General features: G+C 69.0%; 49 protein-coding genes and 1 riboswitch (2 of these 50 cut by a window edge). Of the genes, 12 read left to right on the forward strand and 37 right to left on the reverse strand.

Features of this window, described 5'->3' with window-relative positions:
- Together ACWCPQ_RS18740 and ACWCPQ_RS18745 are read right to left on the reverse strand one after the other, a co-directional pair.
- Positions 1–2,488: the 5' portion of a Tex family protein gene (locus ACWCPQ_RS18740; protein ID WP_449900363.1), read on the reverse strand. It extends 23 nt beyond the left edge of the window; 2,488 of the gene's 2,511 nt are visible here — the first part of the coding sequence; it begins with the start codon at positions 2,486–2,488; its stop codon lies off the left edge, out of view.
- 83 nt (positions 2,489–2,571) lie between these two features.
- The gene (locus ACWCPQ_RS18745; protein ID WP_449900365.1) at positions 2,572–4,191 is read right to left on the reverse strand and encodes an AMP-binding protein; all 1,620 of its coding nucleotides are present in this window, start codon (positions 4,189–4,191) and stop codon (positions 2,572–2,574) included.
- Between the two features lie 89 nt (positions 4,192–4,280).
- On the opposite strand from ACWCPQ_RS18745, the gene ACWCPQ_RS18750 reads away from it, so the two are divergent.
- A complete protein-coding gene (locus ACWCPQ_RS18750) occupies positions 4,281–5,135 on the forward strand; it encodes a response regulator transcription factor (RefSeq protein ID WP_449900368.1) in 855 nt (284 codons plus the stop codon).
- A gap of 43 nt (positions 5,136–5,178) precedes the next feature.
- Here the strand turns inward: ACWCPQ_RS18750 and trmD are convergent, their stop codons facing one another.
- The 4 genes from trmD to rpsP are packed head-to-tail and all read right to left on the reverse strand — an operon-like array spanning position 5,179 to position 7,098.
- Positions 5,179–5,865: a tRNA (guanosine(37)-N1)-methyltransferase TrmD gene (gene trmD, locus ACWCPQ_RS18755; protein WP_449900370.1), complete on the reverse strand. Its 687-nt coding sequence runs from the start codon at positions 5,863–5,865 to the stop codon at positions 5,179–5,181.
- Between the two features lie 13 nt (positions 5,866–5,878).
- Entirely contained in the window at positions 5,879–6,412 is a 534-nt protein-coding gene (rimM, locus tag ACWCPQ_RS18760; RefSeq protein ID WP_449900372.1) for a ribosome maturation factor RimM, read from the reverse strand.
- Positions 6,413–6,655 (reverse strand): RNA-binding protein, encoded by a 243-nt coding sequence (locus tag ACWCPQ_RS18765; protein WP_327150410.1) that lies wholly within the window; start codon positions 6,653–6,655, stop codon positions 6,413–6,415. It abuts the gene before it with no gap.
- Positions 6,655–7,098, reverse strand: a complete 444-nt coding sequence (gene rpsP, locus ACWCPQ_RS18770; protein WP_449900376.1) for a 30S ribosomal protein S16 — start codon at positions 7,096–7,098, stop codon at positions 6,655–6,657. The genes ACWCPQ_RS18765 and rpsP overlap by 1 nt, the downstream gene beginning before the upstream one ends.
- A 325-nt stretch (positions 7,099–7,423) precedes the next feature.
- On the opposite strand from rpsP, the gene ACWCPQ_RS18775 reads away from it, so the two are divergent.
- On the forward strand, positions 7,424–9,319 hold the full coding sequence (locus ACWCPQ_RS18775; protein ID WP_449900378.1) for a vWA domain-containing protein: 1,896 nt from the start codon (positions 7,424–7,426) through the stop codon (positions 9,317–9,319).
- A 235-nt stretch (positions 9,320–9,554) separates the two neighbouring features.
- Here ACWCPQ_RS18775 and ffh read toward each other — a convergent pair whose 3' ends face one another.
- From ffh to ftsY, 6 genes are all read right to left on the reverse strand, one after another.
- The gene (ffh, locus tag ACWCPQ_RS18780) at positions 9,555–11,129 is read right to left on the reverse strand and encodes a signal recognition particle protein (protein WP_449900379.1); all 1,575 of its coding nucleotides are present in this window, start codon (positions 11,127–11,129) and stop codon (positions 9,555–9,557) included.
- Positions 11,130–11,792: 663 nt separating this feature from the next.
- On the reverse strand, positions 11,793–12,131 hold the full coding sequence (locus tag ACWCPQ_RS18785) for a hypothetical protein (RefSeq protein WP_449900382.1): 339 nt from the start codon (positions 12,129–12,131) through the stop codon (positions 11,793–11,795).
- 126 nt (positions 12,132–12,257) lie between these two features.
- Positions 12,258–14,720, reverse strand: a complete 2,463-nt coding sequence (locus ACWCPQ_RS18790) for a [protein-PII] uridylyltransferase (protein ID WP_449900383.1) — start codon at positions 14,718–14,720, stop codon at positions 12,258–12,260.
- Positions 14,721–14,829: 109 nt separating this feature from the next.
- Positions 14,830–15,168, reverse strand: a complete 339-nt coding sequence (locus ACWCPQ_RS18795; RefSeq protein ID WP_030521796.1) for a P-II family nitrogen regulator — start codon at positions 15,166–15,168, stop codon at positions 14,830–14,832.
- Positions 15,169–15,173: 5 nt separating this feature from the next.
- The gene (locus ACWCPQ_RS18800; RefSeq protein WP_449900599.1) at positions 15,174–16,463 is read right to left on the reverse strand and encodes an ammonium transporter; all 1,290 of its coding nucleotides are present in this window, start codon (positions 16,461–16,463) and stop codon (positions 15,174–15,176) included.
- A gap of 211 nt (positions 16,464–16,674) precedes the next feature.
- Positions 16,675–18,228 carry a signal recognition particle-docking protein FtsY gene (ftsY, locus tag ACWCPQ_RS18805; RefSeq protein ID WP_449900384.1) on the reverse strand — a complete coding sequence of 518 codons (1,554 nt, stop codon included), beginning with the start codon at positions 18,226–18,228 and terminating at the stop codon, positions 16,675–16,677.
- A gap of 168 nt (positions 18,229–18,396) precedes the next feature.
- On the opposite strand from ftsY, the gene ACWCPQ_RS18810 reads away from it, so the two are divergent.
- Positions 18,397–18,786 (forward strand): DUF2237 family protein, encoded by a 390-nt coding sequence (locus ACWCPQ_RS18810; RefSeq protein WP_030521801.1) that lies wholly within the window; start codon positions 18,397–18,399, stop codon positions 18,784–18,786.
- 46 nt (positions 18,787–18,832) lie between these two features.
- Here the strand turns inward: ACWCPQ_RS18810 and smc are convergent, their stop codons facing one another.
- The 13 genes from smc to ACWCPQ_RS18875 form a co-directional block, all read right to left on the reverse strand.
- On the reverse strand, positions 18,833–22,459 hold the full coding sequence (gene smc, locus ACWCPQ_RS18815) for a chromosome segregation protein SMC (RefSeq protein WP_449900386.1): 3,627 nt from the start codon (positions 22,457–22,459) through the stop codon (positions 18,833–18,835).
- 181 nt (positions 22,460–22,640) lie between these two features.
- A complete protein-coding gene (locus ACWCPQ_RS18820) occupies positions 22,641–23,060 on the reverse strand; it encodes a DUF1707 SHOCT-like domain-containing protein (protein WP_449900389.1) in 420 nt (139 codons plus the stop codon).
- 110 nt (positions 23,061–23,170) lie between these two features.
- Positions 23,171–23,464: an acylphosphatase gene (locus ACWCPQ_RS18825; RefSeq protein WP_449900390.1), complete on the reverse strand. Its 294-nt coding sequence runs from the start codon at positions 23,462–23,464 to the stop codon at positions 23,171–23,173.
- Positions 23,465–23,467: 3 nt separating this feature from the next.
- Entirely contained in the window at positions 23,468–23,953 is a 486-nt protein-coding gene (locus ACWCPQ_RS18830) for an OsmC family protein (RefSeq protein WP_449900392.1), read from the reverse strand.
- 139 nt (positions 23,954–24,092) lie between these two features.
- Entirely contained in the window at positions 24,093–25,613 is a 1,521-nt protein-coding gene (locus tag ACWCPQ_RS18835) for a substrate-binding domain-containing protein (RefSeq protein ID WP_449900395.1), read from the reverse strand.
- Positions 25,614–25,747: 134 nt separating this feature from the next.
- Complete coding sequence (locus tag ACWCPQ_RS18840; RefSeq protein WP_449900398.1) at positions 25,748–26,830, reverse strand: winged helix DNA-binding domain-containing protein; 1,083 nt, start codon at positions 26,828–26,830, stop codon at positions 25,748–25,750.
- Between the two features lie 42 nt (positions 26,831–26,872).
- A complete protein-coding gene (locus tag ACWCPQ_RS18845) occupies positions 26,873–27,943 on the reverse strand; it encodes a PHP domain-containing protein (protein WP_449900400.1) in 1,071 nt (356 codons plus the stop codon).
- A gap of 3 nt (positions 27,944–27,946) precedes the next feature.
- Entirely contained in the window at positions 27,947–28,528 is a 582-nt protein-coding gene (locus ACWCPQ_RS18850) for a dihydrofolate reductase family protein (RefSeq protein WP_449900402.1), read from the reverse strand.
- An 86-nt stretch (positions 28,529–28,614) separates the two neighbouring features.
- On the reverse strand, positions 28,615–29,502 hold the full coding sequence (mutM, locus tag ACWCPQ_RS18855; RefSeq protein WP_449900405.1) for a bifunctional DNA-formamidopyrimidine glycosylase/DNA-(apurinic or apyrimidinic site) lyase: 888 nt from the start codon (positions 29,500–29,502) through the stop codon (positions 28,615–28,617).
- Between the two features lies 1 nt (position 29,503).
- Positions 29,504–30,226 (reverse strand): ribonuclease III, encoded by a 723-nt coding sequence (gene rnc, locus ACWCPQ_RS18860; protein ID WP_449900407.1) that lies wholly within the window; start codon positions 30,224–30,226, stop codon positions 29,504–29,506.
- Between the two features lie 14 nt (positions 30,227–30,240).
- A complete protein-coding gene (rpmF, locus tag ACWCPQ_RS18865) occupies positions 30,241–30,423 on the reverse strand; it encodes a 50S ribosomal protein L32 (RefSeq protein ID WP_449900408.1) in 183 nt (60 codons plus the stop codon).
- Positions 30,424–30,425: 2 nt separating this feature from the next.
- Positions 30,426–31,082: a YceD family protein gene (locus tag ACWCPQ_RS18870; RefSeq protein WP_449900410.1), complete on the reverse strand. Its 657-nt coding sequence runs from the start codon at positions 31,080–31,082 to the stop codon at positions 30,426–30,428.
- Between the two features lie 891 nt (positions 31,083–31,973).
- Positions 31,974–32,720 carry a DivIVA domain-containing protein gene (locus ACWCPQ_RS18875; protein WP_449900411.1) on the reverse strand — a complete coding sequence of 249 codons (747 nt, stop codon included), beginning with the start codon at positions 32,718–32,720 and terminating at the stop codon, positions 31,974–31,976.
- 225 nt (positions 32,721–32,945) lie between these two features.
- Between ACWCPQ_RS18875 and ACWCPQ_RS18880 the strand changes: the two genes are divergently transcribed.
- Complete coding sequence (locus ACWCPQ_RS18880; protein ID WP_449900413.1) at positions 32,946–33,521, forward strand: GtrA family protein; 576 nt, start codon at positions 32,946–32,948, stop codon at positions 33,519–33,521.
- On the opposite strand, the gene coaD is transcribed toward ACWCPQ_RS18880, so the two are convergent.
- Genes coaD through ACWCPQ_RS18895 form a run of 3 tightly spaced genes read right to left on the reverse strand, consistent with a single transcriptional unit; the run spans position 33,489 to position 37,966 of the window.
- On the reverse strand, positions 33,489–33,974 hold the full coding sequence (gene coaD, locus ACWCPQ_RS18885) for a pantetheine-phosphate adenylyltransferase (RefSeq protein ID WP_449900415.1): 486 nt from the start codon (positions 33,972–33,974) through the stop codon (positions 33,489–33,491). The genes ACWCPQ_RS18880 and coaD overlap by 33 nt on opposite strands.
- 3 nt (positions 33,975–33,977) lie before the next feature.
- Positions 33,978–34,571, reverse strand: coding sequence for a 16S rRNA (guanine(966)-N(2))-methyltransferase RsmD (gene rsmD, locus ACWCPQ_RS18890; RefSeq protein ID WP_449900417.1), 594 nt, complete (start codon positions 34,569–34,571; stop codon positions 33,978–33,980).
- Positions 34,568–37,966 (reverse strand): pyruvate carboxylase, encoded by a 3,399-nt coding sequence (locus ACWCPQ_RS18895; protein WP_449900419.1) that lies wholly within the window; start codon positions 37,964–37,966, stop codon positions 34,568–34,570. The genes rsmD and ACWCPQ_RS18895 overlap by 4 nt, the downstream gene beginning before the upstream one ends.
- Positions 37,967–38,298: 332 nt before the next feature.
- Positions 38,299–38,459: riboswitch (cobalamin riboswitch) on the forward strand.
- A 133-nt stretch (positions 38,460–38,592) separates the two neighbouring features.
- Here ACWCPQ_RS18895 and metE point away from each other — a divergent pair.
- Positions 38,593–40,893 carry a 5-methyltetrahydropteroyltriglutamate--homocysteine S-methyltransferase gene (gene metE, locus ACWCPQ_RS18900; RefSeq protein ID WP_449900422.1) on the forward strand — a complete coding sequence of 767 codons (2,301 nt, stop codon included), beginning with the start codon at positions 38,593–38,595 and terminating at the stop codon, positions 40,891–40,893.
- Positions 40,894–41,240: 347 nt separating this feature from the next.
- Here the strand turns inward: metE and recG are convergent, their stop codons facing one another.
- Both recG and ACWCPQ_RS18910 read right to left on the reverse strand, forming a co-directional pair.
- Positions 41,241–43,505 carry an ATP-dependent DNA helicase RecG gene (gene recG / locus ACWCPQ_RS18905; protein ID WP_449900424.1) on the reverse strand — a complete coding sequence of 755 codons (2,265 nt, stop codon included), beginning with the start codon at positions 43,503–43,505 and terminating at the stop codon, positions 41,241–41,243.
- Between the two features lie 49 nt (positions 43,506–43,554).
- Entirely contained in the window at positions 43,555–45,288 is a 1,734-nt protein-coding gene (locus ACWCPQ_RS18910; protein WP_449900600.1) for a DAK2 domain-containing protein, read from the reverse strand.
- 353 nt (positions 45,289–45,641) lie between these two features.
- Here ACWCPQ_RS18910 and rpmB point away from each other — a divergent pair, with 353 nt between their 5' ends.
- From rpmB to ACWCPQ_RS18925, 3 genes are read left to right on the forward strand one after another with little or no spacing between them, the layout of a single operon-like run.
- A complete protein-coding gene (gene rpmB / locus ACWCPQ_RS18915) occupies positions 45,642–45,833 on the forward strand; it encodes a 50S ribosomal protein L28 (protein WP_011210730.1) in 192 nt (63 codons plus the stop codon).
- Positions 45,791–46,459: an N-acetyltransferase family protein gene (locus ACWCPQ_RS18920; protein WP_449900426.1), complete on the forward strand. Its 669-nt coding sequence runs from the start codon at positions 45,791–45,793 to the stop codon at positions 46,457–46,459. The genes rpmB and ACWCPQ_RS18920 overlap by 43 nt, the downstream gene beginning before the upstream one ends.
- 39 nt (positions 46,460–46,498) lie before the next feature.
- The gene (locus tag ACWCPQ_RS18925; RefSeq protein ID WP_449900428.1) at positions 46,499–47,284 is read left to right on the forward strand and encodes an enoyl-CoA hydratase/isomerase family protein; all 786 of its coding nucleotides are present in this window, start codon (positions 46,499–46,501) and stop codon (positions 47,282–47,284) included.
- A gap of 115 nt (positions 47,285–47,399) precedes the next feature.
- Here ACWCPQ_RS18925 and ACWCPQ_RS18930 read toward each other — a convergent pair whose 3' ends face one another.
- Genes ACWCPQ_RS18930 through ACWCPQ_RS18945 form a run of 4 tightly spaced genes read right to left on the reverse strand, consistent with a single transcriptional unit; the run spans position 47,400 to position 50,266 of the window.
- Positions 47,400–48,263 (reverse strand): alpha/beta fold hydrolase, encoded by an 864-nt coding sequence (locus ACWCPQ_RS18930; protein WP_449900430.1) that lies wholly within the window; start codon positions 48,261–48,263, stop codon positions 47,400–47,402.
- Positions 48,264–48,313: 50 nt separating this feature from the next.
- Complete coding sequence (locus ACWCPQ_RS18935) at positions 48,314–48,553, reverse strand: hypothetical protein (protein ID WP_327150386.1); 240 nt, start codon at positions 48,551–48,553, stop codon at positions 48,314–48,316.
- A gap of 37 nt (positions 48,554–48,590) precedes the next feature.
- Positions 48,591–49,274, reverse strand: a complete 684-nt coding sequence (locus ACWCPQ_RS18940) for a uracil-DNA glycosylase (protein ID WP_449900433.1) — start codon at positions 49,272–49,274, stop codon at positions 48,591–48,593.
- 11 nt (positions 49,275–49,285) lie between these two features.
- The gene (locus ACWCPQ_RS18945; RefSeq protein WP_449900436.1) at positions 49,286–50,266 is read right to left on the reverse strand and encodes a thiamine-phosphate kinase; all 981 of its coding nucleotides are present in this window, start codon (positions 50,264–50,266) and stop codon (positions 49,286–49,288) included.
- Positions 50,267–50,534: 268 nt separating this feature from the next.
- Between ACWCPQ_RS18945 and ACWCPQ_RS18950 the strand changes: the two genes are divergently transcribed.
- Positions 50,535–51,125, forward strand: a complete 591-nt coding sequence (locus ACWCPQ_RS18950; RefSeq protein ID WP_449900438.1) for a DUF3515 domain-containing protein — start codon at positions 50,535–50,537, stop codon at positions 51,123–51,125.
- Between the two features lie 26 nt (positions 51,126–51,151).
- Here the strand turns inward: ACWCPQ_RS18950 and ACWCPQ_RS18955 are convergent, their stop codons facing one another.
- Positions 51,152–52,267: a D-alanine--D-alanine ligase family protein gene (locus ACWCPQ_RS18955; RefSeq protein ID WP_449900440.1), complete on the reverse strand. Its 1,116-nt coding sequence runs from the start codon at positions 52,265–52,267 to the stop codon at positions 51,152–51,154.
- A 55-nt stretch (positions 52,268–52,322) separates the two neighbouring features.
- Positions 52,323–53,318 carry an NAD(P)H-dependent glycerol-3-phosphate dehydrogenase gene (locus ACWCPQ_RS18960; RefSeq protein WP_449900442.1) on the reverse strand — a complete coding sequence of 332 codons (996 nt, stop codon included), beginning with the start codon at positions 53,316–53,318 and terminating at the stop codon, positions 52,323–52,325.
- A gap of 30 nt (positions 53,319–53,348) precedes the next feature.
- Here ACWCPQ_RS18960 and cofC point away from each other — a divergent pair, with 30 nt between their 5' ends.
- The 3 genes from cofC (at position 53,349) to ACWCPQ_RS18975 (ending at position 57,323) form a co-directional block, all read left to right on the forward strand.
- A complete protein-coding gene (cofC, locus tag ACWCPQ_RS18965) occupies positions 53,349–54,035 on the forward strand; it encodes a 2-phospho-L-lactate guanylyltransferase (protein ID WP_449900444.1) in 687 nt (228 codons plus the stop codon).
- Positions 54,036–54,171: 136 nt separating this feature from the next.
- Positions 54,172–56,361 carry an RNA degradosome polyphosphate kinase gene (locus tag ACWCPQ_RS18970; RefSeq protein WP_449900446.1) on the forward strand — a complete coding sequence of 730 codons (2,190 nt, stop codon included), beginning with the start codon at positions 54,172–54,174 and terminating at the stop codon, positions 56,359–56,361.
- The gene (locus tag ACWCPQ_RS18975; protein ID WP_449900448.1) at positions 56,358–57,323 is read left to right on the forward strand and encodes an NUDIX hydrolase; all 966 of its coding nucleotides are present in this window, start codon (positions 56,358–56,360) and stop codon (positions 57,321–57,323) included. The genes ACWCPQ_RS18970 and ACWCPQ_RS18975 overlap by 4 nt, the downstream gene beginning before the upstream one ends.
- A 288-nt stretch (positions 57,324–57,611) precedes the next feature.
- Here ACWCPQ_RS18975 and ACWCPQ_RS18980 read toward each other — a convergent pair whose 3' ends face one another.
- Positions 57,612–57,671, reverse strand: partial view of an HU family DNA-binding protein gene (locus tag ACWCPQ_RS18980; protein ID WP_449900450.1) — the 3' portion only. 585 nt of this gene lie beyond the right edge of the window; the window shows 60 of its 645 coding nt (coding positions 586–645); the start codon falls outside the window, past its right edge; it ends in the stop codon at positions 57,612–57,614.

The following is a 57,671-nucleotide window of genomic DNA, read 5'->3' on the forward strand; positions in this document are numbered from 1 at the left end:
GCCGCAACGCGTCGGCCATGGCACCGTTCACCGGAGCATTATCGCGCCGCCCGTCCCGGCTCTGCCCGCGATTGCGACCCTGGCCGCCGCCACCACGATTGCCACCGTTGCCCTGGGCCTGACCGCCGCCCTGCCCACCGCGGTTCTTGTCGTTGCGACCCTGTGCCCGGCCGCCCCGGTCGCCGCCGCGGGCACCACCGTCGCGACCACCCTGGCCACGGCCCCGATCGCCGGGGCCCTGAGCTCGTTCCGGTTTACCCGTGCCCGGTTCGTCGTCGAGCCGCAGCGACAGTCCGATCCGCTGGCGCGCGATATCGACCTCGAGCACCTTCACTTTGACCACATCGCCGGATTTGACCACTTCACGGGGGTCACGCACGAAATTGCGTGACATCGCGGAGACGTGCACCAGACCGTCCTGGTGGACACCGACATCGACGAAGGCACCGAACGCGGCGACATTGGTGACGACACCTTCCAGCACCATCCCGGGTTCCAGATCGGCGACCTTCTCGATGCCCGCCGCGAATTCCGCGGTCTTGAACTCCGGACGCGGGTCGCGGCCGGGCTTCTCCAGCTCGCTGATGATGTCGGTGACGGTGGGCACACCGAATTTCTCATCGGTGAAATCGGCCGGACGCAGGGTACGCAGGACCGTCCCGTTGCCGATCACCTCGGCTATCCCGCTACCGGTGGAATCCAGGATGCGGCGGACTACCGGATAGGCCTCCGGGTGCACCGCCGAGGTGTCGAGCGGATCGTCGCCGCCGTGGATCCGCAGGAAGCCCGCGCATTGTTCGAACGCCTTGGGACCCAATCGCGGCACATCCAGCAGCGCGGTCCGGCTCCGGAACGGGCCGTGCTGATCCCGATGCGCGACGATACTCTCCGCCACCGATCCGGTGACACCGGAGACCCGCGACAGCAACGGTACGGAGGCGGTGTTCACATCGACACCCACCGCGTTCACCGCGTCCTCCACCACCGCGCCCAGCGAACGGGCCAGCAGCGTTTCCGAGACATCGTGCTGGTACTGCCCGACCCCGATCGATTTCGGCTCGATCTTGACGAGTTCGGCGAGCGGATCCTGCAACCGGCGCGCGATCGAGACCGCGCCACGCAGTGAGACATCCATATCGGGCAGCTCCTGTGAGGCGTACGCCGATGCCGAGTACACCGAGGCTCCCGCCTCGGAGACCACGACCTTGGTCGGTTTGCGCTCCGGGATCCGCTCGATGAGTTGTGCGGCGAGCGCGTCGGTTTCCCGGGAGGCCGTCCCGTTCCCGATCGCGATGAGCTCGACCCCGAACCGCGCCACCAGGGCGCCGAGTACCGCCAGCGATTTCTCGGTCTGGTTCTGGGGTTTGTGCGGGTACACGACCTCGGTCGCGACCACCTTTCCGGTGCCGTCCACCACCGCGACCTTGACGCCGGTGCGGTAGCCCGGATCCAGCCCCATGGTGGCCCGGGTTCCGGCGGGAGCGGCCAGCAGCAGATCGCGCAGATTGGTGGCGAATACGTCGACCGCGTCGCGTTCGGCGGCCTGCCGCAGACGCATCCGGGTATCGATGCCCAGGCTCACCTGGAGTTTGGTCCGCCAGGCCCAGCGCACCGTATCGAGCAACCAGCCGTCGGCGGCGCGACCGGCCTCGGCGATCGAGAAACGCTGCGCGATCCGGGCTTCGTAGAGACTGCGTTCGCCGGGAGCGAGTTCGGAATCGGCGGGTTCCGGGTCGAGCTGCAGGCTGAGCACCTCTTCTTTCTCACCCCGCAGCAGAGCCAGAATGCGATGGGAGGGCAGGCTCACGAACTCTTCGCCGAATTCGAAATAGTCGGCGAACTTCGCTCCGGCCTCTTCTTTACCGGGGCGCACGGTTGCCGCGACGCGTCCCCGGGTCCACATGAGTTCACGGAGTTCACCCACCAGGTCGGCGTCTTCGGCGAAACGCTCGACCAGGATGGCGCGCGCACCGTCGAGCTGTTCGGCGGAGTATCCGGCCGGATCGGTATCCGGATCACCCAGCAGCGCATCCGCGACCGGTTCGTGCCCGGCTTCGCGCGCGATCTGAGCCTTGGTGCGGCGCTTGGGCTTATAGGGCAGATAGATGTCCTCGAGCCGGGCCTTGGTCTCGGCCAGCAGCAGTTGCCGGTGCAGCGCCTCGTCGAGTTTGCCCTGCCCACGGATGGATTCGATGATGGTGGCGCGACGTTCGTCGAGTTCGCGCAGATAGTGCAGGCGTTCTTCGAGTGTGCGCAGTTGCGCATCGTCCAGCCCGCCGGTGACCTCTTTGCGGTAACGCGCGATGAACGGCACCGTCGAACCGGCGTCCAATAGTTCTACGGCAGCCCGGACCTGGTTCTCCCGCACAGCGAGCTCGTCGGCGATGCGCCGGCTGACGGAACCGGACACCACCGGGCCGGTACCGGGGTCTTGCGGCGCGTCGGTGGGGATGGTCTCGGGATCCGAGGTCTCTGGCACTGTCGTCACCTCCCGCACACTACAGTCGCCCGGCGACAGCCGGACCGCACCGGCCCGGCCCCACTTCGGCCGGGCCCGAGTACGCGCCGCGCCTATCCGGCGTCGCGCCCCTGCTCTCGCAGCAGGAACCGTTGCACCTTGCCGCTGGGGGTCTTGGGGAGCGCGGCGACGAAATGCACCCGGCGGGGATAGGCGTGCGCAGCGAACTTCTCCTTCACCAGCGTCTGCAGTTCCGCTTCCAGCCGGTCGTTCCCGGCCACCGCACCACGCAGCACCACGAATGCCTCCAGCACTTCGCCGCGCAACTCGTCCGGCATGCCGACGACCGCCGCTTCTGCGACATCGTCGTGCAGAACCAGCACACTCTCGACATCGAACGGACCGATCCGATACCCGGCCATGATGATCACATCGTCGTCACGAGCGGAGAAATGGAAATACCCGTCGGCGTCACGTGATCCGGCGTCTCCGGTGAGATACCAGCGGCCGTCGGCGGTATAGCGCTGCGCGGTCTGTTCGGGCGCATCCAGATAGCCGAGAAACCAGAGCAGGGCGCTGCGCTCGGCATCGACGGCGATGCGGCCCAGTTCTCCGGCCGATGCTTCGATATCCGCGGTCTCGGACAGGACGGCGCACTCCCATCCGGGTAGCGACCGGCCCATGGAACCCACGGGCGCGGCGATATCGAGGTCGTCGTGCCAGGCATTGCAGATGACCATGCCGTGCTCGGTCTGCCCGTAGTGATCCCGTACCGCGACCCCGAGATACTCGGCCGACCAGGCCACCACCTCAGGGGTCAGCGGCTCCCCGGCCGAGGATGCCCGGCGCAGCTGTACCGGATTGCCCGGTTCGGCCGCGCGCAGCGCCCGGTAGACGGTGGGTGCGGCCGCGAAATTCGTGACACCGAACTTCTCCAGGACCTGCCAGGTCAGCGCCGGAGAGAACCCGGCGTGCAGCAGCAGACTGCGGGTACCGGAGGCCAGCGGACCCAGGATCGCGTAGTAGAGACCGTATGCCCAGCCCGGATCGGCGGCATTCCAGAAGACATCGCCGGGCCGGACATCCAGCGCGAACTCCTGATAGGCGTGGAACGAGGCCAGGGCGCGGACCGGGATCGGCACCCCCTTCGGCGTACCGGTGGTTCCGCTGGTGAACAGTTGCACCAGCAGACCGTCACCGCCCACGGCGGCGGGTGGTTCGGCGCCGTCGACCGCCAGCTCGTCCATCCGCAGCGTATCCGGGATATGGGTGTCGCCGGTGACGATCGTGCGCCAGGGCGGGTCCGCGGGCATATCCCCGCCGGGAGCCAGCTTGCCGGCCTGGTCCGCATCGGCGATCACGATCGACGCCCCGGACGCGTGCAGCCGGAAGGCGATGGCGGGCGCGGCGAACGCCGTGAACAACGGGACGTGCACGGCGCCGCGCCGCCAGATGCCGAGCAGAACGACCACCAGGTCCACCGATTTCGCCATCAGCGTCGCGACCTGGTCGCCGGGGCCCACTCCGAGCCCGGCCAGGGCGGCGGCGAAGCCTTCGGACCGCGCGCGCAGTTCGCCGAAGGTGAGATCGACCGCCGACAGGTCGCTGTCGATCACGGTGAACGCCACGGCATCGGCCGGATGCCGATCGCACAGCAGTTCCGCGGCACAGGCGTCGAGCCGGTCGTAGGAGTCCAGCAGTTCGCGTACCCGGGTGTTCGGGTCGGTGCCCATCTCGCATCTCCTCGGTCGTCCGGCCGGTGTTGCCATAGGATGTAGGTCACACCAGGTCCGGCACTACCCCCGAAAAGGGGTGATATTCCATGCCCACTCCCCCGTCGCTGCTGCGGCCCCGCGACGGTGACGCGTTGCGCGCCGAGATCCGTCGACTGGCGGGCGTCGCCGGGGTACCGGTGCTGTTCGGCGGCGAAGTCGACGCCGACACCCTGCGGCTGACCGAGTTCTCCGGGGTCCGCACCAACGGCCTGCGCGGGCTGTCGGTCACGCGGGCATCCGGGCTGGGTGGGCAGGTCGTCGACTCCCGCCGGCCCGCTTCGGTCTCCGATTACGGCAACGCGCTCTCGATCACCCATCATTACGACGGGCCGGTGCTCGGCGAGGGGATCCGATCGGTCGTCGCGGTTCCGGTGGTGGTCTCCGGTTCGTCGCGTGCCGTGCTGTACGCGGCGACCCGCGGCGCCGGACCCATCGGCGATCGCACCGCCGACGCGCTGGTGCAGGCCGGGCGCAGACTGGCGGCCGAGATAGGTGTCCGCGACGAGGTGGACCGGCGACTACGGCTGCTGGAGATGGCCGCACCCGCCCCCGCCACCGACGGCATCATGGCCGAGGAGTTGCGTGCGGTCGCGGCGGAACTTCGCGCGATCGCGGACAGGGCCGGCGACAAGCGGATGCGGGAAAGTTTGCGTGAGGTGGGTGCACGGCTCGACCACGCGCTGAACAGCGAACCCGCGACGGACGCGCCCCGGCTCGCGCGCCGCGAGATCGACGTCCTGCTACAGGTCGCGCTCGGTTGCTCCAATCAGGAAGCAGCGAATCGGCTTTCGATCGGCCCCGAAACGGTGAAAAGCTATCTGCGCAGTGTCATGCGCAAACTCGACGCGCGTTCCCGGCAAGAAGCCGTGGCAACCGCACGCCGCCTCGGCCTGATCCCCTGACTCCGGCGATCCGCACAGTCGGTGGCCCGGTGGGCCCGGGCGGTCAGTCCGTCTCGGGCAGCAGATCCGGCCGCCGGTCCCGGGTGCGGGTCAGGGACTGTTCGCGCCGCCAGGCCGCGATCCGGGCGTGGTCACCGGACAGCAGGATCGGGGGGACCTCGAGTCCCCGCCAGTGCACCGGGCGGGTGTAGCTGGGGCCTTCGAGCAACCCGTCGGAGAACGAATCCTGTTCGTGCGACTGCTGGTTGCCGAGCACCCCGGGAATCAGCCGGACGACGGCCTCGGTCATCACGAGCACGGCGGCCTCGCCACCGATCAGAACATAATCGCCGATGCTGACCTCTTCGACGCGGACCCGCCGCGCCGCATCGTCGAACACTCGCTGATCGATACCCTCGTAGCGACCACACGCGAACACCAGATGTTCTTCCCCGGCCCACCGCCGTGCGGTCTCCTGGGTGAACGGCACACCGGCGGGTGTGGGCACCACGAGCAGCGCGTCGTCGGGGCACACCTCGTCGAGCGCATCGCCCCAGATCACAGGTTTCATCACCATGCCGGGTCCGCCGCCGTAGGGCGAATCGTCGACGGATTTGTGCACATCGTGGGTCCAGCGCCGCAGATCGTGGACGGCCACCGAGACGACGCCCTTGTCGATGGCCTTGCCCAATAGCGCGGTGCGCAGCGGGTCCAGATATTCCGGGAAGATGGTGACCACGTCGATCCTCATGACGCCGGCCACCTCATTCCGGATCCAGCAGACCTTCGGGCGGGTCGATCACGATCAGCCGGTCGGCGATCGAAACCGCGGGCACGATGGCGGTGACGAAGGGGACGAGGATCTCCCGGCCGTCCGCGGCGGCCCGGATCGAAAGCAGTTCACCGGCGGCCGAATGCAGCACTTCGGTGACGGTACCGACCTCGGTCCCGTCGGTGAGCTGCACCCGCAGACCCTCGAGTTCGTGATCGTAGAACTCGTCGGGATCGTCCGACGGCCCGAGGTCCTCGCTGTCCACCAGGAACAGCGTGCCCCGCAGCGCGTCGGCTGCGCTCCGGTCGTTCACCCCGGCCAGTTGGAGCAGGAGCCGGCCCGAATGTTCCCGGGCCGACTCCACGGTGAAATTGCGGACCGCCGAGGACGACGCGCCCCGCCCGGGGCGCCCGCGCAGGGCGGCGCCCGGTGCGAAACGCGCCTCCGGTTCGTCGGTGCGCACTTCGACGACCAGTTCGCCCCGCACACCGTGCGAGCGGGCGACCCGGCCCACGACGAGTTCCATCTACTGGTCGGTGTCGACCACGTCGACCCGGATCCCCCGGCCGCCGATTCCGGCGACGAGGGTCCGCAGGGCGGTCGCGGTGCGGCCACCCCGGCCGATGACCTTGCCCAGATCGTCGGGGTGGACGTGCACCTCGACGGTGCGCCCGCGCCGGCCGGTGATCAGCTCGACCCGGACGTCATCGGGATTGGCGACGATACCGCGAACCAGATGTTCCACGGCATCGGCGACGAGGACGCTCATTACTCGGCGGCCTCGGCGGACTCGGTCGCCTCGGCGGCGCCCTCTTCCTTGTCCTTCTTGGCCTTCTTCTTCGGGGTGACGGCCTCGGCGGTTGGCTCGTTGTCCGCGGCGGCCAGCGCGGCGTTGAACAGGTCGAGCTTGGACGGCTTGGGCTCGGCGACCTTCAGGGTGCCCTCCGCGCCCGGCAGGCCCTTGAACTTCTGCCAGTCGCCGGTGATCTCCAGAAGCCGCTGCACCGGTTCGGTCGGCTGTGCGCCGACACCCAGCCAGTACTGCGCCCGCTCCGAGTCGATCTCGATCAGCGAGGGCTCTTCCTTGGGGTGGTACTTGCCGATGGACTCGATGGCCCGGCCGTCACGGCGGGTCCGGGCGTCCGCGACGACGACGCGGTACTGCGGGTTGCGGATCTTGCCCATACGGGTGAGTTTGATGCGAACAGCCATCTGCTGATCTGCCTTTCATAGTGGTCACGGCGCAATTCAGCGACTCACGCGGTATCGCGAGCCCGGTTTTGCGAATGAAGTGTGTGACCGCCGCGCGGTACGTGACCGGAGACGGGCTGACACTGTCCAGAAGGACGGTGGTTCATTCTGCCAGACGCCGCGACCGGGCCGTTAATCGACTCGGTCCGCCACCCTCAGGACACCACCAGGGCGGTCGTCCCGCCCGCGGGAAATCGCAGGTTGGCAACTGGACGATCGTCTGAGTAGCGTCCGATCGGCCGTATCCGGGGAGGATGCGGCCGAGCCGAACGGGAGTACCGACCACGTGTCATTCTTGAACAGAATTCTGGCCGCGGCCGCGGCGGGAATGATCGGCCTGGTACCGATCGCAGTGCCGGCCCTGGCCCAGCAGTCCCCGGGACAACAGTCACCCGAATACGCGCCGACCATGCTCGTCCTCGACGCCTCCGGATCGATGGCGGCACCGGACCCCGGTGGCGGCACCAAGATGGACGCCGCCAAGAACGCGGTGCGATCCTTCGTGACCGCGGCCCCGGCGGCGGCGAAGGTGGGTCTCACCGTGTACGGCACGGCCACGGGTTCCTCGGATGCGGAGAAGGACGCGGGCTGTCGCGACGTCCAGGTGCTGCATGCCGCGGACACCATCGACAAACCCGCGCTCATCGGTGCTGCCGACCGGATCGCGCCGAGTGGTTACACCCCGATCGGTACCTCGCTGCGCGCGGCGGCCGCCGCGCTCCCCCAGGAGGGCCCACGTTCGATCGTGCTGGTGTCCGACGGGCTGGACACCTGCGCCCCGCCCGACCCGTGCGAGGTCGCGCGTGAACTGTCCGTCCAGGGCGCCGAGATCGTCGTACACGCCATCGGCTTCGGCGTCGACGATCCGTCGCGGGCTCAGCTGACCTGTATCGCCCAGGCCACCGGCGGCACCTACACCGACGCCGTCGACGGGAAAACTCTCGAACAGGTACTGCCGCGCGTCAGCGCCACCGCGTTGCGCACCTACGCGGCCACCGGCACCCCGATCGCGGGTGCCGGGGAGTACCGGGCCGCCCCGGTGGCCGCCGCGGGTCAATACCTGGACGTACTCGGGCAGCGCGCACCCCGCTATTACGCGGTCGATGTGCCCGAGGATGCGACCGCGTACTTCAGTGCCACCGTCTCCTTTCCGCGTGGCGGCGATGCCGTCTTCGCGAACAACCGTCTCGACCTCCGGGTCTACGGGACCGACGGCGAGGACTGCCACGTCTACGAGAACGAGCTGGCCACCCGTTCCACCGACGGTGTGACGCTGACGGTCAGCAGTACGTGGACGGGTGCGGCCGAACCCGATACCGGCAGCCCCAGCACCGACCGGTGCCGGGGCGGTGGGCGCTACTATTTCTCGCTGGAGTGGGCCCATGTCGCCGAGAACGCACCGGCGCAGCTACCGGTCGAACTGCTGGTCGGCGTGGAACCCCCCGTCGCCGACCCCGGTCCCGCACCCGATCCCGAACCGGTGGAGTTCACCGCCCCGGACGGGGTCATTGTCCCGGTGATCGGCGGCGGTTCGTTCAATGTCGCGGCCACACTGCCAGGTTCCGGCCGGTACAGCGATACGCTGCAGCGCGGCGAATTCGTCTTCTACCGGGTGAAACTCGACTGGGGGCAGGGGCTGGCCTACCGGGTGCGCTTCGGCGCCACCCCCGAGCGCGGCAGCGAGTACGTCTCCAATATCAACACCACGCTGTACAACCCGTACCGCGAGGAACTCGATTCCGATTTCGCCGCATACACCGGTACCGAGAACATCCTGCCGTCCAACGACCCGGCGCTGGCCACCACACCGATCCGTTTCCTGAACCGGGACGCCGCCGACCACGCGGTGCACGGCCAGGCGGTGGCGGGCTGGTACTACATCGCGGTGAAGCTGAGTCCCGCGCACGGGGAGAAGGTCCGGGTCGCGCCGGTACCGGTCGAGCTCGAAGTGGATATCACCGGCGAGCCGGAGCCCGGGCCGCGCTACGCGGGCGATACCGCGAGCAACCAGACCTTCGGCGAAGATACCCACCCCCGTGTCGCCGGCGAGGCGAACGATCGGCCCGACGGCACTGCCGAGGGGATCTCGACGGTCGCCGGGATCGTGGTGGGGATGATCGCCGTCGTTCTCCTGCTCGGCGTGGTCACGGTCGTGTTCGTGCGGCGCCGACGTAAGCGCTGACCGGGCGGGTACCCGACGAATCCGGGCGCCGACCTCCCCATCACGCCGGGGAGGTCGGCGCCCGGTTGCTTTCGGGCGGCGTGATGGACGACCGACCGGCGCGGGACCACCCGGCACCGCCCGGGTGGGCGCCGACCAGCGTCGGACCGGCAACACCGGCCGACCGCCCGGGCAGCTCCGCGCGATCCGGGCCCGCCGGCCGATACCCGCGCCCGCGCCGGGAAAACCGGCCGGGTTACTTCTCCGGGAACTTGAACTTGGAGATATCGAAGCCTTCGAGCCCCGGCGGCAACTGATCGAGACCGGGCGGCATATTCGACAGATCGGGCATCCCGCCGCCGCCCGGCATTCCACCGGGCAGGCCCGGCATCCCGGGGAAGCCACCGCGCATCTTCGGCTGGGTGGGTCCGCGACCGCCCTTCTTGCCCTTCTTGCCCTTCTGTTTCTTGTTCCGGCGATTGGCGCCGGGCATCCCCATCTGCCGGCCCATCATCGTCATCATCTTGCGGGCCTCGAAGAACCGGTCGACCAGCTGGTTGACATCGGAGACCTGGACGCCCGAACCGTTGGCGATACGCAATCGGCGGGACGCGTTGATGATCTTCGGATTGTCCCGCTCGGCGGGGGTCATACCGCGGATGATCGCCTGCACCCGGTCCAGTTGCTTATCGTCGACCTGGGCGAGCGCGTCCTTCATCTGACCGGCGCCCGGCAGCATCCCGAGCAGATTCCCGATCGGACCCATCTTGCGGATGGCCAGCATCTGGTCGAGGAAATCCTCGAGGGTCAGCTCACCGCTGCCGATCTTGCGCGCCGCTTCCTCGGCCTGCTGCGCGTCGTAGACCTGTTCGGCCTGTTCGATGAGGGTGAGCACATCGCCCATACCGAGGATGCGGCTGGCCATCCGGTCGGGATGGAAGACATCGAAATCCTCGAGCTTCTCGCCCGTGGACGCGAACATGATCGGGGCGCCGGTGACATTGCGCACGCTCAGCGCCGCACCACCGCGGGCGTCACCGTCGAGCTTGGTGAGCACCACACCGGTGAAGCCGACACCGTCGCGGAACGCCTCGGCGGTGGAGACCGCGTCCTGGCCGATCATGGCATCGAGCACGAACAGGGTCTCGTCGGGTTTCACCGCGTCGCGGATACCGGCCGCCTGCGCCATGAGTTCGGCATCGATACCGAGCCGACCGGCGGTGTCGACGATCACGACGTCGTACTGTTTGGCCCGCGCCTCGGCGACACCGGATTCGGCCACCGCGACCGGATCGGCCGCGGTGATACCGAGCGCGTTCTCGCCACCACCGATCGACGTGCCGGGATGTGGTGCGAACACCGGTACCCCGGCGCGTTCACCGACCACCTGCAGCTGGGTCACCGCACCGGGGCGCTGCAGATCGCAGGCCACCAGCAGCGGCTGATGTCCCTGATCGCGCAGCCATTTGGCGAGCTTTCCGGCGAGTGTGGTCTTACCGGCGCCCTGCAGACCGGCGAGCATGATCACCGTCGGCGGGGTTTTCGCCAGCGTCAGCCGCCGGGTCTCCCCACCGAGGATCCCGACGAGTTCCTCGTTGACGATCTTGACGACCTGCTGGGCGGGGTTCAGCGCGGCGGAGACCTCCGCGCCCTTGGCCCGTTCCTTGATCCGGGCGATGAAACCGCGCACCACGGGCAGCGCGACATCGGCCTCCAGCAGCGCCAGGCGGATCTCCCGGCAGGTGGCGTCGATATCGGCCGGCGACAGACGTCCCTTACCGCGAAGGTCCTTCAGGGCACCGGTCAACCGGTCGGATAGGGATTCGAACACCTGGTGCGCTCCTGATCTCGAGTGACGTCGCTGAGTCCCAGGGTAACGGGCGTCCCAGAGTAGCGGGCTGCCCGTCGGGGACTCGGGCCGCACCGAACAGATCGCCCACGTCTTCGGCGATCGACGTCACACTTCTCGCCCGGAACTCCCGGCCCGTCCCCAGCCGCACCACGAAATACCCCGTCTACCCGCGCGGCACCCGGCCGGGCGAACGACGACCCACCACCACAGACCGCGCGACCGACCTTGCCGGGCCGCCCGGGTTATCCGTCAGCGGAGCTCCGCCGAGACCGTGCACCGGCCCGGCAGGGCCCGCAACACGACCGGACCGCTGAGCAGTACAGTTGCGGACCCGCCCCGGCATCCGGTGCACACGAACGCTTCCCGCCCACCGGAACGCCATCGACCACAGTCGAGGCCCACCCCGGTTCTGGAGCGACAGAGCGAAAGAGCGAAAGAGCGCAGCAACTGAACGCCGGAGTGAAGAACCGGGCCACGAGGGCCCCGACAGCCCCGCCGGAGACAGAGCCAACAACACAGCGGGGCCCGCCCCGGTTCTGGAGCGACAGAGCGAAGGAGCGCAGCGACTGAGCGGCGGAGTGAAGAACCGGGGTTAATAGGGCCCCGCCCGCGGCGCCGCAGGCCCCGCAGTAGACACAGCCTTCAGTACGACTCCGCACCCGCGACGCCGGAGGCGGCGCCGTCGGCCCCGGAGAACCCGTGGCGGTAGTCGTGCTGTTCCACGGCTACCAGATAGGCCGCCTCGCGGCCCGTCAGGCCGAGTTCGCGGGAAAGTGTGTCCAGCCGCGACCAATCGTCGTCGGGCGGTAGCCCGTTGGTCGCCACGGCGGCGGCCACGTTCATCGCGGCCATTGCCTGGGGTTCGGTGAGTGTGCGCCCCGGCAACCAGGACACCACCCAGTAGGCGTCACCTACACATCGGGCGATGTGCGGTGTCATATCGCTGGTCATGATCGACGAGGTCACCACTTGGATTGCCACCGACCTGCTCCCCTCATGAGCGCGACAGCTGACCACCCGAATGTTAGGGGCCCGATCCCGCGCTACCGCCGACCTGTTGGCAAACGGTGAGCAATCGACGCGCAACGGTGACCTTCGTCTCGAACGCTAGTTCTGCTCCGCCTCCGGGGGTTTGCGCGGAGCCGGTCGCGGAACCACCGCCAGGATCGCCGATTCGATATCCGTGCGCCGGTCGGGGCCCGATTCCGTGCCCAGGTCGACACAGAACACGTCCACCACGAACGACCCCATCGTCACGACCTTCGCCCACCGCACGTCGGCGCCCGCGGTCGCCAGCACCGCGGCCAGCCGGCAGAGCAGGCCGATCCGGTCCTCGGCTCGCAACTGCAGGATCAGCTGTCCGGGAACCGCGGTCTCCGACCACAGCAAGCGCGGCTCGGCCTGGGCATATCGCGCGGCGCCGAGCGTATCCCGCTCCCGTGCGTCCAGGGCCGCCCGGACATCCAGCTCCCCGGCGGCGGCCCGTTTGATTTCCTGCCGCAGCAGGCCCGCGTCCGGTGGACCGCCGAATGTCGGTGTGACCACGAAGGTGTTGACCGCCGATTCCCCCACCCCGCCGACCGACGCCGACAGCACTCGCAGCGAATGCAACGCCAGTACTCCCGCGGTGTTCGACAGCAGTCCCGGGCTGTCCGGGGCGATCACGGTGACGTTATGGGTGTATTTGCCCTCCCCCGGCACCAATTCGACGTGTACACCGCCGAGGGCGGCCCGGACCAGCAGTGCGTCGGGAATGGGTTCGGGTTCGGGCAGTTCCTCGCCTGCCATCACGGTGCGGCAGCGCCGGACCAGTTCGCCGATCAGCGTGGACTTCCAGTCCCCCCATACGCCGGGGCCGGTGGCCAGCGAATCCGCCTCGGCCAGCGCGTGCAACAGTTCGAGCCGCCGCGGATCGTTGTCCAGCGCGGCGACGACGTACTGCACCGTATCGGGGTCGTCGATGTCCCGGTGCGTCGCGACATCCGGCAACAACAGATGGTGGCGCACCATGGCGCTGAGCACTTCGACATCCGACGGCCACAGACCCAGGCGGCGGCCGATATGGGTCGCCAGATCGGCGCCCACCGCGCAGTGGTCCTCGACCCGGCCCTTGCCGATATCGTGCAGCAGCGCACCGAGTGCCAGTAGATCCGGCCGGGCCACCCGGGTACTCAGCGCACCGGCGTAGGCGACCGTCTCCACGGAGTGGCGGTCCACTGTCCACACGTGCACGGCATCGCGCGGTGGCAGATCGCGGACCGCACCCCATTCCGGAAGCAGCCTGCCCCACAAACCGGTCCGGTCCAATGCCTCGATCGCGTCGATCACCCCGCGACCGGCGCCGAGCAGCACCAGCAGATCGTTCAGCGCGTCCTTGGGCCACGGTTCGCGGAGTTCCGGTGCGTCCTCGGACAACCGGTTCAGGGTCGTCGCCGACATGGGCAACCCGGTCTGGGCGGAGGCTGCGGCGACCCGCAGCACCAGCCCGGGGTCGCGCTGGGGCCGGGCGTCCCTGGCCAGCACCACTTCTCCGGCGTGCTCGACCACGCCCTCGTCCAGCGGCCGCCGCACCGGCATCCGGCGCAGCCGGGCCAGGCCGCGGCGCGGCAGCGCGTTACCCGCGGTGCGCAGACCCACATCCACCGAATACCCGACGGTGCGAGCCGCGTCGCTGAGAGTGCGGGCCAGATCGAAACGGTCGCCGATCCGCAGCGCGGCCCCGATTTCGTCGGCGTCCTGAGCACGCAACTGGTCGCGAGCCCGGCCCGCCACCCGGTGCAGTTCGGTGCGCACATCGAGCAGCCGCCGATGGGCCTGGTCCAGACCGCCGCCGGGCGCGTCCGGGCCGAGCCCGGGCATGGCGTCGGTGAGTTGAGCGATGGCGAGCGCGTCCAGTAGCTGGATATCGCGTAGTCCCCCACGACCGTTCTTCAGATCCGGTTCACTGCGATGAGCGACCTGACCGCTGCGTTCCCACCGGGCCCGGACACCGGTGACCAGTTCGTCGAAACGGCCCCGGATCCCGCTGCGCCAATCCTTCCGGATTCCGGCGACGACCCGGTCGCTGAGATCGGAATTGCCGACAATGTGGCGGGCGTCGAGCATGCCGAGTGCGGCCACCAGATCGTCGGCGGCCACTTTCAGCGCATGGGGAACCGTCCGCACACTGTGGTCGAGTTTGATGTGGGCATCCCACAGCGGATACCAGAGCCGATCGGCTATCTCGGCGACCCGCTGCGGGTCCATGTCCTCGTGCAGCAGTACCAGATCCAGATCGGAGTACGGCAGCATCTCACGACGGCCGAGCCCGCCGACAGCCATGATCGCCAAACCGCTGTCCGGAGTGATCCCGACTTCGGCGCCCTTGCTGGTGAGCCACAGCTCGTACAGATCCACCAGTGCCGCGCGCAGTGATTCGGCGTCCAGCCGGGGATGCCGGGGCGCACCTCCGCCCAGCAGTTGGTCTCGCGCCCGGACCAGATCCGCGGCGCCGTGCGACAGGGCGGCCGGTGTACCGGGCCGCTTACCGCCGGCCCGCCCGGGCTCTCGTTCCTGCCGGTTGTCTCCCAACGAAACCACCACCCGTTCACGCAGGCGACCCCGCCCCGACCGGTAACCGGTGGGAGCGGGGCCGCGTCATCGTTGTGCACCCGCTGTCGCGCTCGCCGCGCGCCGGGGTCTATAGCGCGTCGGTGCCGCGTTCCCCGGTCCGGACCCGGACGATCGTCTCGACCGGGGTCACCCAGACCTTGCCGTCACCGATCTTGCCGGTGCGCGACGCCTCGACGATCAGATCCACGACCCGGTCCACGGTGGCGTCGTCGACCACGACCTCGACCCGCACCTTCGGCACGAAATCGACCGAGTACTCCGCACCGCGGTAGACCTCGGTGTGGCCTTTCTGCCGTCCGTAGCCCTGGACCTCGCTCACGGTCATACCGAATACGCCCGCCTGCTCCAGGCCGGTTTTGACGTCTTCGAGCGTGAACGGTTTGACGATTGCGGTGATCAGTTTCATGGGGTTCATGCCTCCTTGCCGGCCGAACGAGCGGTTCCACCCAGTGCAGCGAAATCGTATGCCGTCTCCGCGTGCTCGGAATCGTCCATCCCGTTGGATTCCGCTTCGGCGTCGGCGCGCAGGCCGATCGTGAACTTGATCGCGTATGCGATCACCAGCGCGATCACGAAGGAGTACACGAGAACAGCGACTGCGCCGAGGGTCTGGCGGCCCAGCAGTTCGAGATCTCCGCCGTAGAACAGGCCTTCGGCACCGGCGGGCGCCTCGGGCGCGGCGAACAAGCCGATCAGCACCGTGCCGAGGATACCGCCGACCATGTGGATTCCCACGACGTCGAGCGAATCGTCGTAACCGAGTTTGAACTTCAGGCTCACCGCCAGGGCGCAGACCGCGCCCGCGATGGCGCCTATGGCCAGGGCACCCAGCACGTTCACCGAGGAACAGGAGGGGGTGATGGCGACCAGACCGGCGACGATACCGGAGGCGGCACCCAGTGAGGTGGGTTTGCCGTCGCGGACCTTCTCGACCACCAGCCAGGCGATCATCGCCGCGGCGGTGGCGACCAGTGTGGTGATGAAGGTGGCACCGGCGACGCCGTCGGCCGCGGCGGCCGAACCGGCGTTGAAGCCGAACCAGCCGAACCACAGCAGGGCGGCACCCAGCATGACGAACGGCAGGTTATGTGGGCGGAAGGGGGTTTTCGGCCAGCCCGCGCGCTTACCCACCACAATGGCCAGCGCGAGCGCGGCGGCACCGGAGTTGATGTGGACGGCGGTACCACCGGCGAAGTCGATGGCCTCGACCTTCTCCATGATCCAGCCACCGCCCCACACCCAGTGCGCGACCGGGAAGTACACGACGGTCGCCCAGATGGCGCTGAACACCAGCCAGGCGGTGAACTTCAGGCGGTCGGCCACCGCGCCGGAGATCAGCGCGACGGTGATGATCGCGAACATCGCCTGGAACGCGACGAAAACGGTCGCCGGCAGGGTCCCGATGAGAGGTACGCCCGGCGAATCGTCGCCGAATCCGGCGATCAGGGTCCTCAGGCCGAAGAACTGCCCGGGATCCCCGACCAGTCCGCCTTTGTCGGTGCCGAAGGCGACCGAGAAGCCGTACAGGACCCAGAGCACGGTGACGACAGCCATCGCGCTGATGCTCATCATGATCATGTTGAGGACGTTCTTCCCGCGGACCATGCCGCCGTAGAAGAACGCCAGCCCGGGTGTCATCAACAGGACGAGCGCCGCGCTCGTCAATATCCAAGCGGTGTCGCCGGCGTTGGGCGCGCCGATCACGGTTTCCACCAGTTTCCTCCCTCATCCTCTGGCCCGCCGCTCGCGCGACATCGGGCCCGCTACTGAAGGGTCCTCATTCGGTGTTTCATCCGTGACGCCCAGGTGTTTCACCTAGGTGAATGGATCGCGCGGCAATGTTTCGAGCGTGTTGCCGAGGCTGAGCAGAGGTTTCCGGGTGATCTGTGCGACACGCCGGAGCTGCGCGGATCTAGCCGAGGAGCGCGTCCACGAAGGCCGACGGTTCGAACGGGGCCAGATCGTCGGCACCCTCGCCCAGACCCACCAGTTTCACCGGCACGCCCAGCTCGTGCTGGATCTGGAAGACGATTCCGCCCTTGGCGGTGCCGTCGAGTTTCGTGAGCACCACACCGCTGATATCGACGACCTCGGCGAAGATACGGGCCTGGGCGAGACCGTTCTGGCCCACGGTCGCGTCGAGGACGAGCAGCACCTCGTCCACCGAGGCCTTCTTCTCGACCACTCGTTTGACCTTGCCGAGCTCGTCCATGAGCCCGGTCTTGGTGTGCAGCCGGCCCGCGGTATCGATCAGCACCACATCGACTCCGGCGTCGATACCGCTGGAAACGGCGTCGAACGCGACGGCGGCCGGATCGGCGCCCTCACGCCCGCGCACGGTCTCCGCGCCGACCCGTTCGCCCCAGGTCTGCAACTGGTCGGCCGCGGCGGCCCGGAAGGTGTCCGCGGCGCCGAGCAGCACGCGGCGGCCGTCGGCCACCAGTACCCGCGCGAGCTTTCCGGTGGTGGTCGTCTTGCCGGTGCCGTTCACTCCGACCACCAGCAGGATCGACGGATGGTCGGCGTGCGGCAGTGCGCGCACCGAGCGGTTCAGCTCCGGGCGCAGCGATTCGATCAGCACCTCACGCAGGATCGCTCGCGCGTCCTCGGCGCTGCGGACACTGCGCGCGGCCATCTCCTCACGCAGCCGTTCCACGATGACGGTGGTGACCGCGGTACCGATATCGGCCAGGACGAGGGTGTCCTCGACCTCTTCCCAGGAATCCTCGTCCAGGTCGCCGCCGCCGAGCAGGCCCAGCAGGCTCTTGCCGACCGCGTTCTGGGATCGGGACAACCGGCCGCGCAACCGGGTCAGCCGGCCCGAGGTCGGTGCGATCTCCTCGACCTCGGGGACCAGATGGGCTCCGGCGGCGGTATCGGGGGCGACCACCGGAGCTTCGGCGTCCGCCTCGGCAGGTGCGCTCGCCTCGAAGGCCGGGGAAGCGGCATCGGTCTCGGTGTCTGCCGCCGCTGCGGTGGGATCGGTCGCCGCAGCCTCGGCCGGGGTGGTCGTCTCGGGTGCCGGGGTCTGCGCCGCATCGGGCGAGGCGGTGCCGGCCGTCGCGGACTCCGCGGCGGCGGTGTCGGTGTCGACGGTATCGGCTTCGGGCAGCGGTACGTCGGTGATTCCGCGACGCGGCGCGTCGCGGGGGACCGCGGCATCGTCACCGATATGCGGCTGCCCCTCCACATCGGTCCGCTCAGTGGGACTCGGAGCCGGTGATTCGACAGGGCTCGGTCCCGGCGGCGCGGGGGCGGCCGTCGCACCCTGGCCGCCCTGGCTGAAGGTGAATCCACCCGCCGCCCGATACCCACCCGAGCGGTCGGTCAGCTCGTCTTTCTCCGCCGGTGCCGTCAGCGACACCCGGCCGCGCTTGTACCGGACGAAACCGGCCACGAGCGCCACCAGCAGAACGGCGGCGATCACTGCGATCAGAATCCAGGCTTGCGCACTCACGCCGCCCATCCTTGCAGAGCGTGCGTGGACCGCAGGTCACCCGGCCCGGGGCCGCGCGGCGAACGGTCCCGGCCGTCCCGGTCCTCCGGTACACCCCCAGCACAGCCCCCGCGAACACGGCCGGTGAGATTTCTTGTCCTGCGGAACTTCTCGCTACAGGCCAATAGGATCGGCGATGTGACCGATCGAAACGTGCTTGGGGGTCCGCTACAAGAGTGCGGTACCGATCCTCTGACCGGCTTCTACCGGGACGGCTGCTGCAGCACCGGCCCGGAGGATCTGGGCAGCCACACCGTGTGCACGGTCGTCACAGCAGAGTTCCTCGAACATCAGGCGTCGATCGGAAACGATCTGAGCACGCCGCGTCCGGAGAACAACTTCCCCGGGCTCCAGCCGGGGGACAGATGGTGTGTCGTGGCGGTGCGCTGGTTACACGCGCACGAGGACGGTGTCGCCGCGCCGGTGGTGCTGGCGGCGACCCATGAGAATGCCCTGGAAGTGATAGCGATGGAGATCCTCCGAAAATACGCGGTCGACGTACCCGACGACGTCAGCGATCTGCTCTGAGCGCGGGCGGGACCGCGGCGCCACCCGGCGGTCTCCGGGTGGCGGATCACTCCGCCGTACTACCGGCCGCCGCGAGATCCTGCCCCCGTAGACGCTGCGATATGACCTGGGTGATGCCGTCACCGCGCATACTCACGCCGTAGAGCGCGTCGGCGATCTCCATCGTCGGCTTCTGGTGGGTGATGACGATCAGCTGACTCTTCTCCCGCAACTGCTCGAACAGCCCGATGAGCCGGCGCAGATTGGTGTCGTCGAGCGCCGCCTCCACCTCGTCCATGACATAGAAGGGCGAAGGACGAGCACGGAAGATGGCGACCAGCAACGCCACCGCGGTCAGCGATTTCTCGCCACCGGAGAGCAGCGACAGCCGCTTCACCTTCTTACCGGGCGGCCGGGCCTCCACTTCGATACCGGTGGTGAGCATATCGGTGGGATCGGTCAGCAGCAGCCGGCCGTCGCCGCCGGGGAACAGGGCCGCGAAGACCTGGACGAACTCGCGTTCCACGTCGGCGTAGGCGTCGGTGAACACCTGCAGGATCCGGGAGTCGACCTCGGCGACCACGTCCAGCAGGTCCTGGCGAGCCTTCTTGACGTCCTCGAGCTGTGTGGCCAGGAAGTTGTAGCGCTCCTCGAGTGCCGCGAACTCCTCCAGCGCCAGCGGGTTGACCTTGCCGAGGGTGGCCAGATCCTTCTCGGCACGTTTGGCGCGGCGCTCCTGGGAGGCGCGGTCGAACGGCATCGGCGCGGGCGCGGTGACCTGCTCACCCCGCTCTTTCGCCTGCTCGTACTCGCGCAGCTCGAGCTCGCTGGGCGGTAGCGCGGCCTGGGGACCGTATTCGGCGATCAGATCGTCGAGTGCGATACCGAACTGTTCGGCGATGGTCGCTTCCAGCTGTTCGATCCGCAGCGCCGCCTGCGCTTTGGCGACCTCGTCGCGATGCACCGCGTCGGTGAGCTGTCCGAGCTGGGCGCTCAGCGCCCGCACCCGTTCTTTGATCCGGTCCACCTGACCGGCGCATTCGGTGCGCCGCCGGACCAGTTCGTCGCGACGGCCGGCGGCGGCCGCCACCACCTTCTCGAGTTCGGCGGCCAGATCCGCACCGGACTCGGCGACCGCGGCGGCGACCCGGGCGGCCTGCCTGCGCGCGGCCTGTGCGCGTTCGGCCCGGGCGCGCGCCTCGCGTTCGGCCCGCGCGGCGCGGCGCAGCGATTCCGCCTTACCGCGGACCGATTCGGCGCGTTCCTCGGCCGTACGCACCGCTAGCCGGGCCTCGACCTCCATGGCCCGGGCCTCGGCGAGTGCGGCGGCGGCCTCCTCCCGGGCCAGTGCGGCGGCCTCGGTCCCGGCGGCACCCGCGGTATCGCCGTCGGATTCGTCCTGTTCCCGCTCCGCGTGCCGGAGCCGGTCCTCGAGTTCGGCCAGATCGGTGACCGCTTTTTCGTGCGCGGTCTCGGCATCGGCGCGCTGACCGGTCAGCCGCTCCGATTCGGCATCGGCCGCCCGGACCGCCGAGCCCAGCCGGCCGAGCCGTTCGTAGACCGCGTTGAGAGCCTGATCGGATTCGTGCAGGGAGAGCAGCGTGTGGTCGACGGCTTCTTTCCGGTCGGTCTGTTCCGCCAGTGCCCCGGCCAGACTCGCTTCCAGTTCCTCGGCCTTGCGGCGGGCGGCGACCAGCTCGGCCTCGGCGGCGTCGATACCGGCCTGGATCTCCAACCGGCTCGGCGATCGGTCCGAACCGCCGACCAGCCATCCGGTCCCGGCCAGATCACCGTCGCGGGTGACGACCCGCAGTTCCGGCCGCTCGCCGAGCAGCGTGGAGGCCGTATCCAGATCGTCGACCACCGCGACGCGATCGGTCAGCGCCACCACCGCGGCGCGGACCGGCTCGGGGCAGTCCAGCACATCGAGCAACCACCGGGCGGATCCGGGCAGCTCCCGGTCGGTCTCGGGCTGCTGCTGTCCCGGTCCCTCGTAAACCAGCGCGGCCCGGCCACCGTCGGCCTTCCCGAGCGCCCGCAGGGCACTGAGGGCCGTCTCACCGGTATCGGCCACGACAGCCTCGGCCACCGGGCCGAGCACCGCGGCCACCGCGGATTCGAAACCGTTGTGCACACGCAGTTGTCCGGACAGCGGCCCCAGCAGTCCGGCCGGATGGTTCTCGGTGAGCCAGGCCGCACCGTCGCGGCTGGCCAGGTTCATCCCGAGCGCCTCGATCCGGGCGGTCAGCGAGGCCACCAGCCGACCTGCCTCCCGGTCCTCGGCGCGCAGTTCGGTGACTCTGGTGTCGGCCAGTTCGAGGGCTTCCACGGCATGTTCGTGCTGGGCGTCGAGTCCGGCTTCCCCGGCGTCCAGTTCGGCCAGTTCGTCCTGGACCGTGTCGAATTCGGTCCGCGCGGCGGTACCCCGGGCCCGGGCCTCCGCGATCGCGGTGGACAACCGCACGATCTCGGCGTCCATCGATTGGGTGCGCGTGCGCAGATTCTCGACCTGCCCGGACAACCGGACCAGCCCTTCGCGCCGGTCGGCGATGGCGCGCACCGCGGCCAGATGCGCCTGTTCGGCGGCCTTGGCCGCGTGTTCGCGATCGGCCAGACTGTCCCGCGCCGCCTCCAGCGTTTCGGTGGCCATCTCGACGGCTTCGCGCAGTTCGGCTTCCTCGGCCTCCACCCGGTCGGCTTCGGCTTCGAGTTGATCGGGGTCGCGGCCGGTGTTCGCCGGTGCGGAGGTATCCAGATGACGGGCACGGTCACCGGCGATCCGGATCGTCGCGTTGACCCGTTCGGACAGCGCGGACAGCTGGAACCACAGCTGCCCCGCCGCCTCGGCACCGGGCGTGAGCTGCGAGAGCTGGTATTCCTGCTGGGCGAGCGCGGCATTGGCGGCGTCGAGTTCGCTCTGCACGGTGATCTGCTGTTCCCGCGCGTACGCCTCTTTGCTCTGCTGGCCGGCCAGCTCGGTGCGCCGGGTGACCAGATCGTCGGCGGCCAGCCGCAACCGGGCGTCGCGCAGATCCGCCTGCACTGTCTGCGCCCGGCGCGCCACCTCGGCCTGCCGGCCCAGAGGTTTGAGCTGGCGGCGGAGTTCGGTGGTGAGATCGGTGAGCCGGGCCAGGTTGGCCTGCATCGCATCGAGTTTGCGAACCGCTTTTTCCTTGCGCTTGCGGTGTTTGAGCACCCCGGCGGCTTCTTCGATGAAGGCGCGCCGGTCCTCGGGACGCGATTCGAGAATGGCCGAGAGCTGACCCTGGCCGACGATGACGTGCATTTCCCGGCCGATACCGGAGTCGCTGAGCAGTTCCTGCACATCCATCAACCGGCATGTGTTGCCGTTGATCTCGTATTCGCCGGCGCCGTCGCGGAACATCCGGCGGGTGATCGAGACCTCGGCGTAGTCGATGGGCAGCGCGCCGTCGGAATTGTCGATGGTCAGCGTTACCTCGGCCCGGCCCAGCGGTGCCCGGCCGGAGGTACCGGCGAAGATGACGTCCTGCATCTTGCCGCCGCGTAGCGCTTTGGCCCCCTGCTCCCCCATCACCCAGGTGAGCGCGTCGACAACATTGGATTTACCGGATCCGTTCGGCCCCACGACACAGGTGATGCCGGGTTCGAACCGCAGGGTCGTCGCGGACGCGAAGGATTTGAACCCTTTCAACGTCAAGCTTTTCAGGTGCAACGCCGACGACCCTTTCCGCCTCCGTGACTTGTCCGCCTCACCCAGGCCGATCAGCCATGCTATCGGCCCGTGGCACCGGGTCACCGTCCGGCGCACCGGCCGTGGCCGATCGATTGCCGGGTATACCGGCCACCGCGGCCGGGCATGCGCACCGGCCGGACGTCACCGAGGCTACCGGGCGTTATATCTTCCGGCGATGGCGGTGGCCGCCTTCGATACCGGTTGCCGCCCGTACTGCCAGCACCGCACCCCACGGTCCGATGACCCATACCGGCCAGAAATAGGTGAACTCACCGACACTCAGCGAGATGGCGGCCCAGATGACCAGGACCAGCACACTGACGGTGAGCCACGCGCTCGCTTCGATCCGCTGCCAGATCGGGAAGCGCGAACGCGGTTGCGCCGACCGTGCCGTTGCCGGGGCGGGCAGGTCGGCGAGTACATCGGAGAGTTCCTCGCGGGTCGTGGTCCGGTACACCTGCGCGACTCGCTGGTCGTACTCGGTGAGGTCGATCCGGCCGTCACCGAGATGCCGGCTCAGGTCGTGCACGATCCGGTCGCGTTCCGCGTCCGAGGCCCGGGTGCCCTTCGTGATCTCCATTACCGCTCCCCTTACAGGTCAGACCACACTCCACAATGGAATACCCATCAGCGTGTACCTTCCATTGTGTAATGTCAACCCTTTCGCGGTGCCCGGTCGACGCGCAGTACCTACCGCTCGGCGAAACCCCGTAGCCCGCCCCGCGCCGGCTCCCAGGCCTCCACCACCAGGTCGACCCGGCCCGGCGTATCCCCCGAACGCAGCAGCGCCAGCAGCCGTTCGGCCGCCGACCGTGGCCCCTCGGCCACCACGTGCACCCGGCCGTCGGCGGCATTGGTTGCATGCCCGGTGAGCCCGAGCTCCAGCGCCCGCGCCCGCGTCCACCACCGGAAACCCACACCCTGCACAAACCCGTGCACCCAGGCACTCAACCGGACCGGGCCGGTCCCGTCTACCGCCGCCATGATTCAGTCGACCGTATCGATATCGAAAGACAGGGTCACCTTGCTGCCGGCCTTCAGCGTCCGGCCGACCGTGCAGACCTTGTCGATGGCCCGCTGCACCGTCACCAGCAGCCGATCCCGGGCCGCCGGATCCAGTTCGCTCATATCGAGCTCGAAGACCTCGTCGAGTTGCGGGTACACCTCGTTCTCCCGGTCGGCGGCACCGGAGACCCGGATGGTGGCGTCGTAGTCGTCGCCGAGCCGCCGCGACAGCGGGAGGTCCGAACTCATCCCCGAACAGGCCGCCAACGCGATCTTCAGCAGCTCCCCCGGGGTGAACACACCCGGCACACCGTCGGAACCGATCAACACCTCGGCGCCGCGCGAACTGTGACCGGTGTAGCGGCGCGTCCCCGTACGCTCCACCCACAGGGTGGTCGGCCCGGCTTCCGCCGCGGTAGCCGGACCGCCCGCTGTCGTAGCAGGTGCCGTCGTGCTGTCATCAACCATGGTCGCGATCCTGCCATCCACGCTCGTGGCACCGGGCACCCGTCCTCGGCCGGCGCCGGTACGTCCGCGCACCGCCGCGGAAACGGCGCCGGTAATGCGAGCCGCGGCAGCACCTCGGGCGCGAGCCGCGGAGGCGACGTCAGCTGCGGGGCCGGCACTGTGCCGGGTCCGCGAGTTCGGCGCACGGTAGGTTGCCGTTGGACCGGATGACATCCCGACCGGCCTCATCCAGCAGGAACCGCAGGAAACCGGCCCCCAGCGAACCCGGCGCGAAATCACCGTGACCGAACGCGTACTCCACTCCCCAGAACGGATAACCGTGCTCGGTCACCTCCACCCGGGTGGCGGGCCGGCCGTCGATCAGCACTTCGCCCACCCCGGGAGCGTCGGCGGCATCGGCGGATTCGCTGTAGCCGATCGCGCCGGCGGTGGCGGCGACCTCGGCGAGCATATCGTCGGTGTAGAGCGTCTGGCAGCGTCCGGGCGCTGCGTCCCGGCGCAGTTCGCGGCAGGTCAGCCCGGGTTCCGGCGGTTGCGTGGAATCGAGCAGGCGGGTTTCGAAGGTCGCGCGGGAGCCCGAACCGGGATAGCGGTTGACGATCCGTACCGGTTGATCGGCCCCGCCGACCTCCCGCCAGTTCGACACCCGCCCCTGGAACAGATCGCGGATCTGCCCGGCCGTCAGATCCCGCACCCCCGTGCCCGGATGCACCACCACCGAGAACACTGATACCGCCAGCGGCCGCTGCACCAGAGCCGGATAGTCCGCCCCCTTGGGTGCGTCACCGATCGCCAGCAGGCGGCCGGCCCCGCCGGCTTCGTCCTCGAGCCGGGCCATACCGCGCTCACTGCCTTCGAACCCGAAATCGAACCGGGCGCCGGGGCAGGTCTGCTCGTAGAGACGGGCCGCCTCGCGGATCACGGGTTCGAACGCGGTGGAGCCCACGACGGTCAGTTCACCGGTCGCACAGCCCAGGGGCGCGGGTTCGGGCTCGGCGATATCGAGCACTGTCATCGTCGCGATGACCAGGACGAGGAATCCGGTGAGCGCCACCATCAGCAGCGAAACCCCGGTCCGGCCTTTGGTTTTGGCGATCCCGCCGCCGGTCACCACACCCTGCATGATCGGGTCGGGATACGGATCGGTCCCGGTTGTGCGTTCCAGGGCGGCGAGGATTTTGTAGTGGTCGTTGCGGTTCAGCGGGACCTTGGGCAGATCGATCACGCCGTCGCCGTGGTCGAGTTGCCGATGCCCGAACCCCGAATCCGGTTCGAAACAGACGGCCAGCCCCTGATTGCTGAGTTCGGTGACCGCCAGTCCGATCACCTTGCGGCCCGGGAACTGTAGATGTAGACCGGCTCGATTGTGCTGCGCGGTCACATAGTCGGCGGCATCGATGGCGGTGGCACCGTTGTTCTCGATCCGCACGAGCACCACCGACAGATCCTTGAGGTTGCGTTCGGTCCCCTCGACGGTCTGCCGGAGCTGCCGCAGCGCGCCCGCGTGCCCGGACTCGGCCTCGCCGGTGACCGGCGTGTCCATCTGCACCCGCCAGCCGAGTCGTTTCCGGCCGACGAAGACGAACTCCCACACGAACGCACCCACCGGTATCGCGATACCCGCGAGCGGGAGAACGAGATCGAGCAGCAGTTCGCGCACCAGTGATCACCAATCCCCCGAATCGAAACAGCTCACACCATCTTTGGATACAGCACCGCGAAACCGGCGGGACGCGGGAACTGTTCGGCCGACGTTCACCACCCGGTCACCGATGGTGGGACCGGCTCATCGTCTCATTCGACGACCAGCCCACCGCCGGCACCGGCACCGGCGAATTCGAGCAGCCGCCGCGCCTCGGCCGCGAGTTCGGCGTGGGTATCCGGTCGCAGCGGATACCACGGCCGGATACGGATATCCGGGCCGTCCAGCGACCACCTGCCGTGCGCGAAACCGTCGACAAGGTATACCGGGACGCCGGCCGAGCCCTCGGCCGCGATGCGCCGGCGATCGTCCTCGGCGATGATGCGGCGACGATCCTTGTAGCCCAGCAACGCGTTGTCGAACGCGGGCAGGAACCGCACGGGCACGGCGAGATCGGCCTCGGCCAGCGGGGCGTCCGGCATATCGAACAGTTCGACTCCCCCGGGACCACGCAGCGTCCGTAACCGTGACCGCAGGGTCGCGAACACCTCGGCGAGCCGGGACAGCCCCGACCATGCCTGGGCATCGGCGACGGTCGCCGGCCCGAAAACCGCCAGATAACGCAGGACCAGTGTGGCGGGGTCCGGCTCGCCCAGCGCCGCCCCGATCCATTCCTCGGCCGGGCCGACGGTCACCGACCGGTTGCGCCAACGGCCCCATTCGCCGGTTTCGGCACCGTGCGCCATCGGCACCAGTACCTCCACGGTTTCGGCGAGCCGCCGGGTGTGCCGCTGCGGAAACCGGTCGGCCAGCAGCAGACCCAGCTCACGCCGCGATCTCCACCGGCCCGATGCCAGTTCGCGACCGGCGGTGGCCAGCGCGGACAGTTCGAGCCCGGCGATCTCGTCACGGTAGTAGGCGGTGTTCAGCGCGCCCGCCACATACGACTGCACGGTCGGGCGCAGCCAGCGGAAATCCGCCGCGGTACTGAGATGCACTGTGCGCCGGAGAGTCGTGGAGCGGACCAGTTCCCGGTCGTGCAGCAGCGCGGCGAGATCACCGTGCTCGAACCGGGACAGCCGCGACCACAGTCCGATATACGGCCAATTCGGTTCCTGCCCCTGCACCGCCACCAGCTGCCGGATGACCTCGTAGGGTGTCTGCCCGGTCCGGGCCGCGAGATGCTGACGCACCAACAGCGTCCGGTTCAGCTCGCGCAGTGAGAGTTCCCGCATATCGGGCATTATGGCCGTGCCCACCGACAGACGCGCCGCTGGTCATCCGCCCGGTGTACGCGTCCACTCCAGCAGTTCGGCCATCGGACGGGTGTTGACGATCCGCTCCGGCGGCACTCCGGCGGCCACCGCGCGAACGCATCCGTACCCCTGCCAGTCCAGCTGCCCGGGCGCGTGCGCGTCGGTATCGATCGAGAACTCACAACCCATCTCGAGCGCGAGCCGGATCAGCCGCGACGGCGGATCCCGGCGCTCGGGCCGCGAGTTGATCTCGACCGCGGTGCCGAAGCGGCGGCAGGCCTCGAATACGATCCGCGGGTCGAATTCCGATTCCGGCCGGGTGCCGCGCCCGCCCTCGACGAGCCGCCCGGTGCAGTGGCCGAGCACATCGACATTCGGATTCGCCACCGCGTACACCATCCGCCGGGTCATGGTGTCGGCGTCGTCGCGCAATCGCGAATGCACGCTGGCGACGACGATATCCAGTTCGGCGAGCAGATCCGCGTCCTGGTCGAGCGAACCGTCGTCGAGGATATCGACCTCGATCCCGGTCAGGACCCGAAATGGTGCCAGTTCCGCGTTCAGTTCGGCCACCACGTCCAGTTGCCGCCGCAATCGTTGCGCGGAAAGCCCGTTGGCCACGGTGAGCCGCGGCGAATGGTCGGTCAGGGCGCAGTACTCGTGTCCGAGCGCGGCCGCGCACGCCATCATCTCGGCAATCGGGCTGCCACCGTCGGACCAGTCGGAGTGGGTGTGCAGATCGCCGCGCAGCCTCGTGCGCAGCGATACGCCCTCGGGACCGACCGGCTTCGCGGCGGAGCGCAGTTCGGCGAGGTAGCGCGGCACCGTCCCGGCGTACGCCTCCTCGATCACGGCGGCGGTTTTCGGGCCGATCCCCGACAGTTCCTGCCAGCTGTGGTCCCGGCGGTGTCCCTCGGCCGCGGCGTCGTCGAGTCCGGCGAGGATATCGGCGGCCCGCCGGTACGCCTTCACCCGGTGCGTCGGCTCCCGGCCGCGTTCGAGCCAGAAGCCGATCTCGCGCAGCGCGGCGATCGGATCCGGAGCGGCCTTCCCGGCCTGCTCCGGCTCGTCCGGCTCCACCGCCGGGGTCACCGGCTACCTCGCCCTGCCGTATTTCACGAAGGCGACACCGTCCTCGAAAACCTGGCTGGTGATCACGCGGAAATTCGCCGGATCCGGGAGCTGTGGCCCGGTACCGAACAACGGCCGCCCCTGGCCCAGCACGATCGGATACAACTTCAGGAAGATCTGATCGATTTCCGGGAGCAGCGCGCGGGCCAGCTCACCGCCACCGCACAACCAGATACCGAGGCCCCGCTCCCGCTTGAGCGCGGCCACCGCGGCCAGCGGATCGGTCTGGATCAGTTCCACCGCGGGATCCGGGCGGGCCGTGAGCGTGGTCGACACGACGTACTGCCGCAGATGCGCGTACGGGCTCGCGGTACCGGTCCGGACGCCGAAGTCGTGGGTCCGGCGGCCCATGATCACGGTGTCGAAGTTCTCGTTGCGTTTGACGATGCCCAGCGATTCCCGGACCCGCGAGGGCAGAGTCTCCGGGTACTGCGCCGTGATGGCGGGCCCGTGATCGCCACCGACCGGGAAGAAATCCACCGAGCCGTCCTCGGTGGCTATGAACCCGTCGATGGTGGCCGCGACGTAGTAGGTGAGCTTGCGCATGGCCTGCCTGCCTCCCGGACGGACCGGATCGATGATCTCGCCGAGGCCCACCGTAACCCGCGGCCGGTCCGCGCGCGAGGGCCTCCTCAGGAGGCGACGCGGCGTCCGCGCGCCGGCGGCTGGCAGCGTGGGCAGGAAAAGGACGAGCGGTTCATGAACTTCTCCCGCACGATCACCGCTCCGCACCGTGTGCAGGGCCGGTCACCGCGGCCGTAGACCGCCAGCGCCCGTTCGAAGTAGCCGGATTCGCCGTTCACATTCACATACAGGGCGTCGAAGGAGGTGCCGCCGGCGGCGAGTGCGTCGGTCATCACCGCTCGCGCCTCGGCGAGCAGACCCCGCAGTACCGGACGGGTGAGCGTCGAGGCGATCCGCCCGCCGTGCAGTTTCGCCCGCCACAATGCCTCGTCGGCGTAGATGTTGCCGATACCGGAGACCACCGACTGATCCAGCAGCACTCGCTTGATCTCGGTGTTCTTGGTCCGCAACACCCCGACCACCCGGTCGTCGTCGAAGCGGGGATCCAGCGGATCCCGGGCGATATGGGCCAGCAGATCGGGTAGCAGAGCGCCGTCGACCTCCACCAGCGGTGCCAGCACCCAGCCACCGAAGGTGCGCTGATCGACGAACCGTAGTTCGTGGCCGTCGTCGAGGGTCGCCCGGATGTGCGCGTGCTTCTCCACCGGCGCATCGGCGGGCTGTACCAGCATCTGCCCGCTCATCCCCAGATGGACGACGAGCGCGGTATCGGCGGATGTGCCGTCGGGTTCGGCGAAGGTGAGCCACAGGTATTTACCGCGGCGCTCGGCCGCGGCCACCGACAAACCGGTCAGCCGGGCCGCCATATCGGCGGCGCCCGCCACATGCCGGCGTACCGACCGTGGATGGGTGACGGTCACCGATTCGACGGTGCGCCCGCACAGATGCTCGGTCAGGCCGCGGCGTACGACCTCGACCTCGGGGAGTTCGGGCACCTCAGGATTCGCCGGTCAACGCGCGGTAGGCCGCGCCCGCCGCCTTCTGCTCGGCTTCCTTCTTCGACCGGCCGATCCCCTGACCGTATGCTTCCCCGGCGATCACGGTGGTCGCGGTGAATTCCTTGTCGTGGTCGGGGCCGGTGGAGGTGATCTCGTAGCTCGGCACGCCGAGCCCACGTTCGGCTGTCAGCTCCTGCAGGCTGGTCTTGAAATCCAGCCCGGCGCCCATCCGGGGTCCGCGCTCGAGCAGATCCGCGAACAGTCGCAGTACGACCTCGCGCGCCACATCGATCCCGTGCTCCAGGTGGACGGCGCCGAGCAGTGACTCCATACCGTCGGCGAGGATGCTGGGCTTGTCCCGGCCACCGGTGAGTTCCTCGCCCTTACCGAGCAGCAGATGGACACCCAGCCCGCCGTCGCCCAGATTCCGCGCGACCTCGGCCAGTGCGTGCATGTTCACCACACTCGCGCGCAGCTTCGCCAATTCGCCTTCGGATTTCTCCGGGTGCTCATGGTAGAGCCGTTCGGTGATGCTCAGTCCGAGCACCGAATCGCCGAGGAACTCGAGCCGCTCGTTGGTCGGCAGTCCACCGTTCTCGTACGCGTACGAGCGATGTGTCAGCGCCAGGCGCAGCAACTCGGGCTGCACCTGCACACCCAGCGCGGCGAGCAGATTCGCGTGGTCGCTCGGCTCGCCGGATTCGTCTTTACCCGCGGTCAACGGTTGACCGCGGGTCAGACGGCCGAGGTGACCTGGCGGCCCTTGTAGGTACCGCAGGAGGGGCACGCGATATGCGGCGGGGTCTTCTGGCCACAGGCCCGGTTCGGGCAGGTGATCAGGGTGGGAGCGGCGGCCTTCCACTGGCTGCGCCGCGACCGGGTGTTGGAACGGGACATCCGGCGCTTGGGAACGGCCACGACTAGTTCTCCTCTGTACTGTTACGTGCTGTATCGGAATGGTCTCCGGCGGCCGCACCCTCGTCGGGGCTGCCGCTGCCGGGCGATCCGGGGGCGAATTTCGCCAGCCCGGCCCAGCGGGGATCAAGTATCTCATGCCGGTGATCGGAACCCGCAATCGCCATCCGAACCCCGCACTCCGGGCACAGGCCCTGACAGTCCGGGGAACACAGCGGCTGCAGCGGCAGTTCCAGCCCGAGCTGGTCCACCACCAGGGGTTCCAGGTCGATGAGATCGTCGCTCATCCGATAGACCTCGTCGGCGGCGGCGGTCTGGTCGGTGGCGCTGTCGGGGTAGGCGAACAGTTCGGTCAGCGACAGCTGGACCGTATCGGTGAACTGTTCGAGACAGCGGGAGCATTCGCCGGCGACCGGCGCATCGAGCGTCCCGGTGACGAGCACCCCCTCCGATACCGACTGCAACCGCAGATCCAGTTCGACCTCGGCGCCGACGGGCACCCCGATCAGGTCGAGCCCGAGTGGTTCGGTCGTGGTGACCGTCCGCCGCAGTTCGCGCATGGATCCCGGGGCGCGACCGAGGCTGCGGACATCCAGCACAAAACCCGAACCGTGCGCACGTGGCGCACCGGAACGCGATCGCGCGGTCGTATCGGCAGGCATCGAAGAACACTCCACTGGACGGTTCGGGCTGTTGGGTTTGCGCCGGAATCGGCGAGCAACCACACCACAGTACGTGAACCGATCACCCCGGCAAAACTCGACGGCGGCGGCCGATAGGCACTGGTCGGCGCTCAGCCCGGCGCGGTAGCGGGAGAACAGAGAAGCCGAACGGCCGATCGAGCGCACAAGACCCGCAACGGCAGTAGCGATCCGGCAGCACTCCGCACCGCCGATGCCGCGGACCACCGAAGTATTCGGCCGCACACCCACCCACGCCCACTCCCCTCCGGACACGCAGATCACCGAGCGGACGAACCGAGCAGCAAGTCCCCGCAGTCGCCGTGACCGGTCCTCCACCGCTCATAAACCCCGGACCGGGGTGGTCGGACCATCAGGCGCGTGGTGCAGCCCGGCCGGAGTCCGGTCGACCAGCCCGAGAGCCGTGAAATCTCCGAGCGCGAGGTGCGAGCCGCGCAGGGCCGGGAGCCCACCCCCGACAACCGCCGCCCACGTCGACACCTCCCCACCTACGCCGGACGCCACCCCTGTGGTCGGGGCCCGCCCCGTTTCGAAGCGACAGAGCGAGGGAGCCAACGACCGACCGCCGGAGTGAAGACCCGGCCACGAGGGCCCCGACAAGCCCCGCCGCAGGCGGGGCAACAAACACAGCCCGCCCCCGTTCTGAAGCGAGGGAGCGATCACCGGAGTAAAAACTGGGATCACCAAGGGCCCGACCAACGACGCCGGAGGCGGAGCCCACCACAAAGGCGGGGCCCGCCCCGGTTCTGGAGCGACGAAGCGAAGGAGCGCAGCGACTGAGCGTAGGAGTGAAGAACCGGGGTCAATAGGGCCCCGCCCCGCCCCGCCGAAGGCGGGGCAAACAAACACAGCTCACCGCCGGAACTCGGCGGCGTAATCCGGGACACCGGCTCCGTTGCGCAGTTGCTGGCGGCCGCGGCCGACGGTGCGCAGGGCGCCGCCGAGGGTTTCCTCGAATTCGGCGAGTTTGGTGTCGACGTAGTGGTCGCAGTCGGCGCGCATGCGGTCGGCGTCGGCGTGCGCGGTGTCGATGATGCGGGCCGATTCGGCGTGTGCGGCGCGCACCACCTCGGTGTCTTCCACCAGTCGCCGCTGTTCGGCCTGTCCGTCGGCGACCGAGCGGTCGTAGGAGGCCTGGCCGGCTTCGACGGTCCGTTCGGCTTCGGCTCGGGCCCGGCCGGTGACCGCCTCGTATTCGGCTTTGGCGTCGGAGACGAGGCGTTCGGCTTCGGCGGTGGCGGTATCGACCATCCGGTCGGAGTGTGCGGTGGCTTCGGCGACCATGCGGTCGGCGTGCGCTTTGGCTTCGGCGAGGATCCGGTCGGCTTCGGCGCGGGCATCGGTCACGGTGCCGGCGGCTTGTTCGTCGGCGGATCGGATGGTGTCCTCGGCCAGGCCGCGGGCATCGTCGACGATCTTGTCCCGGTGGTCGAGGACATCTTGGGCGTCGTCGATCTCGGTGGGCAGCGCGTCGCGGACATCGTCCAGCAGGTCGAGTGTTTCCGGCCGCGGGACGATGCAGTTGCGCGTCGCGGGGATCCCGCGCGCTTCCTCGACTATGGCGACCAGTTCGTCGAGCGCCTCGAATACCCGGTACATGCTCACTGTCCTCCTGCTGACCATCGGCGACACATCACGCCGTTCCCAGTGTGCCCCGGGCCGGTCGATGCGCCGAACCTGATTTCGGTGTGTCGCCCGTTCCGCCCGATATCTGCAGAGTCACACAATCAACTGGAGACCTGCCCTCCGCTTGGTGTTAGATTCGTAGGGAGCCCAACCGCCACGCGGGCGGGCTGCCTGTCCCTTGCCCGATCGGAACCACCCATGACCATCCTGCAGATGCCTCCGTCCACGGCACTGACGACCGGGGATCTGGAGATCGATTGGCCGGAACCGACCGTTGTGGCTGCCTGGCAGCAGCGTCTCCTGCGATATCTGCGCGGCGACCGCGCGTTCCCACAGTTGATTCGTTTCGCACTGGTCGGCGGATTGAGCAATATCTCCTATGTGCTGCTGTTCCTGACCCTCGCCGGTGTGGGAACGTTGGCGGCCAATGTGGCGGGGTCGGTGGTGAGCACCGTTCTGGCGAACGAACTGCATCGCCGGCTCACCTTCCACGCGGCCGAGCGGGTCGGCTGGTTCACCGCGCAGTGGGAGGGTGGCGGATTGGCGCTGCTGGGCCTGGGGATCAGCACCGCGGCCCTCGCCTCGCTGGAAATACTGTCGCCCACCTTGAACGAACCCGCGCAGGCCGGCGCCGTTCTGGCGATCAGCGCCGGGGTCGGCGGCCTGCGCTTCCTGGCATTGCGCGGTCTGGTGTTCCGGCCGCTGCAGCGGGCCCGGGAAGTGACCGCGCAGCGGTCCGGTTCAGCTCGCGCGCTCGGCCAGCCGGTCGAGTAGTCGCTTGTGCACCAGGGGCGGCAGCATATCGCTGACGTCGCCGCCGAACGCCGCCACTTCTTTGACCAGGGAGCTGGACAGATAGCTGTATCCGGGGTTGGTGGCGATGAAGAAGGTGTCCACCCCGGAGAGCTTCTTGTTCATCTGCGCCATCTGGAGTTCGTAGCCGAAATCACCGGCGTCGCGCAGGCCCTTGACGATGGCGGTGATGCCCTGTTCCCGGGCGAAGTCGACCAGCAGGCCGTGCCAGGAGGCGACCCGGACGTTCGGGAGGTCCGCGGTGGCATCACGGAGCATCTCGATGCGCTCGTCGATGTCGAACATGCCCTGTTTCTTCTTGTTGATCATCACCGTGATGACGACCTCGTCGAACTGCTCGGCGACCCGCCGGAACACATCGAGGTGGCCGTTGGTCACCGGATCGAACGACCCCGGGCACAAAGCTCCTGCCATGGGTCAGACGCTAGCAGGTTCGCCCGGTCCGGCCCGGTCCGCGCCGAGGTATACCGCCGACTCGATCCGGGTCTCGCCGTAGCGGCGTGCCGACCGGGCTTCGAATCGTGCGGGCCAATCGATCTCGGCGGACCGCGCGGACCGTTCCACCAGCAGTAGCGCGTCCTCGGACAACCACCCGTGCGCGGCCAACGCCGTGAGATCGGCCTGCACCGCGGCGGTGGGCAGATCGTAGGGCGGATCGGCGAAAACGAGGTCGTAGGCATCTGCGGCACTGTGCCCGAGCACCTGGGCCACCGTTCCGATCCGCACCTGCGCGTCACCGAACCCGAGTTCGGCGATATTGGCGCGTAACACTCCGGCGGCCCGCCGGTCGGATTCGACCAGCAGTGCGGCCGCGGCGCCCCGGGACAGCGCTTCCAATCCGAGCGCACCGGAGCCGGCGTAGAGGTCGAGCACCCGCACACCGGCGAGATCCATCCGGGCCTCGATCGAGGAGAACAACGCCTCCCGCACCCGATCCGAGGTGGGCCTGGTCCCGGCGGGCGGTACCTTCAGGCGCCGCCCACCGGCTTTTCCGGCGACGATCCGGGTCATTCGGATTCACGCTCGCCCAGCTCGACGAGCAGATCACCGCCTTCGACCTGCTGCACCTGCGCGATGGCGACCCGGCCCACCACGCCGCCGCGCGGGGCGGTGATGGCGGCCTCCATCTTCATGGCCTCGATGGTGCCTATGGTGTCGCCCGAGGCCACGGTTTCCCCTTCGGCCACGGTCAGGGTCACCACACCGGCGAACGGCGCCGCGATGTGGTGCGGATTGTTCTTGTCCGCCTTTTCCGCCGCCGGGATCTCGCTGGCGATGGAACGGTCGCGCACCGAGACCGGGCGCAGCTGGCCGTTGAGGATGCACATCACCGTACGCATACCGCGCTCGTCGGGTTCGGCGATCGCTTCCAAGCCGATGAGCAGGATGACACCCTTCTCCAGTTGGACGCGGTGTTCCTCGCCGTGCCGCAGACCGTAGAAGAACTGGTTGGCCGACAGGCCGGTGGTATCGCCGTACTTCTCCCGGTGCGCCAGGAATTCCGCGGTCGGGCCGGGAAACAGCAGCCGGTTCAGGGTCGCACGCCGTTCGTCGGAGGTACCGGCCAGGCCGGCTTCGTCCGCGGCGGACAGTTCCACCACGGGTTTGGCGGCGCTGCGTCCGGCCAGCGCCCGCTCCCGGAACGGTTCGGGCCAGCCACCGGCCGGGGTGCCGAGTTCACCGCGCAGGAAACCGATCACCGAATCGGGGATATCGAACCGGCCCGGGTCGGCGGCGAAATCCTCGATATCGGTCCCGGAGCCCACCAGCGACAGCGCGAGATCACCGACGACCTTGGAGGACGGGGTCACCTTGATGAGCCGGCCCAGCAACCGGTCCGCGGCCGCGTATTTCGCTTCCACATCCTCGAATCGGTCGCCCAGGCCCAGCGCGATGGCCTGCTGCCGCAGATTCGACAGCTGGCCGCCGGGGATCTCGTGGGTGTAGACGCGACCGGTGGGCGCGGGCAGCCCCGACTCGAACGGCGCGTACACCTTGCGCAGCGCCTCCCAATAGGGCTCGAGATCGCAGACATTGCGCAGGTTCAGCCCGGTGTCGTATTCGCTGTGCGCGGCGGCGGCCACGATCGCCGAGAGCGCGGGCTGGCTGGTGGTTCCGGCCATCGCTGCCGAGGCGCCGTCGACCGCGTCCGCGCCCGCCTGCCAGGCGGCGAGATAGGTTGCCAGCTGCCCGCCGGGGGTGTCGTGGGTGTGCACATGGACCGGCAGATCGAAATTGCTGCGCAGCGCGGTCACCAGTTTCACCGCGGCCGGCGCCCGCAACAGTCCGGCCATATCCTTGATCGCCAGCACGTGCGCACCCGCGTCCACGATCTGTTCGGCCAGCTTGAGGTAATAGTCCAGGGTGTAGAGCTTCTCGTCCGGGTCGGCGAGATCACCGGTGTAGCTGAGCGCCACTTCGGCGATCGCGGTGCCGGTTTCGCGGACCGCATCGATGGCCGGGCGCATCTGGTCCACATTGTTCAGCGCGTCGAAGATGCGGAAGATATCGATGCCGGTATCGGTGGCCTCGGCCACGAAGGCCCGGGTGACCCGCTCCGGGTAGGGGGTGTAGCCGACGGTGTTACGGCCGCGCAGCAGCATCTGCAGGCAGATGTTCGGGACCGCCTCGCGCAACGCCGCCAGCCGCTCCCACGGATCCTCGTACAGGAATCGCAGCGCCACATCGTAGGTAGCCCCGCCCCACGCCTCGATCGACAACAGTTCCGGGGTCAGCCGCGCCACGTGCCCGGCCACATCGAGCAGGCCGTTGGTGCGTACCCGGGTCGCCAGCAGCGACTGATGGGCATCGCGGAAGGTGGTATCGGTGACCCCGACCGCCTTCTGTTCCCGCAGCGCTCGGGCAAAACCCTCGGGGCCCAGCGTCAGCAGTTTCTGCCGCGAACCGTCCGGCGGCGGCACCGACAGGTCGATCGCGGGCAGTTTGTCGTGCGGGTACACCGCAGTGGGCCGGGCGCCGTGCGGTTTGTTGACCGTGACATCGGCCAGGTAGTTCAGGATCTTGGTGCCGCGGTCGGCGGGCTCGCGGGTGGCCAGCAGTTCCGGGCGTTCGTCGATGAACGAGGTGGTGATCCGGCCCGCGGTGAAATCCTCGTCGTCGAGCACGGCGAGCAGGAACGGGATATTGGTGGTGACCCCGCGGATACGGAACTCCATCAGCGCGCGCCGCGCCCGTGCCACCGCGGCCGGGAAATCACGGCCCCGGCAGGTGAGTTTCACCAGCATGGAATCGAAGTAGGCGCCGATCTCGGCGCCGAGGTTGGCGCCACCGTCGAGCCGGATCCCGGCGCCGCCCGGAGTGCGGTACGCGGTGATGCGACCGGTATCGGGACGGAAACCGTTGGCCGGGTCCTCGGTGGTGATCCGGCATTGCAACGCCGCGCCCCGAATGGTCACCGTGTCCTGGCTCAATCCCAGATCGGCCAGGCTCTCCCCGGCCGCGATCCGCAGCTGCGACTGCACCAGATCCACATCGGTGATCTCCTCGGTCACCGTATGTTCCACCTGGATTCGCGGGTTCATCTCGATGAACACGTGGTTCCCGCGCTCGTCGAGCAGGAATTCCACCGTGCCCGCGCAGCTGTACCCGATCTGCCGTGCGAAGGCCACTGCGTCCGCGCAGATCCGGTCCCGCAGTTCCGGGTCCAGATTCGGCGCCGGCGCCAGCTCGATCACCTTCTGATGCCGCCGCTGCAGCGAACAGTCCCGCTCGAACAGGTGCATCACATTGCCCTGTGTATCGGCCAGGATCTGCACCTCGATATGCCGGGGATTCACCACGGCCTGCTCCAGGAACACCGTCGGATCGCCGAACGCCGATTCGGCCTCGCGCGAAGCGGCCTCGATCGCCTCCCGCAGCCCCGACCGCTCGGCGACCCGCCGCATCCCACGCCCACCGCCGCCGGCGACAGCCTTCACGAATACCGGGAACTCCATGGTCTCCGCGGCCGCCAGCAGCTCCGTCACATCGGCCGAAGGAGCGCTCGAATCCAGCACCGGCAGTCCGGCCGCCTTTGCCGCGGCGATCGCACGCGCCTTGTTACCGGCCAGTTCGAGGACCTCGGCGGAGGGACCGATGAAGGTGATTCCCGCCCGGGCGCACGCGGCGGCCAGATCCGGATTCTCCGAGAGGAACCCGTACCCCGGGTAGATCGCATCGGCGCCCGCTGTCGCGGCGGCCTCGATGATCGCCTCGACCGAGAGGTAGGCCCGGACCGGATGGCCTTCCTCACCGATCTCGTATGCCTCGTCGGCCTTCAGGCGGTGGACCGAATTGCGGTCTTCGTGCGGGAAGACGGCAACCGTCCCGACACCGAGCTCGTACGCCGCGCGGAAGGCTCGGATGGCGATTTCGCCGCGGTTGGCAACCAAGACTTTCGAGAACATTGGACCAACGTACCCGGCGCCACAGCCAGGATCGACAGCGAAGTCCACTTGGCAGGATCTTCACAGCTGCGTATGGCAACGCTGCGAAGTCTTGTTCACCGCACCGTCATATCTCACGACCCACAACCCCGGCCTGTGCGTATCCTCCGGTGCTGCGATTTCCCGGCTTCCCGCCGGACGCGGCCGATTTTGCGAAGGAATGCGAAGCCCGCCCCGGTCGGGCACCGGCCCTACCGCCCTGGGCAGTTCGGCGCGCCCACGTTATTGTGGTCCACGCAGCTGGTCCGCCGGCCGGACGACGAGGAGCCCCGAACGTCCGCCCCGGCGCCGAAGCCCGCAACACGCGGGTGAGAGGGAATCCGGTGGGAATCCGGAACTGTCCCGCAGCGGTGAGCAGGAACGACCGCCGTCATGAGCACTGGGTGTACCGCCCGGGAAGCGACGGCCAGTAGGTCGGCCGTATCGGCCGGTGCCCGCGAGTCCGAAGACCTGCCGGTTGTACCGGGTACGCCGTATCCGGTGGCCACCGCCTCGTGGATCAGGCGCCGCCACCAGTGCTGACATCCGACCCGCCCGCGCGGCCGGTCGTCCGGGGTCTCATCGGTGCCGTGCGTCCGGGAACGGCGATGGTCGTCGCACTTCAGCACTGGAGCGATACCGTGACTGTTATCTCGCAAAACCCTTTCACCGCAACGGTTCTCGGACTTCCCCGGGTGGGCCCGCGCCGGGAACTCAAACGCGCGACCGAGTCCTATTGGGCCGGGCGTATCGACGCGGCGGCGCTGCACGAGGCCGGGCGCGCTCTGCGCCGCGACCAGTACGCCGAGCTGGCCGCCGCCGGCCTGGATTCGATCCCCGTCGGCACCTTCTCCTACTACGACCAGATGCTCGATACGGCCGTGCTGCTGGGCGCCCTACCGGCCCGGGTGACCGGGATCGAGGATCCGCTCGACCGCTATTTCGCGGCCGCGCGCGGCAACGAGTCGGTGGAACCGCTGGAAATGACCAAGTGGTTCGATACGAACTACCACTACCTGGTCCCCGAGCTCGATCCGGGAACGACCTTCACTCTGCACCCCGGCGCGCTGCTGGCACAGGTGGCGGAGGCGATCGAACTCGGTGTCGCGGCCCGGCCGGTGGTGATCGGACCGGTCACCTTCCTGAAGCTCGCCAAATCCACCGGCGGCAGCGCGCTGGACCGTATCGGCGAACTGATCCCGCTGTACCGGGAACTGCTCGGCCTGCTGGCCGAAGCGGGGGTGAGCTGGGTGCAGCTCGACGAACCCGCACTGGTCACCGACCTCACCGAGGCCGAGCTGGCGGCTGTCCGCCGCGTCTACACGGAGTTGACCGGGCCGCGGAACCGCCCGGCCGTGCTGGTCGCCACCTATTTCGGCCACCCGGGACCGGCGCTGGATGCGCTGGCGGAGACCGATATCGAAGGTATCGCGGTCGATCTGGTGGCGGGTACCGATATCGCCGCCGTCGCGGCGATTCCCGCCCTGGCACACAAACTGCTCGTCGCGGGTGTGGTCGACGGCCGCAATGTCTGGCGGACCGACCTGGACGAGGCGCTGTCGACGTCGGCCACTCTGCTGGGCAGTGTGCGGTCCCTGGCGGTATCCACCTCGTGCTCACTACTGCACGCCCCGTACTCGCTGGCAGTGGAGACCCGGCTCGACGACGCGTTGCGTTCCTGGCTCGCCTTCGGCGCCGAGAAGATCGCCGAAGTGCGGGTGCTGGCCACCGGGCTGAATTCCGGGACCGAGGTCGTCGCGGCGGAGCTGGCGGCGGCCCGTGCCGCCGCGGCGGGCCGCCGGGCCGACCCGCGGCTCGCCGACGCGCAGGTGCGCGCCCGGCTGGCGGCACTGGGTCCGGAAGCCGTCCGGCGGGCACCCGCCGAACAGCGTCGGGCCCTGCAGCAGGATCGGTTGCGACTGCCCGCCCTGCCCACCACCACCATCGGTTCCTACCCGCAGACCTCGGCGATCCGGCTGGCCCGCGCGGCACTGCGGTCCGGCGAGATCGATCGGACCGAGTACGTGCGGCGGATGCGGGGCGAGATCGGCGAGGTCATCGCGCTGCAGGAGGAACTGGAGCTCGATGTGCTGGTGCACGGTGAGCCGGAACGCAACGATATGGTGCAGTACTTCGCCGAGCAGCTCGACGGATTCGCGGCGACCGACCTGGGCTGGGTGCAGTCCTACGGCACCCGCTGTGTACGCCCACCGATCCTGTTCGGTGACGTCTCCCGCCCGGCCGCCATGACGGTGGACTGGATCACCTACGCCCAGTCGCTCACCGATAAACCGGTCAAGGGCATGCTGACCGGCCCGGTCACGATCCTGGCCTGGTCCTTCGTCCGCGACGATCAGCCGCTGGCGGATTCGGCCCGGCAGGTGGCACTGGCCATCCGGGACGAGACGGTGGATCTGCAGAACGCGGGTATCCGCATCGTCCAGGTCGACGAGCCGGCACTACGGGAACTGCTGCCGCTGCGCGCCGCCGAACAGCGGGCGTACCTCGACTGGTCGGTGGACGCGTTCCGGTTGGCGACTTCCGGGGTGGCAGATTCCGTCCAGATCCACACCCACCTGTGCTACTCGGAATTCGGCGAGGTGATCGAGGCGATCGCCGGGCTGGACGCCGATGTGACCTCGATCGAAGCGGCCCGATCGCATATGGAGGTACTGGACGATCTGAACGCGTCGGGCTTCGACGCCGGAATCGGCCCCGGCGTCTACGATATCCACTCGCCCCGGGTCCCCGGCGTCGAAGAGATCACCGCGTCGCTGCGCGCGGCGCTGAAAGCCGTTCCGGCCGAACGTCTCTGGGTCAATCCCGACTGCGGTCTGAAAACCCGCGGCTCCGCCGAGGTGGCAGCCTCCCTGCGCAATATGGTGGCCGCCGCCCGCAGCGTGCGCTGAATCAGCGGTCCGGGTCGCGTCGTACGCGGCGCGACCCGGGCCGTTCAGCCCTCCAGCTCCCCCGCCCCCGGTTCACGGCGTTTCGTCCGCCGCGCCACACACTGCGGACAGGTCCGCGTCATCCGCAGTACCGGCCGCAATCGCGTCGGCGCGGACAGCGACCGCCGCACCGCCCGGCATCTCTGCCTCTCCTCCATGACACCCGACCCCTTCCCCTTCGGCGATACCGTTGCCAGTTTTGACGCCGAACACTGCGGCACGGTTCCCGGGAATCGAGATCCTTTCCGGTCGTACGGGATGTCGCGCTCAGCGGGCCGTGGCCGGGTCGGCGCCGCCGATCCGGCCGATCAGGATTTGGCCAGATACTCCAGACGTTCGGAATCGACGGCGGCATGCATCATCGCCGCCAGACCCGGGTGCCCGGTGAGCCCGGGATCCTGCTCGACCAGCGTGCGCGCCAGTTCCTGGGCCGCGGTGATGACCTCGAGATCGTCGAGCAGCGAGAGCAGCCGCAGGGAGCGGGTGGTGCCCGACTGCGCCGCGCCGAGCACATCGCCCTCCCGCCGCTGCCGCAGATCGAGCACCGAAAGCTCGAAACCGTCGGTGGTGGCGGCGACGGCCTCCAGCCTGGTCATCGCCGGACCACCCGGCGCGGCATCGGTGATCAGCAGGCAGAGACCGGCGTGCGCGCCACGACCGATACGGCCGCGCAGCTGATGCAGCTGGCTGACCCCGAACCGGTCGGCGTCCACGATCACCATCACCGTCGCGTTCGGGACGTCCACGCCGACCTCGACCACCGTCGTACAGACCAGCACATCGATATCACCGGCATTGAAATCCCGCATCACCTGATCTTTCTCATCCGCGGGCAACCGCCCGTGCAGGAGTCCGATCCGCAGCTGTGCCAGCGGCCCGGTGCGCAGCCGGTCGAAGACGTCGACCACGGCCTGGGTGGGCGGGGGTTCCTTGCCCGTATCTGCGGCCTTTCCGGCCCGTCCCCGGGCGGGGCCGTCCTCGTCGTCACCGATCCGCGAGCACACGACATAGGCCTGCCGGCCCGCACCGACCTCTTCGGTGATCCGCTCCCAGGCCCGGTCCACCCAGTTGGGATGGACCCGCCGCGGCACCACCTTCGACTGGATCGGCGAACGACCCCGGGGCAGTTCGGTGAGCGTCGAGGTCTCCAGATCGCCGAGGGTGGTCATCGCGATGGTCCGTGGAATCGGGGTCGCGGTCATCACCAGCAGATGGGGCGAGAACCCGGCCTTCGCCTTCGCCCGCAGGGCATCACGCTGTTCCACGCCGAACCGATGCTGTTCGTCCACGATCACCAGGCCCAGATCGAAGAATTCGACCGCGTCCTGGATCAGTGCGTGGGTGCCGATCACGATCCCGGCGTCCCCGGTCACCGCGGCCAGCAGCGCCGCCCGCTTGGTGGCGGTCGGCATGGAACCGGTGATCAGGGTCACCCGGGTCGCGGTCTCGGCCGCGCCGAGTTCCCCGGCTTGTCCGAGATCGCCCAACATCGCGCTCAGCGATCGGTAGTGCTGGGCCGCGAGCACTTCGGTGGGCGCGAGCAACGCGCACTGCTGACCGGCGTCGATCACCTGAAGCATCGCGTGCAGGGCGACGACGGTCTTACCCGAACCCACCTCGCCCTGCAGCAGTCGGTGCATGGGCTGTTCCCGGGACAGGTCGCCGGAGATCTCGTCGATGACCCGCTGCTGGCCCTCGGTGAGCTCGAACGGCAACCGTTCGTCGAAGGCGGCGACGATCCCGTCGGCCCGCCGCGGACAGGCCCGGGCCGTCCGGCCCGAAACCTCGTGGCGGCGTTCGGCGAGCACCAGTTGCAGCGCCAGGGCCTCGTCGAAACGCAGCCGCTGCCGGGCCCGCTCGATATCGGAGGTGTGCTCGGGCAGATGGATCAGCCGCAGCGCGTCGCCGACCGGCATCAGTTCCCGCTCGTCGCGAACATCGGCAGGCAGTGGATCCCCGAGCGGGTCGAGCTGGTCGAGGATCTGCCGGACACAGGCCAGGACCTCCCAGCTCTGAACCTTCGCCGTCGCCGGATATACGGGGATGAATTCGCGGTCGAAGAAGGACATGTCCACCCCGCCTTCGCCCTTCGCGCTCTGCGCGATACCGCGTAGATCGCCCCCGCCGCGCACCGTGGTCAGGGTGGGCTCGTCGTCGGACTCCGGCAGGACCAGATAACCCGGATGGCTCAGATTCCACTGGCCCGGCCGCCAATAATTGACGGTGCCCGACATCATGGCCCGGACACCCGGCCGGATCACGTATTTCACCTTGTCACCGTTGAAGAAGGTGACGTCCACGCCGCGCCCGCCGCCGGTATCGAGGACGACCTTCAGCAGCGACCCCCGCCGCTGCCGCATCGGCCGCAGATCGGCCTTGGTGACCCGGCCGATCACCGTGATGTGCGCGCCGTCCGCCGGTGCCTCCTCGGTGAGCGGCTGCCCCTGGGTGGCATAACGCAATGGATAGTGGCGCAGCAGATCCTCCACGGTGTGCATATCGAAGGCATCGGCCAACGAGGCGGCGGCCTTCGCGCCGAGCAGATGGTCGAGCCGGTCGCTCAGTGTCGCCATCGCGCTACTCCACTCCTGTCACCGCCGCCGGAACGGGTCCGGTGGATACTCATTCCACACCGATCTGTATCAGGTCCTCCTGCTGGCCGCCGGAATACACCGTCACCTCGACACCGGGGAATTCGTCACCGATATGCCCCGCGAGATCGGCGGCGAGTCCCGCCGGCGCGTCGGCGCCGACCAGCAGTGTCACCAGTTCGCCGCCCAGCCCGAGCATTCGGTCCAGCAGGGTCCGGCCCGCCGCGTGCGGCTGCCGGTCGATCACCACCACATCGTGGCCCACCAGGCCGAGTCCGTCGCCGGGCATGCAGGTCCCGACCATGGTGAGGGCTCGGCCCTCGGCGCGCCGCAGCGCGCCCCATCGGGTACTGGCAGCTGCTTCGGACATGGTGAAGGCGTCGTCCACGGCGACCCGGGCCCGGTCGTGTACCGCCAGCGCGGCCAGCCCCTGCACCATGCTGGCGCTGGGCAGCAGCAGCACGTCCCGGTGGGCGTCGCGGGCCGCCGCGCCCACGGCCACCAGTTCGTGCGCCGGCAGCGCCCCGTTGGGCAGCACCAGCACTTCGCGGTGCGGCAGCTGCCGGATCGCGGCGAGCAACACCGCCGATTCCAGGGTGCGCTCCGCGTTCAGCACCACCGCGCCGCCTGCCTCGAACAGCGCCGCCGCACCGCTCCCGGAAGCGACCGCCAGGACGCCACGGTCGGCGGGTTCCCGGGTGCGCCCGCTGATCTGCCGGGCAGCCCGGTCGTACACCTGCCGGGTATCCGCCGCCTCGCACACACCGGTGATCACGGCACTGCCCGTGCGCGGACCGGTCCGGCCGGCGGGCACACCGTCCCCGGAACCGGAGTCCTCGGCGAGATGCTCGATACGGATCCCGTTCAGGTCGCCGACGACCAGTCCGGCTTCCACCGCCGCCCCCGCGTCCGCGCAGTGCACATGGGCGGACCAGCCACCCGCACCGTCGGCGGCCACCACCACCGAATCACCCAGACCGGCCAGCCGGGATCGCAGTCCGGCGACGAGATCCTCGCGAGCCCCGGCGATCCGGTACATCACCTCGTAGCGCTGCGCCACCGCGCGCCGCCCCGTGGCCGCCTGCGCAACTCCAGCTGCCCGGGAACCCGCGGCCCGGTACTCGATCCGGACCGGTACCTCGCCGGTCACCACCGTGACCAGGCCGTCCAGCAGCACCAGCAGCCCTCGCGCCCCGGCGTCCACGACACCGGCGGCCCGCAGCACCGCGAGCTGATCCCGGGTGTCCGCCAAGGCCCGTGCCGCGGCATCGGCTCCCGCGCGCACCACCGCGGCCAGGCCCGGGTCCGCACACGCGGCGGCCGCGGCTCCCGCCCGGTCCAGAACGGTCAGCATGGTGCCCTCCACGGGTTCGCTCAGACTCCCCCGCACCAGCGCGGCCGCCCGTGTCAGCGCCACCCGATAGGTGGTATCGGTCAGCCCGGCGGGCACCGTCGCCTCCGCGAATCCACGCAGTACCTGCGACAGGATGATCCCGGAATTACCCCGGGCCCCCGCCGTCGCGCCGCGTGCCAGCGCCGCGGCGACCGGATGCGCGGGCAGCCGCCGGTCCGACGCCGCGGCCGCGTCACCGCCGGGAGCCCACCGCTCCGCCTCCGCCACCGCGGCACGCATGGTCGCGAGTAGGTTGGTCCCGGTATCGGAATCGGGTACCGGGAAGACGTTGAGGGCATCGATCTCCGCGCGTCGCTGTTCGAGCGCGGCCACACAGACCCGGCCCCAAGCCAAAAGTTCGGGCCCGCCCAGCCCGCCGGGCGCGGAACCGGTGGCCGGCGCTCCGCCGCCGCTCACCTGCCGGGTATCGGGCACCGCCACCTCGCTCCTCGTCGTCGCCACCGTCGAACGCCAGGTTAGCGACCGCACCCGACACCGGGACCGGACCGGGCGGGTTCGCGCGAGTGCCGACTCACCCCGGTTTGGTGGATCGCAGCGGGTCGGGCTACCCTTGCAGGGTTGCCTGGCGCGGCCCCTTCCGGTCTGCGCAGTCCGATGGTCATCGAATCCGCCGATGCTCGTCGGCGAGGCATGACGACATTGATCAGGATCAGCCGCTGTACCGGTGGCAGGTCCCCCATGATGACATGAAGGAGTTCGCGACTATGGCTGCCGTCTGCGACGTCTGCGCCAAAGGCCCCGGCTTCGGTAAATCGGTCTCGCATTCGCACCGGCGCACCAACCGTCGCTGGAACCCGAATATCCAGACCGTGCGGGCGCAGGTCGCCCCGGGTAACACCCGCCGGATGAACGTGTGCACCTCCTGCCTGAAGGCGGGCAAGGTGGTCCGCGGCTGATCACCGGTCCACCGGTTATCCGCCGAGGGGCCCACAGCTCTTCGATACGACTTCGCCCCGGCTCCACACAGGAGCCGGGGCGAAGTCGTATCGCTGTCCGGAAGGAGCACCAGACGAGTACGAACGCCGAGGAGCCGGACAGTACGGACTGGCGGCTCGCTCCGCTGCAGCCTGCCCACGCACCTGCTCTGGCCGCCTGCCATATCGCGTGCTGGCGCGAGGCCTACCGAGGGCTGGTTCCCGACCATGTCCTGGACGCCTTCGATCTCGAACACCGAGCCGCCAACTGGGAGCGGATCGCACGGAACCACTCCGGGCGGATCCTGGTGGCGGAATCGGGCGACGGTATCGCCGGATTCACCCACTACGGCCCGCCCCGCGACGAACCCGCGGTGGCCGAGCGGGAATTACAGGCCATCTATGTCCGGGCCGAGTGGTACGGCAGCGGGCTGGCCCGCGCCCTGCTGGACGCGGTACTGGACCCGGATCGCTCGTGTTCGCTCTGGGTTTTCGAGCGCAACTCCCGGGCCCGCGCCTTCTACGCGAAATACGGTTTCGTCCCCGACGGCACCACCCGGGCGGAACGTTTCGCCACCGCCACCGAGATCCGCATGGTGCGGCAGTAGCGATTTCGCCGGCCGGTCGCGCCCAGTAATGTCGCGGAAATGAGCACCGAAGCCGAATACGTCCGCACCGATGACGGGGTTCTGGAGATCACCCTGTCCACCGCAGCCAAAGGCACCTCACTGGATTTCGCCGGGGTCGCTGCCGGTACCGCCGCCCTGGCCGAAGCCGGCTCGGATATCGGAGCCGTACTGCTCACCGGCGCGGGGCCGAACTTCTGCGCGGGCGGGGATGTCCGCGATTTCGCCGCGGCACCGGACCGTTCCGCGCACCTGTACCGGCTCGCCGACACCCTGCACGTTTTCGTCCGGGCGCTGGACAGCGCACCGGTGCCGGTCGTCGCCGCGGTCCACGGGTGGGCGGCGGGCGCCGGGATGAGCCTGGTCTGTGCCGCCGATATCGCCGTCGGCGGACCGGGCACCCGGATGCGTCCCGCGTATCCGGGCGTCGGGCTGAGCCCGGACGGCGGAATGTCGTGGACCCTGCCGCGGCTCGTGGGCGCGGCCAAGGCCCGCGAGATCCTGCTGACCGACGCGGTGCTCGACGCCGCCGAAGCACAGCGCCTCGGCATCCTCGCCCGGCTCACCGAGAGCGACGAGACGGTCCGCGACGAGGCCCGCGCGCTGGCACGCGAGCTGGCACGCGGCCCGCGCGCCAGCTACACCTCCATCCGCACCCTGCTCAGCCGGTCGGCCACCGCGTCCCTGAGCGAGCAGCTGGATGCCGAACGCGATGCGATGGGCGCAGCCGCCGGCGGCCCGACCGGCCGCGAAGGCGTGGACGCCTTTCTCGCCAAACGGGCCCCGGACTATTCCGGTCTGAGCTGACCGACCACGCGGCCGGTCGGCGCGGTCCGCCACGCCGACCGGCTCCGGTGAGAGCCCGGCAGCCACCGCCGGAGCATCCGTGCGTGCATGATCAGCGGTTTCCGCCGCTGCCCCTTCAGCGAGAGCGTATGACGAACTTCGCGACCGCCTCGGTGAACGCGTCGTTGTCGTCGCCGGCGGCGGTATGGGCGGCATTGCCGATCTCTGCCAGTTCGGCGTGCGGGACGAGCTCCAGGAATTCCGCGGCGCCCTCGGCGCTCACCACATCCGATTGCAGCCCCCGGACCAGCAGCACCGGTATGTCGATTGCCCGTGCCGCACCGTCGAGAGTCCGTGCCATGGCGTCGGGGTCGGCGGATTTGTCGCCGAGTATGCCCGGATCCCAGTGCCAGTACCAGCGACCGTCGCGTTCGCGCAGGTTGCGCAGCAGTCCCGCGTTGGATTTGGGCCGTGGCCGGTGCGGGAGGTAGTCGGCGACGGCGTCCGCGGCTTCGTCGAGGGTGGCGAACCCGTCCGGATTCCGGCTGAGGAAGGTCAGCACCCGGTCGACGCCCTCGGGTTCGGGCCGGGTGACGATATCCACCAGGACCAGTGCGGAGATGGCGCCGCCGCCGGGCGCGGCGGTGGCGAGCAGGCCGGTGATACCGCCCATACTCGCGCCGACCACGACCACCGGCCCGCCGCCCAGCTGGTCCAGCACCGCGAGTACATCGCCGACCATCGCCTCGTAGCGGTAGTCGCGATCCAGCGCCCACTGGCTGTCACCGTGGCCGCGCGCGTCGAGCGTGACCGCCCGGATGCCGGCAGCGCCGAGTCGGGCGCCGGTCTGCTTCCACGAATGCCGCGTCTGACCTCCGCCGTGCAGGAACAGCACGGCCGGGCCGTCCGCGGGGCCGTACTGGTCCGCAACGAGCTCGATCCCGCCCGCACCGCGTAACCGCAGCTGGACGGGATCGAGCAGATTGTTCGCATTACTCACGATTTTCAGCATCGCAAATATGCGGGCGTTACGCCGTACGAACGGACAGATCAGCAGTCCAGATCCATGGCGCTCAGGGTCCGCTGGAACAGGCAAGCGCCCTTGGCGTTCACCGACGCGGAAATGGTCGACGAACCGGTCGAGGTGAAATCCTCGGCGATGGGGCCCGCGGGCTCGGTCACCGGACTGGCCGGTTCCAGCCGCAGCGGGGCCGCTCCGGCCGTCGCCCCGGCAGCGCCCGACAGGGCGGCGCCCAGTGCGAGCGTGGCGGTGATGCCGCGCAGTTTCATGGTGTGCTCCTCTACTTGTTTCTCATTCGACGCCCGCTCACGGCAGGCGCCAGTCCACCGGCTCCGCGCCGAGTTCGTCCAGTAGTTCGTTGACCCGGGAGAACGGACGTGAGCCGAAGAATCCTCGTGATGCCGACAGCGGTGACGGGTGCGCGGATTCGATACTGGGCACCTCCGCCGCGGCCAGCGCCGGTTTCAGCGAGGCGGCGTCGCGACCCCACAGCACCGCGACCAGCGGCTCGTCCCGCGCCACCAGAGCGCTGATCGCCTGCTCGGTAACCTTCTCCCAGCCTTTGCCGCGATGCGAGGCCGGTGTGCCCGGAGCGACCGTCAGCACGCGGTTCAGCATCAGCACACCCTGGCGCGACCAGGGGCTCAGATCCCCGCAACTCGGGGTGGGATGGCCGAGATCCTTGGTGTATTCGGCGAAGATATTGGCGAGGCTGCGCGGTACCGGCGAAACATCGGGCGCCACCGAGAAGCTGAGTCCCATGGCGTGCCCCGGAGTCGGGTAGGGGTCCTGACCGACGATCAGCACCCGGACGTCCTCGAACGGCTCCTGGAAGGCGCGCAGCACATTCTCCCCGGCGGGGAGATAGCCGCGGCCCGCGGCGTTCTCGGCACGCAGGAATTCGCCCATCTCCGCAATACGGTCGGCGACCGGATCCAGTGCTTTCGCCCAGCCCGGATCGATGATTTCCACGAGTGGTTTCGTGCCCATGACCGCACAACCTATCGTGAGTGGTCCGGTTTCGCCGAGTCCGTCCCGGAGAACGCTTCCCAGCCCTGCGGACCGCTGTAGCGCGCACCGTCCACGGTCACGCCGCTACCAGCATCGATGCCGCCGACAACGGTCCATCCCGGTGGCGGCACCGAACCGGCCGGCCAGACCCCGGCGAACACATGGTCCTCGCCCCCGGTCAGAATCCATTGCCGCGCATCGGCTTCCAGGAATCCGGCCAGCTCCGCCAGCGCGGGATCCCGGAGCGCCGCCGAGCGCACATCCACAGCTACCTCGGACGATTCCGCCAGATGGCCGAGATCGGCGAGCAGGCCGTCGGAGATATCGGTGAGTGCCACCGGTGGCTGCGCACCGGTCATGGCATCACGGACGAGGTCATAGGGCGGACATGGGGCACGGTGCGCGGCCGCGGCGGTTTCCGCGCCCGGACCGGTGCTCGGATATCCGCCCGCCAGTACGGCGTATCCGGCCGCCGACCAGCCCGGACGCCCGGCGACGGCGAGAATGCCGCCCGGCCGCGCGCCGGACCTGGTCACCGGGCGCTCGCCCAACGGATCTCCGAAGGCGGTCACCGAGACGACCCACTGCGGACTGCGCACGATATCCCCACCGGCGATCGATCCGCCCGCCCGGGCCGCCTCCGCCCAGAGTCCGTCGGCGAACGCGGTCACGACCTCCACCGGAGTCCGGTCCGGTACGCCCAAGCCCACCACGTAACCGACCGGTTCGGCACCCATGGCATAGATATCGGCGGCATTCTGGGCGATCGCCTTGCGACCCACATCCACGGGCGCCGACCAGTCCCACCGGAAATGCCGGTCCTCGATCAACATATCGGTGCTCACCGCGTAGCGACCGCGTGCCGCGGTCAGCACCGCCGCGTCGTCGCCGGGGCCCAGTTGAACGGCGGGCCCCTGCTCCCGGCCCGCGTTGATCCGTGCGATCAGCGCGAACTCGCCCAGTTCGCGCACCGTCGGTCGTGTACCGATCGTGGGGCCTTCCTCACTCGCTGTTGCCGACGGCGGCTCGGCCGCCGCCGCGGGGAGACCGGATCGCGGCCCGTGTCCACGAACGGGACGGCCACCTGCGCCACCCCGGGCTCCGCGGATCCCCGATCCCACGCACCCGGCCGGTACTCCGGCGCTCCCCGCACGACGGTACCCTGTGCCCGGTGACCAGGCGCGGCGGCCGGACCCTCGCGTCCGCGGTATCACCGCACCGACGAAAGGACCGCCGAGGATGCCGGAGCCATCGCCCGACCAGGACATCGACACCCCGGGCGAGGACACCGAGCACACCGGATACCCGCCCGCGCTGATCGCGACCGCGGTGGCACTCCCGATCGCCTTGCTGATCGGGGTGGTGGTCGCGGCGGTGATCGCGCTGCGTACCCCGATCGAACGCGAAGCCCTGGCACTGGGCCCGGTACCGGCACCCGCGGCGGACGGCCCCGCCTGCTCCGCTCTGCTCCCCGCACTACCCGCCGACCTCGGCGACTACACCCGCGCCACGCTGGTCGAACCCGCGCCCCCGGCGACGACGGCGTGGCAGTTGCCCGACGGCGGCGATCCGATCGTATTGCGCTGCGGGCTCGACCGGCCGCTGGAATTCAACCGGGCATCCGCGTTACAGGTGGTCAACGGCGTGCAATGGTTCGAAGTCCGCGACGATGCCGCCGGCACGGCCACCTGGTTCGCGGTGGACCGCGAAACCTATATCGCCCTCACGGTTCCGGACGGGTCCGGACCGACGCCCCTGCAAGCGGTATCGGACACCGTCACCGCGCAACTGCCGGCACGGCAGATCGATCCGGGCGAACTCCCGAACTGAGCCGGCCCGCCCCGGAACGAATACGCTCAGCGCAACCCGGTACCGCGCGCCAGCGCTGTCTCCACCAGCGCGGTCAGCAGTTCCCCGTAGCCGACACCCGTCTCGCCCCACATCCGGGGATACATCGAGATCGGGGTGAAACCGGGCATGGTGTTGATCTCGTTGATGACCGGACCGTCCTCGGTCACGAAGAAGTCGACCCGGGCCAGGCCCTGGCAGTCCAGGGCGCGGAAGGCGCGGACAGCGATCGCCCGGACCTGGTCGGAGATATCGTCGTCGAGTTTGGCCGGTACATCGAATTCGCAGACGTCGTCGAGATATTTGGTGTCGAAATCGTAGAAGGCGGGCCCGGGCTGCTCACCGGCGTCGGCGTCGGCCAGATCCTCGGGCATCTTGATCTCGGCGAGCACACTGGCTTCCACCCGGCCGTCCGGGAATTCCAGCACACCGCATTCGACTTCGCGGCCGACGATGCCGGCTTCCACGATCACCTTGGGATCGTGGGCGCGTGCCGCCGCGATCGCCTTGTCGAGATCGGCCCAATCGGTGACCTTGGTGATACCGATCGACGAACCACCACGTGCGGGTTTCACGAAGACCGGCAGTCCGAGCCGCTCACGATCCGCGGGCGTCACGCCCGCGGTGCCCGGTCGCAGTACCACCTGCACGCCGACGGGCAGACCGTCCGCGGCGAGCAGTTTCTTGGTGAATTCCTTGTCCATACCGGCCGCACTCGCCAGCACTCCCGGCCCCACATACGGGATTCCGGCCAGTTCGAGCATGCCCTGCACCGTGCCGTCCTCGCCGAAGGCCCCGTGCAGCACCGGGAACACCACATCGATGGCGTCGAGCGCGGTGTGCGGGTCGTCGAGCGCGACCAGGTTTGCGGCCCGGCTCGGATCCGCGGCCAGGATCAGTTCCGGGCCACCACCCGTGACCGACGGCAGGGTGCGGTCGTGCCGGCTGAGTTCGGCCGCGTCGCCGCCGGCCAGCGTCCAGGTCCCTTCGGGGGTGATCCCGATCGGCACCGCCTCGAAACGTTCCGGGTCGAGGTTGCGCAGCACAGCACCCGCCGACACACACGACACCGTGTGCTCGTTGCTGCGTCCGCCGAAGACCACGGCCACCCTGATCCGTTTCATGTCCGAACCGTACCCTGCCCGGGCACCTGTCAACCGTGCCGGACCGCCGGTAGCACTATTCGGGTTTTATCCGCCGGCCCAGCAGCTTCTCCAGCGCCGATTGCACCGCCAGTCCTTCGTGGCACACCTGGTGCACGGCCTCGGTGAGCGGCATCTCCACATTCTTCGCCGCGGCCAGCGCGCGCACCGACGTACACGATTTCACCCCTTCGGCGACCTGGCCGTGCGTGGCTTCCTGGGCCGCCTGCATGGAGCCGCCGCTGCCGAGGACCTGGCCGAACGAGCGGTTCCGGGACAGCGGCGAGGTGCAGGTCGCGATCAGATCGCCGATACCGGCGAGCCCGGCCAGGGTCACCGGCTCGGCACCGAGCGCCACACCGAGCCGGATGATCTCGGCCAGCCCGCGCGTCATCAGCCCGGCCAGGGAGTTGTCGCCGAACCCCATACCCGATGCGATTCCGCAGGCCAGGGCGATGACGTTCTTGCACGCGCCGCCGAGTTCGCAGCCGATCACATCGGTATTGGTGTAGGGCCGGAAGTATCCGGTGACGCACGCTTGCTGTACCGCGGCGGCCCGGTCGGCATCGACACAGCCGATCACCGTGGCCGCGGGCTGCCCGGCGGCGATCTCCTTGGCCAGGTTGGGACCCGACAGCACCGCGATACGCTCCGGCGCGGCGCCGCTGACCTCGGCGATCACCTCGCTCATCCGTAGCAGCGTGCCGTTCTCGATCCCTTTGGCCAGGCTCAGCAGGGTCGCGTCCGGGCCGATGGCCGGTGACCAGACCTTCAGATTCGCGCGCAACGATTGCGACGGCACCGCGAGGACCACGATTTCGGCGCCGTCCAGCGCCCGCGTGTAGTCGTCGGTGGCCGCCACCGGCGGCAACTGCACTCCGGGCAGGTAATAGGGGTTGCGATGATCGGTGGCCAGCGCCTCGGCGACCTCGGGCCGGCGGGCCCAGATCGTCACCTCGGTTCCCGCGTCCGCCAACACCTTCCCGAATGCCGTGCCCCACGATCCCGCACCCAGTACCGCCGCCCTCGTCATCAGCCCAATATGCCATGACAGGATGGGTCCATGTGCTCGCACACCGTGCACGCCGTCATCGCGGTGAAAACCCTGGAAAGTGCCAAGAGCCGGCTGGCCGGAGTCCTGACCCCGCCCCTGCGGTCGCGGTTGGTGCTGGCCATGCTGACCGATACCCTGCGCGCGGCCGCGGCGGCTCCGGAGATCGCCTCGATCACGGTGGTCACTCCCGATCCCGCGGTCTCGCGGGCGGTCCGCGCGCTCGGTGCCGCGGTCCATCCCGAACCCCGGGGCATCGGCACCGATCCCGACGGTCTCAACACCGCGCTGTCCGCCGCCGCGACCGCCCTGCGGAGCCGGCACGGCGAGGTGGGTCTGCTCGCACTCCAGGCGGATCTGCCCGCCCTGCGCACCGCGGAGCTGTCCGCGGTGCTGGCGACCGCGCCGGCCGGCACCCGCGCCTTCGTCGCCGATCACGCCGGTACCGGTACCGCGGCACTGCTGGCGCCGCCCGGTAGCGGCCTGCGGCCCCGGTTCGGACGGGATTCCGCACATCACCACCACGGCGACGGTGCCGTCCGGTTGCACGGGGACTGGCCGGGGTTGCGCCACGATGTCGATACCGCCGACGATCTCGCGGCCGTACAGGCGCTCGGCGCGGGTTCCGATACCGCCGCGCTGCTGGACGAACTCGGTTGGCCGCATCGTGTTCGGGAAACCGTCACCCAGGTGTGCTGAGCGAAGCGGCACCTTCGCCGCGGCGGTACCCGGCGGGTGGACGGACCGCACGAGCTGGACCAACCGGCGGTCGCCATCACGTGAACGCGAGATAACAGTCATCTACGGCACATGCACGGTGACCGCTCGGTAGGGAATGATCGTAGGCGTGAGCGATACGGAAACCATCAAGCAGCAACAGGTGCTCCCGACCCCGCCTCCGGCCGCCACCCAGGTTCCGGTCGGTGGGAACGCACCACGTTTGCCGGCCGATCGCTACCTGAACCGCGAGTTGAGCTGGCTCGATTTCAACGCCCGCGTGCTGGCCCTGGCCGAGGACAGTTCGCTGCCGTTGCTGGAACGCGCCAAATTCCTGGCGATCTTCGCCTCGAACCTCGACGAGTTCTACATGGTCCGCGTCGCCGGTCTCAAACGCCGCGCCGAAACCGGGCTTTCGGTCCGATCCGCCGACGGCCGGTCGCCGAACGAGCAACTGGCGCTCATCGCGGCCCGCAGTCAGGATCTCGCGGTCCGCCATGCCGAGGTCTTCCTCACCGAAGTGCTGCCCGCGCTCACCGAAGAGGGTATCGAGATCATCGATTGGGCCGACCTCGACGATGCGGAACGGGAACGCCTGTCGGCGCATTTCCAGGATCAGGTCTTCCCCGTGCTCACCCCGCTGGCCGTGGACCCGGCCCACCCTTTCCCCTATATCAGTGGTCTGAGCCTGAACCTCGCGGTCACCGTGCAGGACGAGAGCACCGGCGGCGAACATTTCGCGCGGGTGAAGGTTCCCGACAATGTGGATCGTTTCGTCCGGGTGCGCCGCCCGGGGCCCGGCGGCGGCGGGATCGCCGCCTTCCTGCCGATGGAAGCGCTCATCGCGGCACATCTGGAGCATCTGTTCCCCGGCATGACCGTGGTGGAGCACCATTCGTTCCGGATCACTCGTAATGCCGATTTCGAGGTCGACGAGGACCGCGACGAGGATCTGCTGCAGGCGCTGGAACGCGAACTCGCGCGCCGCCGCTTCGGCTCCCCGGTCCGGCTCGAGGTCTCCGACGATATGACCGAGCACATGCTCGATCTGCTGTTGCGCGAGCTCGAGGTCGATCCCGCCGACGTCATCCAGGTACCGGGCCTGCTGGATCTGTCGTGCCTGTGGCAGGTGTACGGGGTCGACCGCCCGAACCTCAAGGACGCCCCCTACGTTCCGGCCACCCCGCCCGCGTTCGGTGAACGCGAGACGCCGCGCAATGTGTTCCAGGCGCTGCGCGAAGGCGATGTGCTGGTGCACCACCCCTATGATTCGTTCTCCACCAGCGTGCAGCGGTTCATCGAACAGGCCGCCGCCGATCCACAGGTGCTGGCCATCAAACAGACCCTGTACCGGACTTCCGGCGATTCCCCGATCGTGAACGCGCTCATCGATGCCGCCGAAGCGGGCAAACAGGTGGTGGCGCTGGTGGAGATCAAGGCGCGCTTCGACGAGCAGGCGAACATCAAATGGGCGCGCACCCTGGAGCAGGCGGGCGTGCACGTGGTCTACGGCCTGGTCGGGCTGAAAACCCACTGCAAGACCTGCCTGGTGGTGCGGCGCGAGGGTTCGACCATCCGGCGTTACTGCCATATCGGCACCGGCAACTACAACCCGAAAACCGCTCGTCTGTACGAAGATGTCGGATTACTCACCGCGGCACCCGAAATAGGCGCCGACCTCACCGACCTGTTCAATTCGCTGACCGGCTATTCGCGTAAATCCGACTACCGCAATCTGCTGGTGGCGCCGAACGGTATCCGGGCGGGAATCATCGCCCGGATCGAACGGGAGATCGAACTGGCCCGGACGGGCGCCGAGGCCGGGATCCGGTTGAAGGCCAATGCCCTGGTCGACGAACAGATCATCGACGCGCTCTACCGCGCCTCCCAGGCCGGGGTGCCGGTGCGGATCGTGGTGCGCAGTATCTGCGGGCTGCGCGCCGGGGTGCCGGGAATGAGCGAGAACATCGAGGTGCGGTCTATTCTGGGCCGCGTCCTGGAGCATTCCCGGATCCTCAACTTCCGCGGCCAGGACGAGTTCTGGATCGGCAGCGCCGATATGATGCACCGCAATCTGGATCGCCGGGTGGAGGTCATGGCCCAGGTGAAGGATCCGAAGCTGTGCGAACGGCTGGACGAGATCTTCGAATCCGCGTTGCATCCGATGACGCGCTGCTGGGTCCTCGACTCCGACGGCAACTGGAAATCGAGTCCCGACCGGGCGGGGACCGGCCCCGACGGGGACGGTATCGAAGTGCGCGATCATCAGGTGGCACTCATGCGACTACGCCGTCCGGACCAGCAGTGAACGGCGCGCACACTCCGCCGTCCTATCCGGATCCCCGGACACCAGCCAATATTCTCGCCGCCGGTACCGTGTTGTGGCGGCACGCACCCGGTTCCGCCGGGGGTGTGGAGATCGCGGTCATCCGGCGCCCCAAATATGAGGACTGGTCGCTGCCCAAGGGCAAACTCGACCCGGGCGAATCCCCGGTACTGGCGGCATTCCGGGAAACCGAGGAGGAGACCGGGCTGCGACCCCGGTTGGGCCGCTATCTGGGAAAGGTGACCTATCCGATCACCGGGCACCGCAAGATGAAACGGGTCGACTACTGGGCCGCCGAGGTCGTCGACGGGGAATTCAGCGCCAACAGCGAGGTCGACGAACTCGTCTGGTGCCCGCTGGACACGGTGATGTCGGAGTTGTCGTATCCGATGGACCGGCAGATCGTGCGGGCATTCACTCGGTTACCGGCCGCCACCCACACTCTGCTACTGGTGCGGCACGCAAAGGCCGGGCGACGGGACCGATACAGGGGGCCCGACGAACACCGTCCGCTGGAACTGGCCGGCTACCGGCAGTCGCTCGCGCTGGTTCCGAATCTGCTGGCGTTCGGCGCGCAGGAGATCTATTCGGCCGAACCGCTGCGCTGCGTGCAGACGGTGGCACCGCTGGCCGAGGAACTCGGCGTCGAAGTGGAGATCGAACCGCTACTGGGCGATATCGGCTATGCCGCCGACCCGGACAAGGCACGGGACCGGATCCGGCAGCTGGTCTCGCCGCACCGGGTCCGGGTGCTGTGCAGTCAGGGCGACACCATTCCGGACCTCGTCCGCTGGTGGGCGGAACAGGACGGGATGCGGTTGTCGCCCGCGCGGACCCGTAAAGGGTCGGTCTGGGTGCTGTCCTTCGCCGGCGATCGGCTGGTGGCCGCCGATCATCTCGACCGATCGTTGTCGGTCGATACCGCGCCCGCCGTCACCGCGTAGAACCGCGGCCGGGGTGTAGAGACGGTTACGCCCCCGGGGATCGCCCGGGGGCTTGTCCGTCCGGCGTTCCGGTTGGGTGGAGCCGCGACCAGCCGTGCCGTGGCACGACCCGGTTTCACGTCTCCGGGAACCGTTCGCGTTGTCTCTAGCCGTCCGCGGGTGCGCGCACGCACCCGGGATCCGGTGGGGTCGAACAGTGCGGCAGGGCCGCACGAGCGGGCCGGGCACACCGGATCCGGTGGGATCCGCGCTGAGATCTGTGCGCCGCCGGCACGCCTGGGCTGCGGGTCAGCGAGCCCTTTTGGCTGTCTTCTTGGCCGGTGTCCGCTTCGCGGCGGTTGTCTTCTT

This window comes from Nocardia sp. NPDC001965 (genome assembly GCF_053594175.1).

Bases quoted from the DNA above. Each gene is read 5' to 3' on its own strand.
- ACWCPQ_RS18745 (WP_449900365.1), bottom strand. From the start codon at position 4,191: ATGGGCACCGACCCGAACACCCGGGTACGCGAACTGCTGGACTCCTAC.
- ACWCPQ_RS18750 (WP_449900368.1), top strand. From the start codon at position 4,281: ATGCCCACTCCCCCGTCGCTGCTGCGGCCCCGCGACGGTGACGCGTTG.
- trmD (WP_449900370.1), bottom strand. From the start codon at position 5,865: ATGAGGATCGACGTGGTCACCATCTTCCCGGAATATCTGGACCCGCTG.
- rimM (WP_449900372.1), bottom strand. From the start codon at position 6,412: ATGGAACTCGTCGTGGGCCGGGTCGCCCGCTCGCACGGTGTGCGGGGC.
- ACWCPQ_RS18765 (WP_327150410.1), bottom strand. From the start codon at position 6,655: ATGAGCGTCCTCGTCGCCGATGCCGTGGAACATCTGGTTCGCGGTATC.
- rpsP (WP_449900376.1), bottom strand. From the start codon at position 7,098: ATGGCTGTTCGCATCAAACTCACCCGTATGGGCAAGATCCGCAACCCG.
- ACWCPQ_RS18795 (WP_030521796.1), bottom strand. From the start codon at position 15,168: ATGAAACTGATCACCGCAATCGTCAAACCGTTCACGCTCGAAGACGTC.
- ftsY (WP_449900384.1), bottom strand. From the start codon at position 18,228: ATGGGCGGCGTGAGTGCGCAAGCCTGGATTCTGATCGCAGTGATCGCC.
- ACWCPQ_RS18820 (WP_449900389.1), bottom strand. From the start codon at position 23,060: ATGGAGATCACGAAGGGCACCCGGGCCTCGGACGCGGAACGCGACCGG.
- ACWCPQ_RS18825 (WP_449900390.1), bottom strand. From the start codon at position 23,464: ATGGCGGCGGTAGACGGGACCGGCCCGGTCCGGTTGAGTGCCTGGGTG.
- ACWCPQ_RS18830 (WP_449900392.1), bottom strand. From the start codon at position 23,953: ATGGTTGATGACAGCACGACGGCACCTGCTACGACAGCGGGCGGTCCG.
- ACWCPQ_RS18840 (WP_449900398.1), bottom strand. From the start codon at position 26,830: ATGCGGGAACTCTCACTGCGCGAGCTGAACCGGACGCTGTTGGTGCGT.
- ACWCPQ_RS18850 (WP_449900402.1), bottom strand. From the start codon at position 28,528: ATGCGCAAGCTCACCTACTACGTCGCGGCCACCATCGACGGGTTCATA.
- ACWCPQ_RS18870 (WP_449900410.1), bottom strand. From the start codon at position 31,082: ATGCCTGCCGATACGACCGCGCGATCGCGTTCCGGTGCGCCACGTGCG.
- ACWCPQ_RS18875 (WP_449900411.1), bottom strand. From the start codon at position 32,720: ATGTACCGGGTATTCGAGGCGCTCGACGAACTGGTCGCCATAGTCGAG.
- ACWCPQ_RS18880 (WP_449900413.1), top strand. From the start codon at position 32,946: ATGACCATCCTGCAGATGCCTCCGTCCACGGCACTGACGACCGGGGAT.
- coaD (WP_449900415.1), bottom strand. From the start codon at position 33,974: ATGGCAGGAGCTTTGTGCCCGGGGTCGTTCGATCCGGTGACCAACGGC.
- rsmD (WP_449900417.1), bottom strand. From the start codon at position 34,571: ATGACCCGGATCGTCGCCGGAAAAGCCGGTGGGCGGCGCCTGAAGGTA.
- ACWCPQ_RS18895 (WP_449900419.1), bottom strand. From the start codon at position 37,966: ATGTTCTCGAAAGTCTTGGTTGCCAACCGCGGCGAAATCGCCATCCGA.
- metE (WP_449900422.1), top strand. From the start codon at position 38,593: ATGGTCGTCGCACTTCAGCACTGGAGCGATACCGTGACTGTTATCTCG.
- recG (WP_449900424.1), bottom strand. From the start codon at position 43,505: ATGGCGACACTGAGCGACCGGCTCGACCATCTGCTCGGCGCGAAGGCC.
- rpmB (WP_011210730.1), top strand. From the start codon at position 45,642: ATGGCTGCCGTCTGCGACGTCTGCGCCAAAGGCCCCGGCTTCGGTAAA.
- ACWCPQ_RS18925 (WP_449900428.1), top strand. From the start codon at position 46,499: ATGAGCACCGAAGCCGAATACGTCCGCACCGATGACGGGGTTCTGGAG.
- ACWCPQ_RS18935 (WP_327150386.1), bottom strand. From the start codon at position 48,553: ATGAAACTGCGCGGCATCACCGCCACGCTCGCACTGGGCGCCGCCCTG.
- ACWCPQ_RS18940 (WP_449900433.1), bottom strand. From the start codon at position 49,274: ATGGGCACGAAACCACTCGTGGAAATCATCGATCCGGGCTGGGCGAAA.
- ACWCPQ_RS18950 (WP_449900438.1), top strand. From the start codon at position 50,535: ATGCCGGAGCCATCGCCCGACCAGGACATCGACACCCCGGGCGAGGAC.
- ACWCPQ_RS18955 (WP_449900440.1), bottom strand. From the start codon at position 52,267: ATGAAACGGATCAGGGTGGCCGTGGTCTTCGGCGGACGCAGCAACGAG.
- ACWCPQ_RS18960 (WP_449900442.1), bottom strand. From the start codon at position 53,318: ATGACGAGGGCGGCGGTACTGGGTGCGGGATCGTGGGGCACGGCATTC.
- cofC (WP_449900444.1), top strand. From the start codon at position 53,349: ATGTGCTCGCACACCGTGCACGCCGTCATCGCGGTGAAAACCCTGGAA.
- ACWCPQ_RS18970 (WP_449900446.1), top strand. From the start codon at position 54,172: ATGATCGTAGGCGTGAGCGATACGGAAACCATCAAGCAGCAACAGGTG.